The 53,482-nt window shown below is 70.8% G+C and carries 55 protein-coding genes, 1 tRNA gene, 1 pseudogene and 1 riboswitch (1 of these 58 cut by a window edge); of the genes and pseudogenes, 22 read left to right on the plus strand and 35 right to left on the minus strand.

All coding sequences use genetic code 11. The annotated features are described in order from the left end of the window. The first annotated feature begins 98 nt into the window (after positions 1-98). Positions 99-995 (plus strand): dihydropteroate synthase, encoded by an 897-nt coding sequence (folP, locus tag ACE3Q2_RS07760; RefSeq protein WP_374473631.1) that lies wholly within the window; start codon positions 99-101, stop codon positions 993-995. Here the strand turns inward: folP and ACE3Q2_RS07765 are convergent. The 3 genes from ACE3Q2_RS07765 to ACE3Q2_RS07775 form a co-directional block, all read right to left on the minus strand. Then, positions 992-1,903, minus strand: a complete 912-nt coding sequence (locus tag ACE3Q2_RS07765) for a hypothetical protein (RefSeq protein ID WP_374473632.1) — start codon at positions 1,901-1,903, stop codon at positions 992-994. The two genes, folP and ACE3Q2_RS07765, sit on opposite strands and share 4 nt — an antisense overlap. Then, a complete protein-coding gene (locus ACE3Q2_RS07770) occupies positions 1,900-2,799 on the minus strand; it encodes a hypothetical protein (protein ID WP_374473633.1) in 900 nt (299 codons plus the stop codon). Before ACE3Q2_RS07770 ends, ACE3Q2_RS07765 begins: the two co-directional genes overlap by 4 nt. Positions 2,800-3,121: 322 nt before the next feature. Then, positions 3,122-4,201: an alkane 1-monooxygenase gene (locus ACE3Q2_RS07775; protein ID WP_374473634.1), complete on the minus strand. Its 1,080-nt coding sequence runs from the start codon at positions 4,199-4,201 to the stop codon at positions 3,122-3,124. Between the two features lie 121 nt (positions 4,202-4,322). Here ACE3Q2_RS07775 and putP point away from each other — a divergent pair, with 121 nt between their 5' ends. The 8 genes from putP to ACE3Q2_RS07815 all read left to right on the plus strand — a co-directional run bounded on the left by putP (position 4,323) and on the right by ACE3Q2_RS07815 (position 12,159). Continuing rightward, positions 4,323-5,810: a sodium/proline symporter PutP gene (putP, locus tag ACE3Q2_RS07780; protein WP_231695765.1), complete on the plus strand. Its 1,488-nt coding sequence runs from the start codon at positions 4,323-4,325 to the stop codon at positions 5,808-5,810. Positions 5,811-5,847: 37 nt separating this feature from the next. Further along, positions 5,848-6,780 carry a tRNA (adenosine(37)-N6)-dimethylallyltransferase MiaA gene (gene miaA / locus ACE3Q2_RS07785; protein ID WP_374473667.1) on the plus strand — a complete coding sequence of 311 codons (933 nt, stop codon included), beginning with the start codon at positions 5,848-5,850 and terminating at the stop codon, positions 6,778-6,780. A gap of 73 nt (positions 6,781-6,853) precedes the next feature. Next, the gene (gene hfq, locus ACE3Q2_RS07790) at positions 6,854-7,132 is read left to right on the plus strand and encodes an RNA chaperone Hfq (protein WP_043805295.1); all 279 of its coding nucleotides are present in this window, start codon (positions 6,854-6,856) and stop codon (positions 7,130-7,132) included. 15 nt (positions 7,133-7,147) lie between these two features. Continuing rightward, on the plus strand, positions 7,148-8,464 hold the full coding sequence (gene hflX, locus ACE3Q2_RS07795; RefSeq protein WP_231695763.1) for a ribosome rescue GTPase HflX: 1,317 nt from the start codon (positions 7,148-7,150) through the stop codon (positions 8,462-8,464). Positions 8,465-8,530: 66 nt separating this feature from the next. Beyond that, positions 8,531-9,643 carry an FtsH protease activity modulator HflK gene (hflK, locus tag ACE3Q2_RS07800; protein ID WP_374473635.1) on the plus strand — a complete coding sequence of 371 codons (1,113 nt, stop codon included), beginning with the start codon at positions 8,531-8,533 and terminating at the stop codon, positions 9,641-9,643. Position 9,644: 1 nt separating this feature from the next. After that, positions 9,645-10,520, plus strand: a complete 876-nt coding sequence (gene hflC, locus ACE3Q2_RS07805) for a protease modulator HflC (protein WP_374473636.1) — start codon at positions 9,645-9,647, stop codon at positions 10,518-10,520. Positions 10,521-10,525: 5 nt separating this feature from the next. Then, the gene (locus ACE3Q2_RS07810) at positions 10,526-10,711 is read left to right on the plus strand and encodes a DUF2065 family protein (RefSeq protein ID WP_043805276.1); all 186 of its coding nucleotides are present in this window, start codon (positions 10,526-10,528) and stop codon (positions 10,709-10,711) included. Between the two features lie 155 nt (positions 10,712-10,866). Then, complete coding sequence (locus tag ACE3Q2_RS07815) at positions 10,867-12,159, plus strand: adenylosuccinate synthase (protein ID WP_374473637.1); 1,293 nt, start codon at positions 10,867-10,869, stop codon at positions 12,157-12,159. Between the two features lie 45 nt (positions 12,160-12,204). Here the strand turns inward: ACE3Q2_RS07815 and ACE3Q2_RS07820 are convergent, their stop codons facing one another. Continuing rightward, positions 12,205-12,699, minus strand: coding sequence for a hypothetical protein (locus tag ACE3Q2_RS07820; RefSeq protein ID WP_374473638.1), 495 nt, complete (start codon positions 12,697-12,699; stop codon positions 12,205-12,207). 84 nt (positions 12,700-12,783) lie between these two features. Continuing rightward, positions 12,784-12,868, minus strand: a tRNA-Leu gene (locus ACE3Q2_RS07825). A 180-nt stretch (positions 12,869-13,048) separates the two neighbouring features. Here ACE3Q2_RS07825 and rnr point away from each other — a divergent pair. From rnr to ACE3Q2_RS07840, 3 genes are read left to right on the plus strand one after another with little or no spacing between them, the layout of a single operon-like run. Next, positions 13,049-15,451 (plus strand): ribonuclease R, encoded by a 2,403-nt coding sequence (gene rnr, locus ACE3Q2_RS07830; RefSeq protein WP_374473668.1) that lies wholly within the window; start codon positions 13,049-13,051, stop codon positions 15,449-15,451. Between the two features lie 21 nt (positions 15,452-15,472). Then, complete coding sequence (gene rlmB, locus ACE3Q2_RS07835) at positions 15,473-16,228, plus strand: 23S rRNA (guanosine(2251)-2'-O)-methyltransferase RlmB (RefSeq protein ID WP_374473639.1); 756 nt, start codon at positions 15,473-15,475, stop codon at positions 16,226-16,228. Further along, positions 16,225-16,527: a hypothetical protein gene (locus ACE3Q2_RS07840; RefSeq protein ID WP_231695756.1), complete on the plus strand. Its 303-nt coding sequence runs from the start codon at positions 16,225-16,227 to the stop codon at positions 16,525-16,527. The genes rlmB and ACE3Q2_RS07840 overlap by 4 nt, the downstream gene beginning before the upstream one ends. Before the next feature lie 93 nt (positions 16,528-16,620). Here the strand turns inward: ACE3Q2_RS07840 and cysK are convergent, their stop codons facing one another. The 11 genes from cysK to ACE3Q2_RS07895 form a co-directional block, all read right to left on the minus strand. Continuing rightward, complete coding sequence (gene cysK, locus ACE3Q2_RS07845; protein ID WP_231695755.1) at positions 16,621-17,577, minus strand: cysteine synthase A; 957 nt, start codon at positions 17,575-17,577, stop codon at positions 16,621-16,623. 30 nt (positions 17,578-17,607) lie between these two features. Continuing rightward, positions 17,608-18,252, minus strand: a complete 645-nt coding sequence (gene rnt / locus ACE3Q2_RS07850) for a ribonuclease T (RefSeq protein ID WP_231695754.1) — start codon at positions 18,250-18,252, stop codon at positions 17,608-17,610. 23 nt (positions 18,253-18,275) lie between these two features. After that, positions 18,276-18,767, minus strand: coding sequence for a DoxX family protein (locus ACE3Q2_RS07855; protein WP_231695753.1), 492 nt, complete (start codon positions 18,765-18,767; stop codon positions 18,276-18,278). Positions 18,768-18,777: 10 nt separating this feature from the next. After that, complete coding sequence (locus ACE3Q2_RS07860) at positions 18,778-19,545, minus strand: DUF2063 domain-containing protein (protein WP_374473640.1); 768 nt, start codon at positions 19,543-19,545, stop codon at positions 18,778-18,780. Then, positions 19,532-20,389 carry a DUF692 domain-containing protein gene (locus tag ACE3Q2_RS07865; protein ID WP_374473641.1) on the minus strand — a complete coding sequence of 286 codons (858 nt, stop codon included), beginning with the start codon at positions 20,387-20,389 and terminating at the stop codon, positions 19,532-19,534. Before ACE3Q2_RS07865 ends, ACE3Q2_RS07860 begins: the two co-directional genes overlap by 14 nt. Positions 20,390-20,396: 7 nt before the next feature. Continuing rightward, the gene (locus ACE3Q2_RS07870) at positions 20,397-20,804 is read right to left on the minus strand and encodes a hypothetical protein (protein WP_374473642.1); all 408 of its coding nucleotides are present in this window, start codon (positions 20,802-20,804) and stop codon (positions 20,397-20,399) included. A 48-nt stretch (positions 20,805-20,852) separates the two neighbouring features. Next, a complete protein-coding gene (locus ACE3Q2_RS07875; RefSeq protein ID WP_374473643.1) occupies positions 20,853-21,389 on the minus strand; it encodes an RNA polymerase sigma factor in 537 nt (178 codons plus the stop codon). A 121-nt stretch (positions 21,390-21,510) separates the two neighbouring features. Beyond that, positions 21,511-22,710, minus strand: coding sequence for an organoarsenical effux MFS transporter ArsJ (gene arsJ, locus ACE3Q2_RS07880; RefSeq protein WP_231695748.1), 1,200 nt, complete (start codon positions 22,708-22,710; stop codon positions 21,511-21,513). Next, on the minus strand, positions 22,707-23,708 hold the full coding sequence (locus tag ACE3Q2_RS07885) for an ArsJ-associated glyceraldehyde-3-phosphate dehydrogenase (RefSeq protein WP_374473644.1): 1,002 nt from the start codon (positions 23,706-23,708) through the stop codon (positions 22,707-22,709). The genes arsJ and ACE3Q2_RS07885 overlap by 4 nt, the downstream gene beginning before the upstream one ends. Positions 23,709-23,736: 28 nt before the next feature. Further along, the gene (locus ACE3Q2_RS07890; RefSeq protein WP_231695746.1) at positions 23,737-24,075 is read right to left on the minus strand and encodes a helix-turn-helix transcriptional regulator; all 339 of its coding nucleotides are present in this window, start codon (positions 24,073-24,075) and stop codon (positions 23,737-23,739) included. Between the two features lie 58 nt (positions 24,076-24,133). After that, positions 24,134-24,556 carry an OsmC family protein gene (locus ACE3Q2_RS07895; RefSeq protein ID WP_231695745.1) on the minus strand — a complete coding sequence of 141 codons (423 nt, stop codon included), beginning with the start codon at positions 24,554-24,556 and terminating at the stop codon, positions 24,134-24,136. A 90-nt stretch (positions 24,557-24,646) separates the two neighbouring features. Between ACE3Q2_RS07895 and chrA the strand changes: the two genes are divergently transcribed. Further along, positions 24,647-25,834, plus strand: a complete 1,188-nt coding sequence (gene chrA / locus ACE3Q2_RS07900; RefSeq protein WP_231695744.1) for a chromate efflux transporter — start codon at positions 24,647-24,649, stop codon at positions 25,832-25,834. On the opposite strand, the gene gcvP is transcribed toward chrA, so the two are convergent. The 13 genes from gcvP to ACE3Q2_RS07965 form a co-directional block, all read right to left on the minus strand. After that, complete coding sequence (gcvP, locus tag ACE3Q2_RS07905; protein WP_231695743.1) at positions 25,810-28,704, minus strand: aminomethyl-transferring glycine dehydrogenase; 2,895 nt, start codon at positions 28,702-28,704, stop codon at positions 25,810-25,812. The genes chrA and gcvP overlap by 25 nt on opposite strands. 40 nt (positions 28,705-28,744) lie before the next feature. Further along, positions 28,745-28,837: riboswitch (glycine riboswitch) on the minus strand. A gap of 188 nt (positions 28,838-29,025) precedes the next feature. Continuing rightward, the gene (gene phoU / locus ACE3Q2_RS07910; protein WP_231695742.1) at positions 29,026-29,715 is read right to left on the minus strand and encodes a phosphate signaling complex protein PhoU; all 690 of its coding nucleotides are present in this window, start codon (positions 29,713-29,715) and stop codon (positions 29,026-29,028) included. 10 nt (positions 29,716-29,725) lie between these two features. Further along, complete coding sequence (gene pstB / locus ACE3Q2_RS07915) at positions 29,726-30,547, minus strand: phosphate ABC transporter ATP-binding protein PstB (protein ID WP_374473645.1); 822 nt, start codon at positions 30,545-30,547, stop codon at positions 29,726-29,728. Beyond that, the gene (pstA, locus tag ACE3Q2_RS07920; protein WP_231695740.1) at positions 30,540-31,403 is read right to left on the minus strand and encodes a phosphate ABC transporter permease PstA; all 864 of its coding nucleotides are present in this window, start codon (positions 31,401-31,403) and stop codon (positions 30,540-30,542) included. Before pstA ends, pstB begins: the two co-directional genes overlap by 8 nt. Then, entirely contained in the window at positions 31,403-32,371 is a 969-nt protein-coding gene (pstC, locus tag ACE3Q2_RS07925; protein ID WP_374473646.1) for a phosphate ABC transporter permease subunit PstC, read from the minus strand. Before pstC ends, pstA begins: the two co-directional genes overlap by 1 nt. Before the next feature lie 83 nt (positions 32,372-32,454). Continuing rightward, positions 32,455-33,450, minus strand: coding sequence for a phosphate ABC transporter substrate-binding protein PstS (gene pstS / locus ACE3Q2_RS07930; RefSeq protein ID WP_374473669.1), 996 nt, complete (start codon positions 33,448-33,450; stop codon positions 32,455-32,457). A gap of 170 nt (positions 33,451-33,620) precedes the next feature. After that, positions 33,621-34,760: an OprO/OprP family phosphate-selective porin gene (locus tag ACE3Q2_RS07935; RefSeq protein WP_374473647.1), complete on the minus strand. Its 1,140-nt coding sequence runs from the start codon at positions 34,758-34,760 to the stop codon at positions 33,621-33,623. Between the two features lie 98 nt (positions 34,761-34,858). Beyond that, complete coding sequence (gene nth, locus ACE3Q2_RS07940; protein WP_374473648.1) at positions 34,859-35,494, minus strand: endonuclease III; 636 nt, start codon at positions 35,492-35,494, stop codon at positions 34,859-34,861. Beyond that, complete coding sequence (rsxE, locus tag ACE3Q2_RS07945) at positions 35,491-36,135, minus strand: electron transport complex subunit RsxE (RefSeq protein ID WP_374473649.1); 645 nt, start codon at positions 36,133-36,135, stop codon at positions 35,491-35,493. The genes nth and rsxE overlap by 4 nt, the downstream gene beginning before the upstream one ends. Continuing rightward, positions 36,132-36,803 carry an electron transport complex subunit RsxG gene (gene rsxG / locus ACE3Q2_RS07950; protein WP_374473650.1) on the minus strand — a complete coding sequence of 224 codons (672 nt, stop codon included), beginning with the start codon at positions 36,801-36,803 and terminating at the stop codon, positions 36,132-36,134. Before rsxG ends, rsxE begins: the two co-directional genes overlap by 4 nt. After that, positions 36,800-37,846, minus strand: coding sequence for an RnfABCDGE type electron transport complex subunit D (locus ACE3Q2_RS07955; protein WP_374473651.1), 1,047 nt, complete (start codon positions 37,844-37,846; stop codon positions 36,800-36,802). Before ACE3Q2_RS07955 ends, rsxG begins: the two co-directional genes overlap by 4 nt. Further along, positions 37,843-39,339 carry an electron transport complex subunit RsxC gene (gene rsxC, locus ACE3Q2_RS07960; protein ID WP_374473652.1) on the minus strand — a complete coding sequence of 499 codons (1,497 nt, stop codon included), beginning with the start codon at positions 39,337-39,339 and terminating at the stop codon, positions 37,843-37,845. Before rsxC ends, ACE3Q2_RS07955 begins: the two co-directional genes overlap by 4 nt. A gap of 17 nt (positions 39,340-39,356) precedes the next feature. Continuing rightward, entirely contained in the window at positions 39,357-40,139 is a 783-nt protein-coding gene (locus ACE3Q2_RS07965; protein ID WP_374473653.1) for an enoyl-CoA hydratase/isomerase family protein, read from the minus strand. 153 nt (positions 40,140-40,292) lie between these two features. On the opposite strand from ACE3Q2_RS07965, the gene ACE3Q2_RS07970 reads away from it, so the two are divergent. The 3 genes and pseudogenes from ACE3Q2_RS07970 (at position 40,293) to ACE3Q2_RS07980 (ending at position 42,721) form a co-directional block, all read left to right on the plus strand. Beyond that, positions 40,293-41,012: an FKBP-type peptidyl-prolyl cis-trans isomerase N-terminal domain-containing protein gene (locus ACE3Q2_RS07970; RefSeq protein ID WP_374473654.1), complete on the plus strand. Its 720-nt coding sequence runs from the start codon at positions 40,293-40,295 to the stop codon at positions 41,010-41,012. 52 nt (positions 41,013-41,064) lie between these two features. Further along, positions 41,065-41,873 (plus strand): annotated as a pseudogene (locus ACE3Q2_RS07975) (CoA pyrophosphatase). Continuing rightward, complete coding sequence (locus ACE3Q2_RS07980; RefSeq protein WP_374473655.1) at positions 41,870-42,721, plus strand: sulfurtransferase; 852 nt, start codon at positions 41,870-41,872, stop codon at positions 42,719-42,721. The pseudogene ACE3Q2_RS07975 and the gene ACE3Q2_RS07980 overlap by 4 nt, the downstream one beginning before the upstream one ends. Here the strand turns inward: ACE3Q2_RS07980 and ACE3Q2_RS07985 are convergent, their stop codons facing one another. The 3 genes from ACE3Q2_RS07985 to ACE3Q2_RS07995 are packed head-to-tail and all read right to left on the minus strand — an operon-like array spanning position 42,722 to position 45,326. Continuing rightward, positions 42,722-43,105, minus strand: coding sequence for a hypothetical protein (locus ACE3Q2_RS07985; RefSeq protein ID WP_374473656.1), 384 nt, complete (start codon positions 43,103-43,105; stop codon positions 42,722-42,724). After that, positions 43,102-43,851 carry an enoyl-CoA hydratase/isomerase family protein gene (locus tag ACE3Q2_RS07990; protein ID WP_231695725.1) on the minus strand — a complete coding sequence of 250 codons (750 nt, stop codon included), beginning with the start codon at positions 43,849-43,851 and terminating at the stop codon, positions 43,102-43,104. Before ACE3Q2_RS07990 ends, ACE3Q2_RS07985 begins: the two co-directional genes overlap by 4 nt. 8 nt (positions 43,852-43,859) lie before the next feature. Then, positions 43,860-45,326, minus strand: coding sequence for a DUF4139 domain-containing protein (locus tag ACE3Q2_RS07995; RefSeq protein ID WP_374473657.1), 1,467 nt, complete (start codon positions 45,324-45,326; stop codon positions 43,860-43,862). A gap of 38 nt (positions 45,327-45,364) precedes the next feature. On the opposite strand from ACE3Q2_RS07995, the gene ACE3Q2_RS08000 reads away from it, so the two are divergent. Then, positions 45,365-45,805 (plus strand): copper chaperone PCu(A)C, encoded by a 441-nt coding sequence (locus ACE3Q2_RS08000; protein WP_374473658.1) that lies wholly within the window; start codon positions 45,365-45,367, stop codon positions 45,803-45,805. Here the strand turns inward: ACE3Q2_RS08000 and ACE3Q2_RS08005 are convergent. Continuing rightward, positions 45,802-46,197, minus strand: coding sequence for an acyl-CoA thioesterase (locus ACE3Q2_RS08005; RefSeq protein WP_374473659.1), 396 nt, complete (start codon positions 46,195-46,197; stop codon positions 45,802-45,804). The two genes, ACE3Q2_RS08000 and ACE3Q2_RS08005, sit on opposite strands and share 4 nt — an antisense overlap. Then, positions 46,194-49,061: an excinuclease ABC subunit UvrA gene (uvrA, locus tag ACE3Q2_RS08010; protein WP_231695721.1), complete on the minus strand. Its 2,868-nt coding sequence runs from the start codon at positions 49,059-49,061 to the stop codon at positions 46,194-46,196. Before uvrA ends, ACE3Q2_RS08005 begins: the two co-directional genes overlap by 4 nt. 299 nt (positions 49,062-49,360) lie before the next feature. On the opposite strand from uvrA, the gene rplU reads away from it, so the two are divergent. From rplU to cgtA, 3 genes are all read left to right on the plus strand, one after another. Continuing rightward, complete coding sequence (gene rplU / locus ACE3Q2_RS08015) at positions 49,361-49,672, plus strand: 50S ribosomal protein L21 (protein WP_043804441.1); 312 nt, start codon at positions 49,361-49,363, stop codon at positions 49,670-49,672. A gap of 18 nt (positions 49,673-49,690) precedes the next feature. Beyond that, the gene (gene rpmA, locus ACE3Q2_RS08020) at positions 49,691-49,951 is read left to right on the plus strand and encodes a 50S ribosomal protein L27 (RefSeq protein WP_231695720.1); all 261 of its coding nucleotides are present in this window, start codon (positions 49,691-49,693) and stop codon (positions 49,949-49,951) included. Between the two features lie 147 nt (positions 49,952-50,098). Further along, on the plus strand, positions 50,099-51,172 hold the full coding sequence (cgtA, locus tag ACE3Q2_RS08025) for an Obg family GTPase CgtA (RefSeq protein ID WP_374473660.1): 1,074 nt from the start codon (positions 50,099-50,101) through the stop codon (positions 51,170-51,172). A 118-nt stretch (positions 51,173-51,290) separates the two neighbouring features. Here cgtA and rpsT read toward each other — a convergent pair whose 3' ends face one another. After that, complete coding sequence (rpsT, locus tag ACE3Q2_RS08030; RefSeq protein ID WP_043804448.1) at positions 51,291-51,560, minus strand: 30S ribosomal protein S20; 270 nt, start codon at positions 51,558-51,560, stop codon at positions 51,291-51,293. Between the two features lie 140 nt (positions 51,561-51,700). Between rpsT and murJ the strand changes: the two genes are divergently transcribed. Further along, positions 51,701-53,284 carry a murein biosynthesis integral membrane protein MurJ gene (murJ, locus tag ACE3Q2_RS08035; RefSeq protein ID WP_231695718.1) on the plus strand — a complete coding sequence of 528 codons (1,584 nt, stop codon included), beginning with the start codon at positions 51,701-51,703 and terminating at the stop codon, positions 53,282-53,284. Positions 53,285-53,313: 29 nt separating this feature from the next. After that, positions 53,314-53,482 carry the 5' portion of a bifunctional riboflavin kinase/FAD synthetase gene (locus ACE3Q2_RS08040; protein ID WP_231695717.1) on the plus strand. It continues 788 nt past the right edge of the window, so the window shows 169 of its 957 coding nt (coding positions 1-169); its start codon is at positions 53,314-53,316; its stop codon lies beyond the right edge, outside the window.

Consider the following 53,482-nt stretch of genomic DNA (forward strand, 5'->3'; position numbering starts at 1 on the left):
CGCGCGTGAAATCGTGGGGGCGCGCGCCCCGCGCCGCTGCCCGGCCCGTCCCGAGGCGCGGCACCAGCCGCTCCTGCATTGTTTCCGGGGGTTCAAAAATGTTCGACCTCGTTCCCCAGCTAGATTGCGCCGGCCGCATCCTTAGGCTCGACGTGCCGCGCGTCATGGGCATCGTCAACGTCACGCCCGACTCCTTCTCGGACGGCGGCGCCCACGACACCACCGAGGCCGCGGTGGCCCACGGCCTGCGGCTGGCGGCGGAAGGCGCCGACCTGCTCGACGTCGGCGGCGAGTCCACCCGCCCGGGCGCCGGCGAGGTGCCGCTGGACGAGGAGCTGCGCCGCGTCATCCCGGTCATCGAGCGCCTGGCGCGGGAAACCTCGCTGCCCATCTCGGTCGACACCTCCAAGCCCGAGGTCATGCGCGCCGCGGTCGCCGCCGGCGCCGGTTTGATCAACGACGTGTACGCGCTGCGCCGCGAGGGCGCGCTCGAGGCCGCCGCCGCCGCGCGCGTGCCGGTGGTGCTGATGCACATGCAGGGCGAGCCGCGCTCCATGCAGGGCGCCCCGGCCTACGACGACCTGGTGGGCGAGGTGCACCGTTTCCTGGCCGAGCGCATCTTCGCCTGCGAGATGGCCGGCATCCCGAAGAAATCGCTGGTGCTCGACCCGGGCTACGGTTTCGGCAAGACCACCGCCCACAACCTGCTGCTGTTGCGCCAGCAGTCGCGCCTGCTCGACCTGGGCCTGCCGCTGCTCGCGGGCCTCTCGCGCAAGCGTTTCCTGGGCGAAATCACCGGCCGCGAGGTCGGCGAACGCCTGCATGCCTCGGTGGCCGCCGCCGTCCTGGCCGCGGAATACGGCGCCCGCATCCTGCGCGTGCACGACGTCGCGGCCACCGTGGATGCGCTGAAACTATGGGCCGCCGTGGCGGCCCAGCCGGCACCGAAGGCGACGCCGGCGAAACCGTCGATCAGCTGGCCCGACGACGACTAGTTCGCCGCGCGTGCGCCCAGGCGCTTGGTCGTTTCACCGCCCACCTGCCGAACCGGCGCCTGGAGGGCGCGGTTGCCGCCGCCATCGACGCAGTTCGACGTGCCGGTGGCGAAACCAAGCCAGAGATTGCCGGTGGCGACCTCGTAACCGGCGCTGTCGCCCGGATTGCACAGGACGGCGGCACCCTGCGTCTGGCCGGCGTTGGTCACCACGTTGTCCCGCAGGGAGATCGCGTTGGAGCCCTGGAAGTAGCTGGTGACGATGCCGAAGGACTCGCCGGAGGCGCCGCTGACGTTGCGGATCCGGTTGCCGGAAATGACCGAGCCCTGGCTTTCGAGCACGGAGATGGCCCAGGCACTGCCCTCGGGGTCGTGCACGCCGTCCACGGTGTTGTCGATGATGTCGACGTTGCCTTGGGTGGAAATCGCGCTGTACAGGTTGCGCACCAGCGTATTGCCGCGAATGATGCCGCCTTCGGCATGCACGCCGATGCGGCCGCCGTCGAGGTGGTTGTCTTCGACCACCACGCCCAGGGGCGGCTGGAACACGGTGCCGTGGGTGCCGACCGCGATGCCGGCCGGCAGCCCGCGAACGACGCAGTTCCGTACCGCCAGGTTGTTGCTGTTGCGGCCGCGGACCGCCCCGATGTTCGGGGCGTCGCCGTCGCCTTCGGCCGGCGGGCCGATGATGGCGTGGTGGCGGCAGTCCAGCGTGACGTGGTTGGCCTCGATGGTGATCGCCGAGCCGTAGGGCATCGTGGGCACCACCAGGTTGGCGTCCAGGCAGTAGCGGCCCGGCTGGTTGATCACGACCGGCGCCGTGTCGATGACGGTGCACGCCTGCGCGCCTGCCACCGAAGCGCAGAGCAGCAAGGATCCGGACACGGCGGTTTTGACGAGACGGTTCATCGCACGACTCCGGGCTTGGCCGCGGCCGGGCCGGCGGCTTTGGTTTCCGTGAAGATGTTGCCGCCGGCATCGCGGCAGCCGGAGTTGCCGGTTTCAAACGCGGCCGCCTGGTTGCCGTCGAGCACGCCCAGCGCGTCCACGCATTCGAAAGCCGTGTCGTTGGAGGCAGGGGAAGGGAAGTGCGCGGCAACGAAGTTGCGCTGCAGCGTCGCGTAGCCCGGGCCGGATACCCGGATGCCGACGCGCGACACGCGCGAGAACAGGCCGCGCACCTGGTTGTCGGCGACCACGCCGCCCTGGCTGCCGTCGACGGCGATGCCGATGACCGGCGCGAACACGCCTTCCGGCTCCCAGAGCACGTCCACCTGGTTCGACAGCACGTCCACGGTGCCGCTGGCACGGATGGCGACGACGGGGTCGGTGGAGGTGCTGGTGTAGCCGGTGTCGAGCACCTGGTTGTCGCGCACCAGGGCCGAGCGCGCAGCCACCACGATGCCGCCGGCATGGTTGCCGATGACGCGGTTGGAGCGCAGCACGATGCCGACCGGGGCGTTGCCGCCCCCGGCGTCGGTGCCTGCGACGATGCCCGTGCGGAAACCCTGCACGGTGCAGCGCCACACCTGCACGTTGTCATGCTGGCCCGCGGCAATGCCGGTGGCGGAGGTCGTCGCGGCCGCGGCGCTGCCCTCGATCTTCAGGCCGCCGCAGTCCAGGTGGATGTCGTCGCTGGCGAGCGTGATGGCCGCGCCCTGGCTGATGGCGGTGGAAAGATCGCCCGCCAGGCAGTAATTGCCCGGGGCGTCGAGCACCGCCGGCAGGCTGGCGACCGGGGTGCAGGCGAGGGCGGGCGTGGCGGCGAGGGCGACTGCGGCCGCGCCGAGGAAGTTTTTGAACATGGAGCGCTCCAGGCCAGCGTGCCGGGACACGATGCCTACACCTTAGTGGCTCCCGAAGACCCGCGCCAAGCCGCGGCGCGAGAAAATTTCGTGCGCCGGGCTGGTCACGCAATGACCAATCGGGTTGACACCCGCGCCCCGCCTGCCTGGTGGCGATCCATCCACAGGAGTTCTCCCAGGCTTGTCCACAGGCCCTGTGGATCGCGCGCGGCGGCTGGTCAAAAACTGGCCAAACCCGCTGCAGGCCTTGCCACGCAAGGCGCGCAGCGCTTCGCCCACAGGCTTGTCCCGACGGCTATCCACAGGCCCTGTGGATTCATGCTCACGCCGGCGAGCGCGCCGCGTGGAAGGCGCGCACGCGCGGGTCCACCACCCGCCGCCAAAGCGGTGGCACCAGGGCCAGCACGAACATCGCCGCGTAGCCGCCGGGCAGCTGCGGACTGTCGGCGTGGTGGCGCAGGATGGCGTAGCGCCGCCTGGGGAAGGCGTGGTGGTCGGAATGGCGCTGCAGCTGGAACAGCAGCAGGTTCGACAGCGCGTAGTCCGAATTCCAGCTGTGCAGGTGCGTGGTGCGCTCGTAGCGGCCGTCGGGCCCGCGCCGGCGTTCGAGGCCGTAGTGCTCGATGTAGTTGATGATCTCCAGCGAGCCCGCCGCGAACAGCCCCTGCAGCAGGAAGAAGGCCAGGCCCACCGGGCCCAGCCACGCCGCCATCGCGCCGGCCAGCGCCAGCCAGGCGGCGGTCCAGCCGATCATCTCGTTGCGCCAGTGCAGGGCGGGCAGGCCCAGCCCGCGCAGGCGCGCCGCCTCCAGCCGCCAGGCACTGAGCGTGTTGCGCCACAGCGCCCGCGGCAGGAAGTGCCAGAGCGACTGCCCGAAGCGCGCGCTCGAGGCGTCTTCCGGCGTGGACACGTGCACGTGGTGCCCGCGCACGTGTTCGATCTTGAAGCCGTGGTAGCCCACGCTGGCCAGCAGCAGGCCGCCCACCGCGGGCTCGAGCCGGCCGTCCTTGTGGATCAGTTCGTGCGCCGTGTTGATGGCCAGGATGCCGCCCACCACGCCCTGCGACAGCAGCCAGCCGGCCACGCCCACCGGCCCGAAGCCCGCATGCGCGAACCAGTGCGCCGACCAGGCCAGCACGGCCAGCTGCACCGGCAGGCAGGCCAGGGTGAGGGCCTTGAACCAGGGCCGCAGCGCCACCTCGCGTTCGCGTTCCGGCGCCACGTTCACCGGGTCGTGGCCCAGGGCGTAATCGGCCGCCGGCAGCAGCACGAACAGGAACAGCAGCGGGAACCAGGCCATCAGGTCGGGGCGGCCGGTGACGGTGCCCAGCCACGCCGCGGCGGGCATCAGCGCCGGCACGACGAAGACGAGCAGGAAGGCGAGGGCTTTGCCCGTGGGCATGGTCGCGGGGCTCCCGGTGGCCTGGCCGCCAGCATACGCCCGGGCCCCCGGCCCGCAAGCGCGCGGCCGGCCCGGCGATGGCGTTAAGCTAGCCCCCGCCCAAGCCACCCGACGAGTCGCCATGGACCTGACGTCCCCGCTGCACATCACCTTCGCCATCTACATCCTGGGCATGGTCGGCATCGGTTTCGCGGCCTGGTACTACACCCGCAGCTTCGACGACTACATCCTCGGCGGGCGCTCGCTGGGCAGCTTCGTCACCGCGCTCTCGGCCGGCGCCTCGGACATGAGCGGCTGGCTGCTGCTGGGCCTGCCCGGCGCGCTCTACGCCAGCGGCATCTCGGAAGCCTGGATCGCCGTGGGCCTGGTGATCGGCGCCTGGGCCAACTGGCGCTTCGTGGCCGCGCCGCTGCGCCTGTACACCGAGCGCAGCAACAACGCGCTGACCCTGCCGGACTATTTCACCCACCGCTTCGAGGACAAGGCCAAGCTGCTGCGCATCGTCTCGGCGGCGATCATCCTGGTGTTCTTCGCGGTGTACTGCGCCTCGGGCATCGTCGCCGGCGCGCGCCTGTTCGAGTCGGTGTTCGACGTGCCCTACGCGCAGGCCATGTGGTACGGCGCCGCCGCCACCATCCTCTACACCTTCATCGGCGGCTTCCTGGCCGTGAGCTGGACCGACACCGTGCAGGCCAGCCTGATGATCTTCGCGCTGGTGCTCACGCCCATCTTCGTGATCATCGGCACCGGCGGCCCGGCCGAGAGCCTGGCGCTGGTGGAGCAGGTGAACCCGGCCAACCTCGACTTCTTCAAGGGCGCCACGGTGGTGGGCGTGGTGTCGCTGCTGGCCTGGGGCCTGGGCTACGTGGGCCAGCCGCACATCCTGGCGCGCTTCATGGCGGCCGAGTCGGTGCGCACCATCCCGGCCGCGCGCCGCATCGCCATGACCTGGATGGTGTTGTGCCTGGCCGGCGCCATGGCCGTGGGCTTCTTCGGCATCGCCTGGTTCCAGGCGAACCCGGACAAGGCCGCGGCGGTCGGCGCCAACCCCGAGCGCGTGTTCATCGAGCTCTCGACGCTGCTGTTCAATCCCTGGGTCGCCGGCATCCTGCTCTCGGCCATCCTGGCGGCGGTGATGAGCACGCTGAGCTGCCAGTTGCTGGTGTGCTCGAGCGCCATCACCGAAGACTTCTACAAGGGCTTCCTGCGGCCCGGCGCGGGGCAGGGCGAACTGGTCTGGGTCGGCCGCCTGGCCGTGCTGGGCGTGGCCCTGCTGGCCATCTGGCTGGCCGCCGACCCCGACAGCCGCGTGCTGGGCCTGGTCAGCTACGCCTGGGCCGGCTTCGGCGCCGCCTTCGGGCCGGTGGTGGTGCTGTCGCTGTTCTGGAAGCGCATGACCCGCAACGGCGCGCTGGCCGGCATGCTGGTCGGCGCCGCCACCGTGATCGGCTGGAAGCAACTGGGCACCGGGCTGTACGAGATGGTGCCGGGCGTGGCCTTCGCCGCCCTGGCCATCGTGGTGGTCAGCCGCCTGGGCCGGCCGCCCTCGCCGGCGATGGAAGGGCTGTTCGATTCGGTGCAGGGCGAACTGCGCCGCAGCGGCGCCTGAGCCCGTGCGGGACACCCGCCCGCCGGCCATCGCCCTGATGGGCCCGACGGCCTCGGGCAAGACCGCGCTGGCCGTGGACTGGGCCCAGCGCCTGGGCACCGAGGTCATCAGCGTGGATTCGGCCCTGGTCTACCGGGGCCTGGACATCGGCGCCGCCAAGCCCGACGCCGCCACCCGCGCACTCGCCCCGCACCACCTGGTGGACGTGCGCGACCCGCACGAGGTGTTTTCCGCCGCCGATTTCGCCCGCGAGGCGCTGCCGCCCATGCAGGCCCTGGCCGCGCGCGGCCGGGTGCCGTTGCTGGTGGGCGGCACCGGCCTGTACTTCAGCGCGCTGCTCGACGGCCTCTCGGACCTGCCCGAGGCCGACCCGGCGCAGCGCGAGCAGATCGCGCGCGAGGCCGCGGAGCGCGGCTGGGCGGCCCTGCACGCCGAGCTGGCGGCGGTGGACCCGGACGCCGGCCAGCGCATCAAGCCTGCCGACGCCCAGCGCATCACCCGCGCGCTGGAGGTGTTCCGGCTCACCGGCCGGCCCATCAGCGACTGGCAGCGGGCCGGCGCACCGCGGCGCTTCCCCTTCCGCGTGCTGCGGCTGGTGCTGGCGCCGGCCGACCGCGCGGTGCTGCACGAACGCATCGCCCACCGCTTCGACCAGATGCTGGCCGAGGGTTTCCTGGACGAAGTGCGCCGCTTGCGCGCCGACCCGCGCCTGCACCCGGACCTGCCCTCGATGCGGGCCGTGGGCTACCGCCAGGCCTGGGCCCACCTTGAAGGCCGCACGGATGCCTCCACCTTCAGGGAGGAAGCCATCGCCGCCACGCGGCAGCTGGCCAAGCGGCAGCTCACCTGGCTACGCGCGCGGCTCGACGCCCGCTGGTTCGACCCGGCCACCGACCGGGACGGGCTGGAACGGGCGCTGGCGCTGTTCCTCGCCCGTGCGCCCGAACCCGGGGCTGCTAGACTGCCCTGACTCGCGGCCCGGACCCTTTGGCCGCAAATCGCGCCAGCTGGCGCGCCACAATAAGAAGATGGAGTCCAACCGCATGTCCAAAGGCCAATCCCTCCAGGATCCCTTCCTGAACGCCCTGCGCCGCGAGCGCATCCCCGTCTCGATCTACCTGGTCAACGGCATCAAGCTGCAGGGCACGATCGAGAGCTTTGACCAGTTCGTCGTCCTGCTGCGCAACACCGTCAGCCAGATGGTCTACAAGCACGCCATCTCCACCGTCGTGCCGGCGCGCAACGTGCGCGTGGGGCCGGGCGGTGGCCAGGTCGCGTCCGCCGGTGGCGACGACGAGGACGAGGCGGGCCAGGACGATTGAGCGTCCGGGTGACTGATGTTTGAGCGCGCCCGCAAGGGCGAACGCGCCCTGCTGGTCCAGCCGCATCCGCCCGGCCAGCAGGATCCGTCCCGCCTCGAGGAATTCACCGAGCTGGCCCGTTCGGCCGGCGCCACCGTGGTGGGCACCGTGCCCGCCCGCGTCGAACGCCCGCACCCGGCGTATTACATCGGCACCGGCAAGCTCGACGAGGTGCTTTCGGCCTGCGAAGCCACCCAGGCCGACCTGGTGCTGGTGAACGAACTGCTCACGCCCGGCCAGGAGCGCAACCTCGAGCGTGCGCTCAAGCGCCGCGTGGTGGACCGCACCGGCCTGATCCTGGACATCTTCGCCCAGCGCGCCGCCAGCCACGAAGGCAAGCTGCAGGTGGAACTGGCCCAGCTCAAGCACTGGGCCACGCGCCTGGTGCGCGGCTGGACCCACCTCGAGCGCCAGCGCGGCGGCGCCATCGGCCTGCGCGGCCCGGGCGAGACCCAGCTCGAGCTCGACAAGCGCATGCTGCAGAAGAAGCTCGAGTCGCTGCAGGCGCGCCTGGACAAGGTGCAGGTGCAGCGCACCCAGATGCGCCGCGCGCGCATGCGCAACGACATCCCGCGCGTGGCCCTGGTGGGCTACACCAACGCCGGCAAGTCCACGCTGTTCAATACGCTCACCGGTTCCGGCGTGTACGCCGACGACCGCCTGTTCGCCACGCTCGACCCCACTACGCGCCGCATCGAGGGCGTGGCGCCGCTGGTGCTGTCCGACACCGTGGGCTTCGTGCGCGACCTGCCGCACGAGCTGGTGGCGGCCTTCCGCTCCACGCTCTCCGAGGCCCGCGACGCCGACCTGCTGCTGCACGTGGTGGACGCCGCCGACGAGCTGCGCGACGAACGCATCGGCCAGGTGGACGCGGTGCTGGCCGAGATCGGCGCGGGCGACATCCAGCAGGTGCTGGTGTTCAACAAGATAGACCGCATCGAAGGCGCCGCGCCGCGCCGCGACCCGCCGGTGGAAGGGCGCGAGCGCGTCTGGCTGTCGGCGAAGACCGGCGAGGGCCTGGGCCTGCTGCGCGAACTGCTCACCGACCGTTTCCTGGACCGCCGTCTGCACGCCACGCTGCAGCTGGACCCGGGGCAGGGCCGCCTGCGCGCCCGCCTGCACGAGGCCGGGGCCGTGAAGGCGGAGTCAACGGACGAGTCCGGCTGGCGCCTTGACCTGGACTTGCCGCGCGCCGTGGCAGAAAGGCTGGCGGCCGAGCCCGGCGGGCATCCGCTGTCCGCGCTCTTGCTTGTGACCCCCGACGCCCCTACCTACAATCCCGACACTGACTGACGCGCGATTCCCCGGCCCTGGCCCCCGCCAGCCCGCCGGCCCCGGAAGCGCGCCACGGAGCACCACATGGCCTGGAACCAGCCTGGCAAAGGCAACCAAGATCCCTGGAAGGGCAAGGACCCCGGCAACGAGGTCGACGCCTTCCTGAACCGCCTCAAGGGCATGTTCGGCGGCGGCAGCGGCGGCGGTGGCCGCGGCGCCTCCTCGCAGGGCGGCTTCAACCCGCTGCCGTGGGTGGTCGGCCTGGTCGGCATCTGGCTGGTGTTCAACAGCTTCAAGCTGATGGACGAGCGCCAGCGCGGCGTGGTGCTGCGCTTCGGCGAGTTCAACCGCGTCATGGCGCCGGGCCCGAACTTCAAGTGGCCGTGGCCGATCGAAACCGTGTACGTGGTGCCCGCCACCGAAGTGGTGGAGATCACCGACCAGGTGCGCGTGCTCACCAAGGACGAGAACCTGATCGACATCAAGTTCAACGCCCAGTTCAGCCGCACCGACCCGCGCCTGTTCCTGTTCGGCTCGGTCAATCCCGAGCAGACGCTGAAGGATTCCGCCGAGAGCGCCGTGCGCGAGGTGGTGGGCCGCAGCAACATGGACACGGTGCTGTTCGACCGCGCCGAGCTGGTGATCGCCGCCAAGGACCGCCTGCAGGAGTCGCTGAACTTCTACCAGACCGGCCTCACGGTGGTGAACTTCAACCTGCAGGACGCACGCCCGCCGGAGGAAGTGAAGCAGGCCTTCGACGACGCCATCAGCGCCCGCGAGGACAAGAACCGCATCGAGAACGAGGCCCGCGCCTACGCCAGCAAGGTGGTCCCCGAGGCCCGCGGCGTCGCCGCGCGCATGCGCACCGAGGCCGAGGGTTACCGCGCCGCGGCCATCGCCCGCGCCGAAGGTGACGCCGAGCGCTTCAGCCTGCTCGCCGCCGAGTACCGCAAGGCGCCGGAGGTCACGCGCAAGCGCCTGTACCTTGAGACCATGCAGCAGGTGCTGTCCGCCAACCCGAAGGTGATGGCGGGCGACGACAACAACATCCTGTACCTGCCGCTGGGCGGCACCGCCGGCGCCGGCCAGCGCGCCACCGCGCCGGCCGAGGCGCCGGTGATCCGCATGCCGGCCACCCAGGCCGCGCCGGAAGACAACGCCACGCCGCGCCCCGAGCGCCGCCAGGGAGGCCGCTGACATGAGCCGTGGATTCACGCTCGCCGTTTTCATCGCCGTCGCCGCGCTGCTCGCGGCCATGGGCTCGGTGTTCATCGTCAACGAGGGCCAGACGGCCATCGTGCTCAACCTCGGCAAGGTCGCCCGCGCCGACCTCAGGCCCGGCCTGCACTTCAAGTGGCCGCTGGTGGAGGACGTGCGCAAGTTCGACCAGCGCATCCTGTCGCTCGACGACGCCCCGGAGCGCTACCTGACCGCGGAGAAGAAGGACGTCAGCGTCGACTTCTTCGTGAAGTGGCGCATCAAGGACGTGGCCACCTACTACCGCGCCGCCAGCGGCGGCAGCGAGGAAGCCGCCCGCCAGCGCCTGACGCCCATCGTCAAGAACGCCCTGCGCAACGAGATCAACCAGCGCACGCTGCAGGAAGTGGTGTCGGCCGGCCGCGCCGAGCTCTCGGGCAGCTTCCTGGCCGCGGTGAACGCCGGCGCCGGCTCGCTGGGCGTGGAAGTGGTGGACGTGCGCATCAAGCGCATCAACCTGCCCGAGGACAGCACCATCCTCGACACGGTCTATGGCCGCATGCGCACCGAACGCACCCAGGTGGCCAACCAGCTGCGCGCCGAGGGCGTGGAGCAGAGCGAGACCATTCGTTCCGAAGCGGACCGCCAGCGCCAGGTGACCATCGCCGAGGCCGAGCGCGACGCCCAGAAGCTGCGAGGCGAGGGCGACGCCCGCGCCGCCGAGATCGCCGCCGCGGCCTACGGCCAGGACCCGGAGTTCTACGCCTTCTACCGCAGCCTCGAGGCCTACCGTAACTCGATGGCCGACGGCCAGACCGTGCTGGTGCTGGACCCGGATTCGGAGTTCCTGCGCTACTTCGGCAGCGACAAGCGCTGAGCGCCATGACCGACCTGTCGGCGGCGCTGTGCCTGGTGCTGGTGCTCGAGGGGCTGCTGCTGTTCGCGGCCCCGGGCGCGTGGAAGCGGGCGGTGGCCCAGCTGCTCGCCCTGGGCGAGCAGCCGCTGCGGGTGGCCGGCGCCGTGATGGTGGGCCTGGGCCTGCTGGCCCTGCAGTTCGTCCGCGGCTAGCGGGCGGGCCGGGCCGCCGGGGTAGCCCCGGCCGGCCAAAACCGGGATAATTTCCCAAAGCCGGGGCGACCTCCGGCTTTTTCCATGTCTGGGCCTCCGTCCGCGGCCCGCACGCGTCGCCCCGCCGCCATCCTTATCTTCCGGAGTTCAGGGTCATGGGTCAGTCGGTCGTGGTGTTGGGCGCCCAGTGGGGCGACGAGGGCAAGGGCAAGATCGTTGACCTGCTCACCGAGGAAATCGGCGCCGTCGTGCGCTTCCAGGGCGGCCACAACGCCGGCCACACCCTGGTGATCAACGGCAAGAAGACCGTGCTGCACCTGATTCCGTCGGGCATCCTGCGCGAAGGCGCGCTGTGCCTGATCGGCAACGGCGTGGTGCTCAGCCCGGCCGCGCTGCAGAAGGAAATCGGCGAGCTCGAGGCCAACGGCGTGGAAGTGCGCTCGCGCCTGAAGATCAGCCCGGCCACGCCGCTGATCATGCCGTACCACATCGCCCTGGACCAGGCGCGCGAAAAGGCCGCCGGCGGCAAGGCCATCGGCACCACCGGCCGCGGCATCGGCCCGGCCTACGAGGACAAGGTGGCGCGCCGCGGCGTGCGCGTGGCCGACCTGGCCTACCCGAACGAGCTGGCCGAAAAGCTGCGCAACACGCTCGACTACCACAACTTCGTGCTCACCAAGTACCTGGGCGTCGAGGCCGTCGACTTCCAGAAGACGCTCGACGAGGCCCTGGCCTTCGGCGCCTATGTCGACCCGATGAAGGCCGACGTGGCCGGCATCCTGCACGAGCTGCGCAAGCAGGGTAAGCGCGTGATGTTCGAGGGCGCGCAGGGTTCGCTGCTCGACATCGACCACGGCACCTATCCCTACGTCACCTCGTCCAACACCACCGTCGGCGGCGCCATGGCCGGCACCGGCGTGGGCGCGGACGCCATCGACTACGTGCTGGGCATCGCCAAGGCCTATGCCACCCGCGTCGGCGGTGGCCCGTTCCCGACCGAGCTCAACGACGACGTCGGCCAGGGCATCCGCGACCGCGGCCAGGAATACGGCGCCACCACCGGCCGCCCGCGCCGCTGCGGCTGGATGGACATCGTGGCGCTCAAGCGCGCGGTGGCCATCAACGGCATCACCGGCCTGTGCATCACCAAGCTCGACATCCTCGACGGGATGGAAAAGCTGAAGATCTGCATCGCCTACGAATACCGCGGCAAGCGCACCGAATATGCGCCGCTGGACGCCGCCGGCTGGGACGAGTGCACCCCGGTGTACCTGGAATTCCCGGGCTGGGCCGAGTCCACCGCCGGCATCACCGAGTGGGAAAAGCTGCCGCCGGCGGCCCGCGCCTACCTGCGCGCGCTGGAAGAGCTGGCGGGCTGCCCGCTGGCCATCGTGTCCACCGGCCCGGGCCGCGAATCCACCATCGTGCTGCAGGACCCGTTCGCCTGAGCCTTCGCGCCGGCCCCCGGGCCGGCGCCTTGCCCGTGGCCGGCCTCAGTTGGCCGGCTCGGCGCCCACCGACTCCTCGCGGCCGACGCCGCGCGAGAGGTTCCGGATCTCGTCCGAACTGCGGCGCCGCTGCGCCGCCGTGGTGCAGACCCGCTTGCGCATCGAACTGCCGATCTGCTCCTGGCGCACGCAGGTGACGCGGCTGTCGGCGTAGGCGCGGTCGAGCAGCTTGTTGAGCTTTTCCTGCTCCGAGCCCACCCAGGCCTGGTTCTCGGGCGGCAGTTCGGCCAGCGCGCCCTGTTCCGGCAGGGCCGCCTCCAGCGCGTCCAGGCGTTCGGACAGGTCCGTGCGGTCGGTGCGCCTGAACTCGGCATAGGCCTCGGTGCGCAGGGCGGCTTCGATGCGGGCACGCTGTTCGGCCAGCTCGGCGCGGGTGGCGTCGGCGCCCAGCTGCAGCCGCGGCTGTTCCTCCTGCTTGGCGGCGACGGGCAGGGCGAGGGCGAGGCTGGCGAGCAGCAGGGCGGCGCGGAATCGGGACATGCGGGGCCTTCCGTGAGGGGAAAGCCCGATACTAGCCGCGGCGCCGCAAATGAAAAGCCCCGCCGGAGCGGGGCTTTTCGAAGATGGTGCCCAGGAGAGGACTCGAACCTCCACGGTTTTACCCGCTAGTACCTGAAACTAGTGCGTCTACCAATTCCGCCACCTGGGCAGGTGTCTCGCCGCAGGGCGACAAGAGCCGCGTAATTTAAAGGTCGGGCCACGCCTTGTCAATGCCGGCGGCGCCGGAACGCGCCGCGACGCGGGGCGGTACAGGCCCCGGGGTGTACCATGCCCGGATATGACAAAACCCCCGAAGAAAAAAGCCACGACCGGCAAGCTGCCGCCCTGGATGCCCGAGAGCGCGCACGCCGCGTCGAAACCGAAAGCCAGGCCCGCCAAGGGCCCCAAGGCGCCCCGTGCCGCCAAGCCGGCCAGTGGGCCGGCCAAGCCCGGCAAGGGTCCGCGCCCCGGCAAGCCCGCCGCGCCCGCCCACGCCGCCCCGGCCGCCGCCGGCAAGCCGCGCCGCGGCGCCCCGGTCCCGTTCCGCGCCGACCCGATGGCCGCCCGGGAGGCCGCCAAATACGAAAACCCCATCGCCAGCCGCGAGGCCATCGCCGACCTGCTGGCCGACGGCCCCGGCCCGCTCACCGCCGAGGAAATCGCCCGCGAGCTCGGCCTCACCGCGCCCGACCGTTTCGACGCGCTGTCCCGCCGCCTGGCGGCCATGCTGCGCGACGGCCAGCTGCTGATGAACCGCCGTGGCGGCTACGCCGTGGCGCGCAAGCTCGACCTGGTCGCCGGCACCGTCATCGCCAACCCCGACGGCTTCGGCTTCCTCAAGTGCGACGACGGCGGCGAAGACCTGTTCCTGCCGCCGGGCGAACTGCGCAAGGCGCTGCACGGCGACCGCGTGCTGGCCTCGGTCACCGGCGTCGACCGCCGCGGCCGCCGCGAGGGCGCCATCGTCGAGGTGCTCGAGCACCGCCTGACCCGCCTCACCGGCCGCTACGGCGAGCGTGCGCGCATCGGCATGGTGGTGCCCGACGACCGCCGCGTGCTGACCGAAGTGCTGATCCCGCCGGAAGACCGCAACGGCGCGCTGGAAGGCCAGCTGGTGGTGGTCGAGGTGACCGCTCCGCCGGAGAACGGCCGCCCGCCCATCGGCCGCATCCTGCTGGTGCTGGGCGACCGCCTGACGCCGTCGCTGGTGGTGCAGGCCGCCATCCACGGCCACGACCTGCCGCACGAGTTCCCGCGCGAGGCGCTGGCCGAGGCCGCGCTGGTGCCGGTGGAGGTGCCCGCCGACGAAACCCGCAACCGCGTCGACCTGCGCAAGGTGCCGCTGGTCACCATCGACGGCGAGGACGCCAAGGACTTCGACGACGCCGTCTGGTGCGAGCCGAACGCCGAGGGCTTCCGCCTCATCGTCGCCATCGCCGACGTGTCGCATTACGTGCGCCCGGGCACCGCGCTGGACGACGAAGCCATCAAGCGCGCCACCTCGGTGTACTTCCCCGGCTTCGTGGTGCCGATGCTGCCCGAGACGCTTTCGAACGGCATCTGCTCGCTGATGCCCAAGGTCGAGCGCATGTGCTTCGCCTGCGACATGCAGGTGGATTTCGACGGCAACGTCATCCGCTCGAAGTTCTACGAGGCGGTGATGCGTTCGCACGCGCGCCTGACCTACACCCAGGTCTGGAAGGCGGTGGGCGAGGGCGACACCGAGGCCGGCCAGGAGGCCATCGCCCAGGTCGGCTCGCTGATGCCGCAGGTGCAGCGCCTGCACCAGCTGTACAAGGTGCTGGCCAAGGCGCGCAACCGCCGCGGCGCCATCGAGTTCGAGTCGGGCGAGGTGCGCTTCGTGCTCGACAACAAGGGCGAGGTGGTGCAGGCGGGCATGCTCGAGCGCAACGACGCGCACAAGCTGATCGAGGAATGCATGATCGCCGCCAACGTGGAGGCGGCGAAGTTCGTCACTTCCAGGCAGGTGCCGGCGCCGTTCCGCGTGCACCCGCGCCCGCCCGAGGCCAAGTACGCCGACCTGCTCGAGTACCTCTCCGAGTTCGGCCTGAGCCTTCCGCCCTGGGGGCGGGTGCAGCCGCGCGACTTCACCCAGCTGCTGCGCAAGATCCGGGTCCGCCCCGACGCGCCGCTGCTGGAAACCGTGCTGCTGCGTTCGCAGAGCCTGGCCGTGTACCAGACCGACAACCTGGGCCACTTCGGCCTGGCGCTGGAGGCCTACGCCCACTTCACCTCGCCGATCCGCCGTTACCCCGACCTGCTGCTGCACCGCTCGATCAAGCACGCGCTGCTGCACGGCGACCCGGACGGCTACCGCTACTCGGCCAAGGAAATGTCGGCCCTGTCGCTGCACTGCTCGGAAATGGAGCGCCGCGCCGACGAGGTGGAGCGCGAGGTGGACGAGCGCTACCGCAGCGCCTGGATGGAAAAGCACGTCGGCGACGAGTTCGACGGCGTGGTCAGCGGCGTCACCAACTTCGGCCTGTTCGTCGAGCTGGCCGGCTCCAAGGTCAACGGCCTGGTGCACGTGACCCAGCTGCCGCACGACTACTACCATTTCGACCCGCTGCGGCGCAGCCTGGCCGGCGAACGCACCGGCCTGAAGTTCCGCCTCGGCGACCCGGTGCGGGTGCTGGTGCTCAAGGCGAGCGTCGAGGACAAGCGCATTGATTTCAGGCTGGTGGTGCCGGAAGGCGCGCCGAAGAAAAAGAAGAAGGCCTGGGCTGAATAAGCCCGGCGAGGAACCGAACGCATGAGCAGCAAGAAGGACAACTGGGTCGCCGGCATCAACGCGGTGGCCTCGGCGCTGGAACACGACCTCGAGCACGTGCGCGAAGTGCTGCTCGAGGCCGGTGCCAAGAACCCGCGCATCACCGAGATCGAGGAAACCGCCCGCCGGCGCGACGTGCCGGTGCGGCGCATCCCGCTGCAGTCGCTTGAAGGCATCGCCGGCGGCCTGCGCCACCAGGGCGCCATCGCGCGCTACGAGGCGGCCAAGCCCACCGACGAGAAGGAACTGCCGAGGCTGGTGGAAGAAGCCGGCGGCAACGCCCTGGTGCTGGTGCTCGACGGCGTGCAGGACCCGCACAACCTCGGCGCCTGCCTGCGCACCGCGGCCGCGGCCGGCGTCACCGCCGTGGTGATCCCCAAGGACAAGGCGGCGCCGATCAACGCCACCGTGCGCAAGACCTCGGCCGGCGCGGCCGACCGCATCCCGGTGGTCAGCGTCACCAACCTGGCGCGCGCGCTGCGTGCGCTGCAGGAAATGGGCGTGTGGATCTACGGCCTCGAGGGCGAAGCCACCACGCCCATCCACGCCATCGACCTCACCGGCAACATCGCCCTGGTGATGGGCGGCGAAGGCGAGGGCATGCGCCGGCTCACGCGCGAGCACTGCGACGGGCTGGTGAAGATCCCGATGCCGGGCGAGATGGAAAGCCTCAACGTTTCCGTGGCTACCGGCGTGGCCCTGTTCGAGGCCGTGCGCCAGCGCGGGGCGAAGCCGTGAGCCTGCAGTGGTACGACTTCGTCGGGCTGGCGGGCGTGGGCTTCGTGCTGGCCTCGTTCTTCCTGCTCCAGGCCGGGCGCCTGGCGGGGGATGCGCTCGGCTACCAGCTGGCCAACCTGTTCGGCGCTGTCTTCATCCTGGTGTCGATCTTCGGGCCGGGGCCGGATTTCCGCGACGTCATCTCGACCACCATCATGCAGCTGGCCTGGATCGCCATCAGCTGCTACGGCCTCTGGCGCGGCCTCAAGGCCCGCGCCGCTCGCTTCCGCCGGCCTCGCGATGGTGGCAGTTCGCCTTAACAACGCGGATCAGATCGGATTGAAACGGATCAGATCCGATTGATTCGCTCTTATCCGCTTCAATCCGATCTGATCCGCGTTCGAACCCGTGCCTCAACCCAGCGAGGCCAGCCACTCGTCGTCGCTGCCCTCGTTGATGCCTTCGAAGAGGAAGGTGCTGAGGTAGCGTTCGCCGGTGTCGGGGATCATGGCCAGCACCACGCTGCCGGGCTCCAGCGTCTTGGCCACTTCCAGCGCCGCGGCGAAGGTGCCGCCGCCGGAGATGCCGCAGAAGATGCCTTCCTGCATCGCCAGCGCCCGCGCCGTGTCGCGCGACTGGACGTCGCCCACCGGCACGATCAGGTCGTAGATCTCGCGGTTGAGCACCGCCGGGATGAAGTCCGGGGTCCAGCCCTGGATCTTGTGCGGCTGCCAGTCCTTGCCCGAGAGCAGCGCCGCGCCTTCCGGTTCGGTCGCGGCGATCTTCAGGCCGGGGCGCGCGAGTTTCAGAACTTCGCCCGCGCCGGTCATCGTGCCGCCCGTGCCGTAGCCGGTGACGAACCAGTCCAGCCGCTTGCCGGCGAAATCACGCAGGATTTCGGGGCCGGTGGTGGCGCGGTGCCAGGCCGGGTTGGCCGGGTTCTCGAACTGCCGGGCCAGGAAGGCGCCGTGTTTTTCCGCGAACTCGCGCGCGCGCTTGACCATGCCGCTGCCGCGCTCGGCCGCCGGCGTCAGGATGACCTTGGCGCCCAGCGCACGCATCAGCTTGCGCCGCTCCACCGAGAAGGTCTCGGTCATGAAGGCCACGAAGGGGTAACCGCGCGCCGCGCACACCATGGCCAGCGCCACGCCGGTGTTGCCCGAGGTGGCCTCGACCACCATCTGCCCGGGCTTGAGCGCGCCCGAGGCCTCGGCGTCGAGGATGATGGCCGTGGCCAGCCGGTCCTTCACCGAGGACATCGGGTTGAAGTACTCGAGCTTGGCGTACATGGTGACGCCTTCCGGCGCCAGGCGGTTGATGCGGACGATCGGCGTGTCGCCGACGGTGCCGAGGATGCTGTCGTGGATCATCGCGGTCTCCCGGGAGTGGGGAACGAACGCTCAGTCCTGGTGCGCGGCGGCGAGGTCCTGTTCGGAGAACTGGCGCCAGCGGTTGAGCACCGCGCAGAACAGCTGCGCCGTGCGCTCGGTGTCGTACACCGCCGAGTGCGCCTGGTCGCCATCCCATGGCAGTCCGGCCGCCTGCACCGCGCGGCTGAGCACGGTCTGGCCATAGGCCATGCCGGCTAGGGTAACGGTATCGAAGGTGCTGAAGGGGTGGAAAGGGTTGCGTTTGTGTCCCACCCGCGTCACCGCAGCGTTCAGGAAACCGAGGTCGAAGTGGGCGTTGTGGCCCACCAGGATGGCGCGCTGGCAGCCATTGCGCTTCACCGCGGCGCGCACCTTGGCGAACACGTGGTCCAGCGCCTCGCGCTCGGGCAGGGCGCCGCGCAGCAGGCAGTCGAGGCGGATGCCGGTGACCTCCAGCGAGCGCGGGTCGATTTCGCTGCCCGGGTAGGGTTCGACGTGGCTGCTCACGGTGTCGCCGGGCACGTAATAGCCGTCGCCGTCGAGCTCGATCGGCACCGCGGCGATTTCGAGCAGGGCATGGCGGGTGCAGTCGAAGCCGCCGGTCTCCACGTCCACCACCACGGGCAGGAAGCCGCGGAAACGTTCGGCCATGCGCGGCAGGGGGCTGTTTTCCATGCCGCGCAGGATACCACTCTGCCTCAGCGGGCCAGCAGCGCGTCCAGGCTCAGGCGGCCGGGGCCGCGCAGGGCCAGCGGCAGCAGCATGGCCAGGAACAGCACCGGCAGCTTGAAGTTGCCGAAGCCGCGGTCGGTGATGGCATAACCCTTCGCCAGCTCGGCCAGCGAGCCCCAGTCCGCCGGCCAGTGCACCGAGGCGATCGCCACCACGGTCACGCCCATCAGCACGAAGGCGAAGAAACGCGTGCCCAGGCCCAGCAGCAGCGCCACGGCGCCGATGAGTTCGGCCCAGGTGGCCAGCGTCCAGTTCAGGTCGGCGGGCAGCAGGTGCAGGGGCGCGGGGAACTTGTGCGCGATGGCGCCGAACCAGTTCTCGCCCTGCAGCTTCTCGACGCCGGCTTCCCAGAATTCCCAGGCCAGCAGCAGCCGCAGGCCCAGGGGCGCCAGCCAGACGCCGGCAACATCGAGCCGCTCGCCGAACGCCCTGCAGCGTTCGATCGCTTTCGAAACCATGGTGTTCTCCTCAGGTGGGTCGCGTGCCCAGCAGCACGCCGCTCTCGCGCAGCTGCGCGAGCATGGCCTGGCCCTGGGCGATGAAGGCGGGAAGGTCGGTGGCGCCGGCCTCGGCGGCCAGGGCCTGCAGCTGCTCGCGCCCGCTGGCCTGCGGGAATTCCGACAGCCGCTGCAGCAGGCGGAAAGTGAGCGGGCTGAGTTCGTTGAAGCGCACCTTGAAGCCGGCGTCGCGCTGCACCAGCAGCAGCGTCGGCAGCGCCGGCGGGGCCTCGGGCTGGTGTTCCGGCGAGAGCCGGTGCACCGGCCAGGCATAGGCCAGCGACCAGGCCAGGGGCGAGGGCAGGGGCACGCCGTCGAGCAGGTCGCCGGCCGGGTCGTGCGGTATGTCGTCGGCGCTCGCTTCGCTCAGGTCCAGCGCCAGCTCCACCCATTCGTAGTGCGCCAGTTCCACCAGCCAGGGCGCGTCGCCGCGGCCGGCCTCGGCGCGCTCCTGCAGGTACTGGATGAACTCGCGCGGCAGCTCGGGGAACAGCGGCGTGGCGCAGCGGTACTCGCGGTAGAAGTCGCGCACCAGCGTGTGCCAGGCATCGGCGCCGAGGATCTTGCGGATGACCGGGAAATTGCCGGCCAGCAGCGACTGCACGCTGTTGTAGAACAGGTCGCGGTAGACCTGCAGGCGGCGCTCCTCGATGCCCGGCGGCGGCGCGGCGCCGGCCGGGTCGCGCAGGTGCGCGGCCAGCGTGAACTGCTGCGCGCGCAGGCGCTCAGGCGCGGGCATGGCGGGCCTTCGCCGGCGCGTGCCGCGCCAGCACGGCGCGCACCTGGGCCACTTCCGCCACCAGCTCGGCGTAGGGCGGGAAGTTGAAGTCGCGCTCTAGCAGGGCCGGGCGCGGGCCGAACAGGGTGCAGGCTTCGTCGAGCAGGGCGAACACGTCCGGCTTCACCGGCGCGCCGTGGGTGTCCACCTTCAGGTCGTCGGCCTCGTCGTAGTGGCCGGCGATGTGGAAGTAGGCAATGCGCTGGCCCGGCAGGCGGCGCAGGAATTCATGCGGGTCGTAGCGGTGGTTGATGGCGTTGACGAAGACGTTGTTCACGTCCAGCAGCAGGTCGCAGTCGGCCTCGGCCAGCACCGCGTTGACGAAGTCGATCTCCGCCATCGCCTGGTACGGCGCGGCGTAGTAGGAAATGTTCTCCACCGCGATGCGGCGGCCCAGCGCGTCCTGCACCTGGCGGATGCGGCCGGCCACGTGGTGCACGGCTTCCTCGGTGAAGGGGATGGGCATCAGGTCGTAGAGCTGGCCGTCGTCGCTGCAGTAGCTCAGGTGTTCGCTGAAGACGGGCACGCGGTGCTCGTCGAGGAAACGGCGCAGCTTGAGCAGGTAGGTGTCGTCGAAGGGCTCCACCGCGCCCAGCGACAGCGACAGCCCGTGGCAGACCAGCGGGTGCCGCGAGGAAAGATCGCGCAGCGCGGCGCCGTAGCGCCCGCCCACGCCGATCCAGTTGTCGGGCGCGCATTCGAGGAAGTCGAAGTCGCCCGGCGCCGCGGCCTGCAGCGGGCCCAGCAGGGCCCGCCGCAGGCCGAGGCCGGCGGCCATCGGCGACAGGTGGCGCGTGGCCGTCATCGCGTGGTCAGCCGTTGCCGCCGCACTTGCCTTCGCCACACTTGCCTTCGTGGCCGGCCTTGTCCTCGCCCTCGGCCGCGCCTTCGCTGCCGCACTTGCCTTCGCCACACTTGCCCTCGCCGCACTTGCCCTCGTGGCCGGCCTTGTCGTCGCCCGCGGCGCCGCACTTGCCCTCGCCACACTTGCCTTCGCCGCACTTGCCTTCCTCGGCCTTGTCGCCGGTGGCTTCGCCGGCGGCGCCGCTGCCGCACTTGCCTTCGCCGCACTTGCCTTCTTCGGCCTTGGCGTCGCTGGCGGCCACCAGGTAACCCTGGGCGAGGCCGGTCATCGCGAAGGCGGAGTTGGCCAGGGCCATCGAGCCGAGCATGACGGCGCCGGCGGCCAGGACGACGGGTTTCAGGGTTTTCTTGGACATCTGGGTTGCTCCCTAGGTTTGCTTCAATGGTGCGGGCGGGCCCGCGGGTCAATCGTGAAGGTATTCGCGGGCCAGCGCACGCGCCCGGTGCAACCGGGCCTTGGCGGCTTCGCGGGTGATGCCCAGCCGGTCGGCGAGTTCGCCGATGGTCAGGCCCTCGAGGTCGCGCAGCAGCACGATCTCGCGGTAGTGCGCCGGCAGCGATTGCATCGCCGCGGCCAGGTCGCGGGCCAGGCCGCGGTGTTCGATGGTGCAGGGCGCCGCGATGTCCTCGGTGATCGGCTCCTGCCGCAGCGCGCGCAGGCCGCGCTTGAGGCGGTTGCACTCGCGCTTGACGATGCGGAACAGCCAGGAGGCGAAGCACTCGAGCTGGCGCAGGTCGGCCAGCCGCCGCGAGGCGGTGAACAGCGACTCCTGCACGGCATCCTCGACGTCGTTCACCACGCAGTGGTGCTCGGCGTAGCGGCGCAGGTCCTGGCGGGAACGGCCGAGCACGCGTTCGAGCGCCGGGCGGTCGCCGGCGCGGGCCGCCTCGAGGTCCTGGGTCCAGTCCAGTGCCTGCAGCATGGGGATGGTCGACTCCACGGGGTGAGCATGGCCGGGAATGGCCTTGCCGTCATGTCCCCTAAGTGTCCCCACAAGGGCCGGAGGATTCGCGGTCGTGATGCCGGGTTTAGTTTCGATTCAGGAAAATCGCCATGCCGGATCAGGCCGCCGCGTGCCGGGGCAGGGCCAGCGACACCAGCGCTGCCAGGGCCACGAAAACCGCCGAGACCGCCAGGCAGGCCGGCAGCCCCCAGGCCTGGTAGATCGCGCCCGAGAGCACCGTGCCCAGCAGCCGGCCGCCGGCGTTGGCCATGTAGTAGAAGCCCACGTCCAGCGACACCCCGTCCTCGCGGGCGTAGCTGACGATCAGGTAGCTGTGCAGGGCCGAATTGAGCGCGAACAGCACGCCGAAGGCGAGCAGCCCGGCCACCAGCACCGTCTGCGCGGGCCAGCCGGCCCAGAGCGCCGCGGCCAGGCCGGCGGTCAGCCCCGCCAGCGGCAGCGCCCAGCCGAAGGCCGCGCGGCCGTCCGGCACCGGCCCGCGGCGCAGGCCGGTGATGGCCGGCGCCAGCGCCTGCACCGCGCCGTAGCCGATGATCCACAGCGCCAGGAAGGCGCCGATGCCGGCGTGGCCCCAGCCCAGCTGGTCGGCCAGGAACACCGGCAATGCCACCACGAACCACACGTCGCGGGCGCCGAACAGGAACAGTCGCGCGGCGGAAAGCCGGTTGATGGCGGGGCTCTTGGACAGCAGGTCGCGGAACTTCGGCTTCGCCTTCGCCTTGCCCAGGTCGGCCTTCAGCCACGCCAGGCTGCCCAGCCACACCAGCACCAGCGCGCCGGCCATGGCCAGCACCGCGCCGTCAAAACCCAGCCAGGCCAGCAGCAGCGCGCCCAGGAAAAAGCCCAGGCCCTTGAGCGCGTTCTTGGAGCCCGTGAGCAGCGCCACCCAGCGGTACAGGCGCGCCTGTTCGCCGGCGGGCACCAGCAGTTTCAGGCTGCCCTTGGCGCTCATCTTGTTGAGGTCCTTGGCGATGCCGCTCAGCGCCTGCGCCGCCATCACCCAGGGCACCGTGAGCAGGGCCGCCGGCACCGCCAGCATGGCCAGCGCGCCCACCTGCAGCACCAGGCCCAGGTTCATGGTGCGGTTCAGGCCCAGGCGCGCGCCCAGCCAGCCGCCGACGAGGTTGGTGACCACGCCGAAGATCTCGTAGAACAGGAACAGCATGGCCACCTGCAGCGGCGTGTAGCCCAGCTGGTGGAAGTGCAGCACCACCAGCATGCGCAGCGCGCCGTCGGTGAGGGTGAAGGCCCAGTAGTTGCCGGTGACCAGCAGGTACTGGCGGACCGCGGCGTTCACGCCAGGCCGACCTTGCGCGCCAGTTCGACGGTGCGGTTAGCGTAGCCCCATTCGTTGTCGTACCAGGCGAACACCTTCACCTGGGTGCCGGCGACGACCATGGTGAACGGGCCATCGACGATGCTGCTGCGCGGGTCGGTGCGGTAGTCGATGGACACCAGCGGCCGCGTCTCGAAGCCCAGGATGCCCTTGAGCGGGCCCTCGGCGGCGGCCCTGAGCAGGGCGTTCACTTCCTCCACCGTGGTTTCGCGTTTCACCTCGAACACCGCGTCGGTGAGCGAGGCGTTCGCCAGCGGCACGCGCACGGCGTGGCCGTTCAGGCGGCCCTTGAGCTCCGGGAAGATCTCGGTGATGGCGGTGGCCGAACCGGTGGTGGTGGGGATCAGGCTCATGCCGCAGGCGCGGGCGCGGCGCAAATCCTTGTGTGGTTGATCAAGGATCGACTGGGTGTTGGTGAGATCGTGCACCGTCGTGATGGAACCGTGGCGGATGCCCAGGCCCTCGTGGATGACCTTCACGATCGGCGCCAGGCAGTTGGTGGTGCAACTGGCGGCGGTGACGATGCGGTGCTTCGACGGGTCGAACAGGTGGTCGTTGACGCCCATCACCACGTTGAGCACGCCCGGCTCCTTCACCGGCGCCGTCACGACCACGCGCTTCACGCCCTGGTCGAGGTAGGCCTGCAGGGCGGCGGTGGTCTTCATCTTGCCGCTGGCTTCGATGACCACGTCGCAGCCCGACCAGTCGGTGTCGGCGATGGCCTTGTAGCGGGTCACCGGGATGCGCTGGCCTTCGATGAGCATCGCCTCGCCGTCCTGCGTGGCCTCGTGCGCCCAGCGCCCGTGTACGGAATCGAAGTTGAGCAGGTGGGCGAGGGTGGCGGCGTCCCCGGCCGGGTCGTTGACGTGCACGAACTGCACGCCCTGCTGGCCGAAGGCGGCGCGCAGCGCCAGGCGGCCGATGCGGCCGAAACCGTTGATGCCGATCTTGAGGCTCATGTCTGTCGGAGGTCCGTGGATGAAAGGGTCAGCAGCAGGCGGGATTGGCCTGGCCTGCCGCCGTCGGCAGGCACCGGGCCGGGTCGCCGCCGCAGCAGGTGTCGGTGAGGTAGGCCACGAGGCCACGCACGGCCTCGACCTCGGCGCGGTAGCGGATGTGGCGGCCCCGCGGCTCGGCGCGGATCAGGCCGGCCTGCTGCAGGGCCTTGAGGTGGAAGGACTGCGTGGTGGCCGGCAGGCCGAGCTGGTCGGCGATTTCGCCGGCGAAGGCGCCATCCGGGCCGCGCTCCAGCAGCCAGCGGTAGATGGCCAGCCGGTGCGGCTGGGCCAGGGCCGAGAGGGCGGCGAGGGCGTCTTTCGTATCCATTCTTCCAGAATAGTGGAAGGATATGACGCTTCCAAGACAGCGCCGGACTGCCCGCCAATCAACCCTTGCGGCGCAGTTCGCCCGCCAGGTCGGTGCCTGGCGCCACGGTGTTGAAGACGGTGCCGTACTTGCGCACGTTTTCGTGCAGCAGCGCCAGGCGGTGGTCCGTTTCGTCGGTGTCCACCACGATCTCGTAGCGGACCGACTCGAGCTTCGGCGGCACGTCCTGGCGCACGCCTTCCACCCGCACCTCCACGCCGCGCAGCTCGAAACGCAGGATCGGCACCACCCGCTCGATGCCCTTGATCATGCAGGCCGAAAGCGCGGCCAGCAGCAGCTCGGCCGGGTTGAAGGCGTCGCGGCGGCCGGCCAGGTCGGTGTCGAGCACCAGCTGCGCGTCCTTGCAGTCGGCGGTGGAGCCATGCGCGTCCACGCGGCGCGCATGGACCAGGAAGACGAGTTTGGGTTTCGGCGTGCTCATGCGGTGCTTTCCTCCGCGAAGACGACAGGGATGGCCGCCCGGCTGGTCTAGAGTAGCGCCCTTGGCCGTCTCCGCAGGCAGCTTGGCAAGATGAAATCGTCCGGCGTCTTCACCACGTTCCTGAAGCTGGGCCTGGGCTCCTTCGGTGGCCCCATCGCCCACCTCGGCTATTTCCGCGACGAATTCGTGGCGCGCCGGCGCTGGCTCGACGAAGCCGAGTTCGCCCAGCTGCTGGCCATCTGCCAGGCGCTGCCGGGGCCGGCGAGCAGCCAGCTCGGCTTCGCGGTGGGCCTGCTGCGCGGCGGCTGGGTGGGCGGGCTGCTGGCCTTCCTGGGCTTCACCCTGCCGTCGGCGCTGCTGATGTTCGGGCTGGCGCTGCTGGCGCCCCAGCTGGACGGCCCGCTGGCGGCGTCGCTGGTGCACGGGCTGAAGCTGGTGGCGGTGGTGGTGGTGGCGCACGGCCTGTGGGGCATGGCGCGCAGCCTGCTGCCCGACGGCCCGCGCGCGCTGCTGGCGGTGCTGGCCGGCGGGGCCATGCTGGCTCTTGGCGCAGTCTGGCTGCAGTTGGCGCTGATTGGCGCCGGCGCCGTGCTGGGCCTGGTGCTGTGCCGGCATGTTCCGCCGCTGCCGGGTGCCGGATTGCGGGTGGCGTACGGACGCGGCGCCGGCTGGGTGATGCTGGCCCTGTTCCTCGCCGGGTTGGCTGCGGCGCTGGCGCTTTCCGGTGGCGGGGCCACGCTGGCCGCGCTCGCGGCGGCGTTCTACGAAGCGGGCGCGCTGGTGTTCGGCGGCGGCCACGTGGTGCTGCCGCTGCTCGAACAGTCCACGGTGGCCAGCGGGTGGCTGGCTTACGACGACTTCCTGGCCGGCTACGGCGCCGCCCAGGTGGTGCCGGGGCCGATGTTCTCGCTGTCCGCCTACCTCGGCGCGCTGGTGCCCACGGGGCAGCCGCCGGCGCTGGGGGCGACGGTGGCGCTGCTGGCGCTGTTCCTGCCGGGGTTGCTGGTGGTGGCGGCGGTGCTGCCGCTGTGGGGTAGCCTGGCGCGGCTGCGCGGGGCGCCGGCGGCGATCGCCGGCATCAATGCGGTGGTGGTGGGGCTGCTGGCCGCGGCGCTGGTGGGCACCGTGGCGCCGGCCGGGCTGCGGGGCCCGGCCGACGTGGCCATCGCGCTGGGCGCGCTGGCGGTGCTGCTGTGGAAGCGGGTGAACCTGCCCTGGGTGGTGGCCGCCATCGTGGCCACCACCCTGGTGGTTCAGGCGTCCGCGGCTTCCTTGTAGGCATCCACGGGGATGCAGGCGCACATCACGTTCTTGTCGCCGTAGACGTTGTCCACGCGCGCCACCGGCGGCCAGTACTTGGCCTGGCGCAGGCTGGCGAGCGGGAACGCGGCCAGTTCGCGCGGGTAGGCATGGGTCCACTCGCTGGCCGACACCTTGGTGGCGGTGTGGGGGGCGTTCTTGAGCGGATTGTCCTCGCGGTCGAGCTTGCCTTCCTCGACGGCGCGGATCTCGTCGCGGATCTGGATCATGGCGTCGATGAAGCGGTCGAGCTCGTGCTGCGACTCGCTTTCCGTCGGCTCCACCATCAGCGTGCCCGAGACCGGGAAGCTGAGCGTGGGGGCGTGGAAGCCGAAGTCGATCAGGCGCTTGGCCACGTCCTCGGCGCCGATGCCGGTGGCGTCCTTGAGCGGGCGCAGGTCGAGGATGCACTCGTGCGCCACCAGGCCGTTGCGGCCGGTGTAGAGCGTCTTGTAGTGCGGCGCCAGGCGCTTGGCGATGTAGTTGGCGTTGAGCAGCGCCACCTGGGTGGCGCGGCGCAGGCCCTCGGCGCCCATCATCACGATGTACATCCAGCTGATGGGCAGGATCGAGGCCGAGCCGAAGGTGGCCGCCGACACCATGCCCGTGGCGCCCTCGGCGCCGAAGGCCTTGGGCAGGAAGGGCGCCAGGTGCGCCTTCACCGCGCAGGGACCCACGCCCGGGCCGCCGCCGCCGTGCGGGATGCAGAAGGTCTTGTGCAGGTTGAGGTGCGAGACGTCCGAGCCCCACTTGCCGGGCTTGGCCACGCCCACCAGCGCGTTCATGTTGGCGCCGTCGGTGTAAACCTGGCCGCCATGCGCGTGGATGATGTCGCAGATCTCGACGATGTCCTCCTCGAACACGCCGTGCGTGGACGGGTAGGTGACCATCAGCGCGGCCAGGCGGTCGGAATACTTCTCGGCGTTGCGGCGGATGTCTTCCACGTCCACGTTGCCGTTGGCGTCGGTCTTGGTGACCACCACGGTCATGCCGCACATCTGCGCGCTGGCCGGGTTGGTGCCGTGGGCCGAGTCGGGGATGAGGCAGATGTCGCGGTGCGCCTCGCCGCGGCTGCGGTGGTAGGCGCGGATGGCCAGCAGGCCGGCGTATTCACCCTGCGCGCCGGAGTTCGGCTGCAGGCTGACGGCGTCGTAGCCGGTGCACTCGACCAGCATGGCCTCGAGCGTGTCCACCAGCTCGCGGTAGCCGGCGGCCTGCTCCGGCGGCGCCAGCGGATGGATGTTGGCGAACTCGGGCCAGGTGACCGGGATCATTTCCGCCGTGGCGTTGAGTTTCATGGTGCAGCTGCCCAGCGGGATCATGGTGCGGTCCATGGCCAGGTCCTTGTCGGCCAGGGCGCGCATGTAGCGCAGCAGCTCGTGTTCGCTGTGGTGGGTGTTGAACACCGGGTGCTGCATGTACTTCGAGGTGCGGCGCAGCGCGTCCGGGATCAGCTCCGGCGCGGTGGCGTCGAGCGCGTCCACCGAGGGCAGGGCCGCGTCGTCGGACGGCGCGAAGATGCGCCAGAGCAGCGCCAGGTCTTCGCGGGTGGTGGTCTCGTCGAGCGAGATGCAGATCGAACCGTCGCCGCGCACGCGCAGGTTGGCGCGGTGGGCCCTGGCGCGTTCGAGGATGCGCGCGCCGGCGTCGCCCGGCTGGAGGCACAGGGTGTCGAAGGCGGTGGCGTGCACCACGGGATGGCCCAGCTCGCGCAGGCCGGCGGCGAGGATGGCGGTGAGGCGCGACACGCGGCGGGCGATGCGCGCCAGGCCCTCGGGGCCGTGGTAGACGGCGTACATCGAGGCCATCACCGCCAGCAGCACCTGCGCGGTGCAGATGTTGGAGGTGGCCTTTTCGCGGCGGATGTGCTGCTCGCGGGTCTGCAGGGTGAGGCGGTAGGCCGGCTTGCCCTCGGCGTCGATGGACACGCCGATCAGGCGGCCCGGCATGGAGCGCTTGAAGGCGTCCTTGCAGGCCATGAAGGCGGCGTGCGGGCCGCCGAAGCCGAAGGGCACGCCGAAGCGCTGGGTGTTGCCGACCACGATGTCGGCGCCCATTTCGCCCGGCGGCTTGAGCAGGGTGAGGGCCAGCAGGTCGGTGGCGACCACGAACAGGGCATTGTGCGAATGGATGACCTCGGCGTCGCGGCTCCAGTCCTCGATCCAGCCGCTGGAGGCCGGGTACTGCACCAGCACGCCGAAGTAGTCGCCCTTGGCGAGCGCGGCGTGGAAGGCATCGGTGGAACGCACGATGTCGAGCGCGATGCCCAGGGGCTCGGCGCGGGTGCGCAGCACTTCCAGGGTCTGCGGGTGGGTGTCGCCGGCCACCAGGAAGGTGTTGGACTTCGACTTGGCCGAGCGCTTGGCCAGGGTCATGGCCTCGGCCGCCGCGGTGCCCTCGTCGAGCAGGGAGGCGTTGGCGATCTCCATGCCGGTGAGGTCGGCGCACAGGGTCTGGAAGTTGATCAGCGCTTCCATGCGGCCCTGGGAGATCTCGGCCTGGTAGGGCGTGTAGGCGGTATACCAGGCCGGGTTCTCGAGGATGTTGCGCAGGATGACGTTCGGCGTGTGGGTGCCGTAGTAGCCTTGGCCGATGAAGCTGCGGAAGACCTGGTTCTTCTGGGCGATGGCGCGGATCTTGGCGATGGCCTCGACCTCGGTGACCGGGGCGGGCAGGGCCAGCGGCGCGGCCGACTTGATGCTGGCCGGCACGATGGCGTCGGTCATGGCATCGAGCGAGTCGTGGCCGACCACGCGCAGCATGTGCGCGATTTCGGCGTCGTTGGGGCCGATGTGGCGTTCGAGGAAGGCGTCGTGGTGCTCGAGCTGGCGCAGGCTGTCGCGATTCATGGCGGATCCGGACATGGGGAGGGGCCGTGCAAGCCGCACGGGGCGCCCCTCTGTCCTTTTGCCTGAGAGTTTTGGGCGCGTGGCCCATGCCCCTTCGGCGCCGGCTGGTGCCGGTCTCTCCAGAGTCGCTCGCGCGGTACGGTTCCGGGTCCTGAGCGATTACGGGCGTTACGCCTTCGGCGCTGGCTTTCGCCAGCCTCTCCCGCACCACGCATCGAGCCCCCCTATTCTACCCCGGCGGCGGGGTTGTTTGTGGGAGGGCCTTCAGGCCCGACGGGCCGGGGTCGGGCCTGAAGGCCCTCCTACAGGGGGGGGCGGGGCTCAGGACGAGGTCAGGTCGGCCTTGGCCCGGTCGCCCTCGGGCAGCTCGCCGTGGACCAGGAACCAGGTGTTCTCGGCGATGTTGGTGGCGTGGTCGCCGATGCGCTCGATGTTCTTGGCGATGAACAGCAGGTGGGTGCAGGCCGTGATCTGGCGCGGGTCCTCGGCCATGTAGGTCAGCAGCTCGCGGAACAGGCCGGTGTACTCGGCGTCGAGCTCCACGTCGCGGCTGCGCACGGCCAGGGCCTTGTCGGCGTCGCGCAGGCGGTAGGCCTCCAGGGCCTCCGAGACCAGGCCGTTGGCCAGCTTGGCCAGGGCCGGCAGGCCGCGGGCGGCCGAGACCGGCGCCGACTGGTTGAGCACCATGCTGCGCTTGGCCACGTTGGCGGCGTAGTCGCCGATGCGTTCGATGTCGGACGAGATGCGCAGGGCGGCGTACACCTCGCGCAGGTCGCGCGCCATCGGCTGGCGCAGGGCCAGCAGGCGCAGCACGTCGTGGCTGACTTCGTGCTCGAGGGCGTCGATGGCGTCGTCGTTGGCCACCACGCGCATGGCGGCCTGGCTGTCGCGGCGCTGCAGCACGTCGATGGCGGCGTCGAGCTGGGCCACGGCGATCTGGCCCATGCGCTGGATCTCGCCGTCGAGGCGCTTGAGCTCGCTGTCGTAACTCTTGACGATGTGGTCGGTCATCGGTGGCTCCTCAGCCGAAGCGGCCGGTGATGTAGTCCTCGGTCTGCTGCTTCGAGGGCTTGGTGAAGATGGTGGTGGTCGGGCCGTGCTCGATCAGCTCGCCCAGGTACATGAAGGCGGTGAAGTCGGAGCAGCGCGCCGCCTGCTGCATGTTGTGGGTCACGATCAGGATCGTGAACTGCTGCTTGAGCTCGGCGAAGAGCTGCTCGATCTTGCCGGTGGCGATCGGGTCGAGCGCCGAGGTGGGCTCGTCGAACAGGATCACCTGCGGCTTCAGGGCCACCGCGCGGGCGATGCACAGGCGCTGCTGCTGGCCGCCGGACAGGCCCAGGGCGCTCTGCTTGAGCTTGTCCTTCACCTCGTCCCACAGGGCCGCCTGGCGCAGGGCTTCCTCGACGCGGTCGGCCATGTCGGCCTTCGACAGCTTCTCGTAGTGGCCAATGCCGTAGGCGATGTTGTCGTGGATCGACATCGGGAACGGCACCGGCTTCTGGAACACCATGCCGATCTTCGAGCGCAGGCGGTTGAGCGGGTACTTCGGGTCGAGCACGTTCTCGCCGTCGAGCAGCACTTCGCCGGTGGCGCGCTGGCCCGGGTAGATCGAGTAGATGCGGTTGAAGATGCGCAGCAGGGTGGACTTGCCGCAGCCCGAGGGGCCGATCAGCGCCGTGACCTTGTTCTCGGGCACGTCGAAGCTGATGTCCTTGAGCGCGGTGAAGTCGCCGTAGTGGAAGGCCAGGTTGCGCGCGGCGAGCTTGACCCGCGACGGCTCGGCGGCGCCGGCGGCGGCCTGCGGGACGGCGGTGGCGAAGGTGATCGGGGCGTCAGTCATGGTGGGTCTTCTTGCGCAGCAGGAGGGTGCGTGCGACCAGGCTGACGGCCAGCACGAACAGGGTGATCAGGAAGGCGCCGGCCCAGGCCAGCTGGTTCCAGTAGGCGAAGGGACTCATGGCGAACTGGAAGATGGTGACCGGCAGGTTCGGCATGGCGCCGGACATGTCGGTGTTCCAGTACTGGTTGTTGAAGGCGGTGAACAGCAGCGGCGCGGTTTCGCCGCTGATGCGCGCCAGCGCCAGCAGCACGCCGGTGACGATGCCGGGCAGGGCCGCGCGGTAGAGGATCTGCGTGGTCACCTTCCACTGCGGGATGCCCAGCGACAGCGCCGCCTCGCGCATCTGCGACGGCACCAGGCGCAGCATCTCGTCGGTGGTGCGCACCACCACGGGCAGCACGATGAAGGCCATGGCGATCGAACCCGCCCAGCCCGAGAAGGCGCCGGTCGGGCGCACCACCAGGGTGTAGACGAACAGGCCCAGCACGATGGACGGCGCCGAGAGCAGGATGTCGTTGACGAAGCGGATCACCTCGCCGATCTTCCGCGCCCGGGCGTATTCGGCCAGGAAGGTGCCGGCGGCGATGCCCACCGGGGCGCCCATCACGATGGCCGCGCCGCTGAGCATCAGCGAACCGACGATGGCGTTCTTCAGGCCGCCGGTGTCCTGGCCCGGGGGCGGGGTCATCTCGGTGAACAGCGACAGGCTCATCGCGTCCACGCCCTTGCTGATGGTGACCCACAGGATCCACACCAGCCAGAACAGGCCGAACAGGGTGGCCGCGGCGGACAGGACCAGGGAAGCCGCGTTGACCAGGCGGCGGCGGAAATACAGGCGGTCGGCGACGGAGGCCATCAGTTGCCCTCCCGCTTGGCGAGGCGCATCAGCATGAGCTTGGCGATGGCGAGCACCACGAAGGTGACGATGAAGAGCACGAAGCCCAGCGCCAGCAGCGCCGACTGGTACATGGGCGTGGTGGCCTCGGCGAACTCGTTGGCGATGGAGGCGGCGATGGAGTTGCCCGGCATCAGCAGCGAAGCGCTGATGTGGTGGGCGTTGCCCAGCACGAAGGTGACGGCCATGGTCTCGCCGAGCGCGCGGCCCATGCCCAGGAAGATGCCGCCGATGACCGCCGAGCGCGTGTAGGGGAGCACGATGTTCCAGACCACCTCGAAGGTGGTCGAGCCGAGCGCGTAGGCCGACTCCTTGAGCCGGTTGGGCACGGTCTGGAACACGTCGCGCATCACCGAGGAGATGAACGGGATGACCATGATCGCCAGCACGATGCCGGCGGTGAGCATGCCGATGCCCAGCGGCGGGCCGGCGAACAGGCCGCCCACGAGGGGCAGCGTGCCCAGGTGTTCGTCCACCTTCGGGTAGACGTGTTCGGACAGGAAGGGCGCCAGCACGAACAGGCCCCACATGCCGTAGATGATCGAGGGAATGCCCGCCAGCAGTTCAATGGCCATTCCCAGGGGCTGGCGGATCCAGGAAGGGGCGACCTCGGTCAGGAACAGGGCGATGCCGAAGCTCACCGGCACGGCGATGATCATGGCGATGATGGTGCTCACCACGGTGCCGTAGATGGCCACCAGGGCGCCGTATTCCTCGGTGACCGGGTTCCAGTCGGTGGACACCAGGAAGCCCGGGCCGAATTCCGCGAAGGCTTCGCGGCCGCCCCAGAACATGGACAGCGCGGCCAGGCCCAGGGCCACCAGCACGAACCAGCCGGCCAGGGTCACCAGGTTGCGGAAGGCCCAGTCGCCGAAGGCGTCCAGGCGGTGTGATCGTTCGGTGTTGCTCGGGGCGGAAGCGGTGTGCATGTCTCGCGGCACTCTCTGTCGGGGCCTGCGGGGTACGCGAAACCCGCGCGCCCGAGGGCGCGCGGGTCGGTGTCGCGAAGCGCTTACTTGATGTTTTCGGTGGTCCAGTAGGCCTCGATCTGCGCCACCAGCGCGTCCGGCAGCGGCACGTAGCCGAGCTTGGTGGCCGACTCGTCGCCGTTGGCATAGACCCAGCTGAAGAACTCGCGGGCCTGGGTGTTGCGGCCGGCGTCCTTCGGGGCGGACTGCATCAGGATGAAGTTGGTGGCGGCGATCGGCCAGGAATCCTTGCCCGGGGCGTTGGTAAGCACCAGGTAGAAGTCCTTGGCGTTGGCCCAGTCGGCGCTGGCGGCGGCGGCCTGGATCGAGGCGTTGCTGGCCTGGACGATGGCGCCGTCGGCGTTCTTCATGGCCGCGTAGGCGATGTTGTTGGTCAGGGCGTAGGAGAGCTCGATGTAGCCGATGCCGCCCTTGATCTGCTTCACGTAGGCGGTCACGCCCTCGTTGCCCTTGCCGCCCACGCCGGTCGGCCAGCGCACCGAGGTGCCTTCGCCGACCTTGGACTTCCACTCCGGCGACACCTTCGACAGGTAGTTGACGAAGTTGAAGGTGGTGCCCGAGCCGTCCGAGCGGTGCACGACGGTGATGCGCAGGTCCGGCAGGGCCAGGCCCGGGTTGAGCGCGGCGATCGCCGGGTCGTTCCACTTGGCGATCTTGCCCAGGTAGATGTTGGCCAGGGTGGCGCCGTCGAGCTTGAGCTGGTTGGCGGCGATGCCCGGCACGTTGAAGGCCGGCACGATGCCGCCCATCACCGACGGGAACTGCACCAGCTTGGAGGCGTCGAGCTCCTCGGGCTTGAGCGGGGCGTCGGACGAGCCGAAGTCCACCGTGGCCGCCTTGATCTGGGCGATGCCGCCGCCCGAGCCGATCGACTGGTAGTTCACGCGGTGGCCGGTGGCGGCGTTGTAGTCGGCCGACCACTTGGACATGGTCGGGAACACGAAGGAAGCGCCGGCGCCGGTGATCTCGGCGGCCTGGGCGTGGGCGCCGAACGCCAGCGAAAGGGCGAGGGCGGTGATTCGGAACGAGGACTTGGACGTGAAGGACACGGTCGACTCCTGGATGTGGGGTGCCGCCGGGGCCGCGTCGGGCGCGTCCCGTGGCATGGACAATGATTTATGACGGATGTGACAGCGGTGTTACACCGCGTCGGGAAAGGCGCCCGGGCGTGGCCGGGCGCCCCTGGGGCTTACCAGAACAGCTGGACGCGGGCCTCGAGGATGCTCGGGTCGTCGCTGATGCCGCGGCGCTCCGAGTCCACCATCACGTAGTTGAGCGAGAACTTGTAGTTCGAGCGCCAGTACCAGTTCACGCCGGCGGTCCAGCTGTCCATCTGGCCGCCCAGCACCGAGCCGTCGTCGAGGTCGATGGTGTCGTAGCGCAGGCCCAGCTGCCACATGCCGGAGGCCGGCTCGCTGGGGCCGCCGGTGGAGACGACGCCGTTCTTGTAGCCCCAGGTCTCGCCAGTGACGTTCCACAGGCCCGAGACGTACCAGCTGTCGCCGCTGAAGTCGCCGGCGGCGTTGTAGCGGTCGATGTTCGAACGCATGTACTCGGCCTGCAGCTTCACCGGGCCTTCGACCCACATGCCCTCGACGCCCAGGGTCTGCTGGCGGTCGCTGGCCACCAGGTTGCCGGTGTCCACGAGGCGCTGGCCGGCCAGGTCGGCCTGCGGACGGGTGCGGATGCGCACGGTGTCGGCGTCGGTGTCGTAGTCCACCGCCGACAGTCCCAGGTGCACCATGCGGCCGTCTTCCTTGATCGGCATCCAGGTGAAGCGGGCGCCGTAGCCGCTACCGTGGGCCAGGTTGCGGGTGAGCTCGCGGCCGAACACCGAGCCCGTCAGGGTCCAGTTGTCGCCGCCGGTGCTCAGCGCGGCGCCGAGGCGGCGCGACAGGCCGAAGGTGTTGGTCACCATGGCCTTGGAGATGAAGTCGTTGTTCTTGGTGCTCGAGAGCTCTTCGAGGCTGTTGGGCTGCTTGTACTGGCCCACGGTCAGCGTGGTGGCGCCGCTGAAGCGGTACTGCACGTTGGTGTCGAGGAACTTGTCGGCCTTGGCGTCGTAGCCGACGACCCAGTTGAACATGCCCGGGCCCTTGCCCTTGAGCACGATCTCGGCGCGGCGCAGTTCGCTGTCGGCCTCGGAGCCGTCGCGGGCGTCGCCGTTGAGGGAGAGGACGTCGCTGTCGAACTGGTTGTAGTCGAACTGGACGAGGCCTTCGAGCGAGACCTCGGAGCCACCGACGACGTCGATGGTGATCTCGGCCATGGCCGGGGTGGACAGGCCGGCGACGATGGCGGCGGCCAGGAGTTTCGGGGCGAGCTTCATGGGGTTCCCTGCGGGCTGGGTTGGAAGGACGGACGCAGGTTAGGTCGTGAAGATTTAGTTATTGTGACAGCCATGGAAACCCCGCTGTCATATGGCGCTCAGCCGGCCGTCTTCTGCTTGTAGCGGCACAGGTCGCGGATGATGCAGTTGGGACAGTCGGGCTTGCGGGCCTTGCAGACGTAGCGGCCGTGCAGGATCAGCCAGTGGTGGGCGTCTAGCCGGTATTCCGTCGGCACGGCCTTCATCAATTTGTCTTCGACCGCGCGCACGGTCTTGCCGGGGGCCAGGCCGGTGCGGTTGGCCACGCGGAAGATGTGCGTGTCCACGGCGATGGTGGGCTCGCCGAAGGCGGTGTTGAGCACCACGTTGGCGGTCTTGCGGCCGACGCCGGGCAGGGCCTCGAGCGACTCGCGGTCGCGCGGCACCTCGCCGCCGTGGCGCTCCACCAGGATCCGGCAGGCGGCGACGACGTTCGCCGCCTTGGCGTTGAACAGGCCGATGGTGGCGATGAACTTCTTCAGCCCGTCCTCGCCCAGTGCCAGGATGGCCTCGGGCGTGTTCGCCACCGGGAACAGTTTGCGCGTGGCCTTGTTCACGCCCACGTCGGTGGCCTGGGCCGAGAGCGTCACCGCCACCAGCAGCTCGAAGGGCGTGCTGTATTCGAGCTCGGTGGTGGGCTTGGGGTTGAGTTCGGCCAGGCGGGCGAACAGCTCGCGGCGTTCGGCGGGCTTCATGCACCGGCCCCCGCGCGGCGGAGGCGCCAGCCCTGGCGCAGGGCAACCAGCGCCGCCAGCGCCAGGAAGGCGCCGATGGGCAGCACCGCCGGCACGAAGCCGGGGTAGTTGGCCGCCGCCAGCTCCAGGCCCGGCAGCCCCAGCAGGTGGCCGGCGCCGGCGAACAGGCTGCCTTCGCCGACCAGCTCGCGCACCGCGCCCAGCGCCAGCAGCACCCACAGGAAGCCGAGGCCCGTGGCGAAGCCGTCCAGCGCGGCGCGGGCCGGGTCGTGGCGCGAGGCGAACGCCTCCGCGCGGCCCATCAGCGCGCAGTTGGTGACGATGAGCGGGATGAACAGGCCCAGCACCGCGTGCAGCGCCGGCAGGAAGGCGCGCATGGCCAGTTCGATGGAAGTGACCACCGCGGCGATGACGAGGATGAAGGCGGGGATGCGCACGTCGCGCCGGGTCAGGCGGCGGATCGCGGCCACCGCGGTGTTGGTGGCGGTGAGCGCCAGCACCGTGGCCAGGCCCAGGCCCAGCGCGTTCACCGCGTTGTTGCTCACCGCCAGCAGCGGGCACAGGCCCAGCAGCTGCACCAGGCCGGCGTTGCCGCTGGACAGGCCGTATTCGAGGATGGCGCGGGGCGTGGGGGTGGTCATGGCCTGTCGTCGGCGACGGGTGCGTCGTCGAAGGAAAGTGTAGCGCCGGGTTCGGCGGCGCGGACGGCGTCGCCGTGGCGCGCGACGAACTGCAGCGTGCGCCGCACCGCCGCCACCACCGCGCGTGGCGTCAGCGTGGCGCCGGCAAACTGCGGGAACTCGCCGCCGTCGCGCTGCACGCGCCAGCCGGGCAGGGGCGGGTCGCCCAGCGCGCGGCCGGTGAAGCGGGTGATCCAGTCGCTGCGGCCGGCTTCAATGTCGTCGCCCAGGCCCGGGGTTTCCTGGTGCGCGGTGACGCGCACGCCCAGCACGCGGCCGTCGGCGGCTACGGCGACGAGCAGTTTGATCGGGCCGGCGTAACCGTCGGGCGCCACCACTTCCAGCACCAGCGCACTGGGGGCTCCGGCCAGGCGGGCGCGCGAAACGGTGGCCGATTCGCTGCCCAGCCAGGCGGGTGCACGCACCTGCACGGCGTCGGCCAGCGGGTCGTTGTCGTAGCGGTCGGCGGGCAGGACGATTTCCAGTGCCTGCAGCTTCGCCTGCCGCTCCGCGGCGGCGATGCGTTCATGCGTCAGCGCCCAGGTGCCGGCCAGCAGCACGGCCGCCACCAGCCCGGCCAGGGCCAGCTGGGCGCCGGCGCGCAGCGATTCGCGAAGGCCTTCCTTCACTGCCCGCGCCCCTCGCCCAGGATGCGCGGCCGGGTGTGCGCATCGATCCAGGGCGCCGCGCAGTTCATCAGCAGCACGGCGAAGGCGACGCCGTCGGGAAAACCGCCCCAGCGCCGGATCGCCAGCGTGAGCACGGCCACGCCGGCGCCGAACAGCAGCCGGCCGCGCGGCGTGGTGCAGCCGCTGACCGGGTCGGTGGCGATGAAGAAGGCCGCCAGCACCAGCGCGCCCGAGAACACGTGCTGCAGCGGGAACGGATGCAGGTCGGGGTCGTACAGCCAGAAAGGCAGCGTGAGCAGCACCGTCGTGCCCAGCGTCGCCACCGGCACCTGCCAGGGGATGACGCGCTTCCACAGCAGGAACAGGCCGCCCAGCGCGAAGAAGTTGGCGATCCATTCCCAGCCGCGGCCGCCGAAGTCGCCGAACAGCGGCGCGCCGCGGATCTCGGCCAGGGTGGCGCCCTGGGCGCCCAGCGTGCGCACGGCGTCGAGCGGCGTGGCCTGGGCGAGCGTGTCCCATTCCCAGGGCAGCGGCAGTTCGCCGGTGGCCACGGCGCGCAGGCTTTCCAGCAGGCCGGGTGGCGCGATGGCACCGTCCAGTCCCGCCGGCGGCAGCCACTGGGTGAATTCGCGCGGGAAGGCCAGCAGCACCACCGCCAGGCCCACCATGGCCGGGTTGAACAGGTTGTGGCCCAGCCCGCCGAACAGCTGCTTGGCGATGACGATGGCGGCGAACATGCCGACGGCGGCCACCCACCACGGCGCCAGCGGCGGCAGGCACAGCGCGAACAGCACGGCGGTGAGCGGTGCGCTCAGGTCGGTGAGGAAGGGGCGCAGCGGCTTCCCGCGCAGCTTCAGCATCGCTGCCTCGAAGGCCAGTGCGAACAACGTGGCCAGCGCCACCTGGACCACGATGCCCGGCCCGAAGAACCAGGCATGCGCCACCAGACCCGGCACCAGCGCCAGCAGCACCAGGCCCATCACCGAACGCACGCTGCGGCGCGCCGGGAGGTGCGGGGCGGGGGCGGTGTCGAAGGTTTTCATGGGGCGTCGTTGCGGTCGGGCGCGGCGGCGGCGCGGCGGGCGCGGGCGCGTTCGAGCGCGGCGGCCACGGCCTCGGGGCTGGCGGCGGCCTTGCGTGCGGCCAGCTTGGCCTCGCGCTCGGCGGCCTCGCGCTCGAGCCGCTGCTGGCGCGATTCGAAGCGCCGGCGCGCGGCTTCGGCGCTGGCGGTCGCGGCGTCACGGGCGCGCAGCGTGGATTTCGCCACGCGGAACTGCTGGGTGAGCGGGATGTGGCTGGGGCAGGCGAGGTCGCAGCAGCCGCATTCGATGCAGTCGAACAGGCCCTGGGCGCGGGCATCGTCGAGGCGGTCGGCGCGGGCCTGCCAGAGCAGCTGCTGCGGCAGCAGGCGGGAAGGGCAGGCGCTGGCGCAGTCGCCGCAGCGGATGCAGGGCATTTCGCCGCCGGTGGCGCGAAGTTCGGCGTCGCCCAGCACCAGCACGCAGTTGTGGGTCTTGCCCAGGGGCACGTCGTCGTGGGGCAGGGCCAGGCCCATCATCGGCCCGCCCAGCAGCAGGCGCTTCGCGGCGGGCGTGTAGCCGCCGGCCTGCGCGACCAGGTGCGCGACGGTCGTGCCCGCGGGCACCACGTAATTGCCGGGGCGCGCCACGCCGGGGCCGGTGACCGTGACCACGCGCTCCACCAGGGCCTCGCCCAGGGCCACGGCGCGCCAGGCCGCGCGCGCGGTGGCGACGTTGAGCACCACCACGCCGATGTCGCGCGGCAGGCCGCCGCGCGGGACCTCGAGGCCGGTGAGTACCTGGACCAGCTGGCGCTCTCCGCCCTCCGGATAGAGCGTGGGCACGGCCACCAGTTGCACCTCGCCGCCGCCGTGCGCGTCCACCGCGGCGCGGCAGGCCGCCAGGGCTTCGCCCATGCTGTCCTCGACCGCCAGCTGCACGCTGCCCGCGCCGACGATGCGGGCCAGCACGCGGGCGCCTTGCACCACCTCGTCGGCGTGCTCGCGCAGCAGGGCGTCGTCGCAGGCGATCCAGGGCTCGCATTCGGCGCCGTTGAGCACCAGCCGCTGGCGCGCCACCGCGGTCTTTTCCGCCGTGGGGAAACCGGCGCCGCCGAGGCCGGCCAGGCCCGCCTCGCGCAGGCGGGCGCGCAGCACTTCCGGGGCCGCGTCGATGGCGAGCGGCGTCATCGACGCCGCGGGGGCGTCTTCCTCCACGGCGATCAGCACGTGCGGCACCGGGATGCCCGGCAGCTGGGGCACTTCGGCCTCTTCCACCGCCATCACGCGGCCGCCGCGGGGCGCGTGCACGTCGGCGCCGGCGCGGGCGATGCCGATGCGCTGGCCGCGCGCCACCACGTCGCCGGCCGCCACGCAGGGTTCCGCGGCTTCGCCGGCGTGCTGCAGCAGCGGCACGCGCAGCACCGGCGGCGCCGGGCAGGCGCGCAGCCCGCCGGCGGTGGATTCGGCCTTGTGGCCCGGCAGCGCCAGGCCGCCGTGGAAACGATGCAGGCGCACGGCCGGCGCGTGCGCGCTCAGCGGCCGGTGAACTGCGGCTTGCGGCGGGCCAGGAAGGCGCTGGTGCCTTCCTTCATGTCCTCGGTGGAGAACGTGACCGCGAAGACCTGGGTTTCGTAGTCCAGGCCGCTGTCGAGCGGCGCCTCGCCGCCGAGCAGGATGGCGTCGAGGATGCCGCGCAGGGCCAGCGGCGCCGCATTGGCCAGCTGGTTGGCGACGGCCTCCACCTCGGCCTCGAGCGCGTCGGCGGGCACCACCTTGTTCAGGATGCCGAGCTGGGCCGCGCGGGCGGCGTCGATGGGCGCGCCCAGCAGGCACAGCTCCAGCGCCGCCGGGCGCCCGGCCAGCCGCAGCAGCCGCTGGGTGCCGCCGAAGCCGGGCACCAGGCCCAGGTTGATCTCGGGCTGGCCGACCTTGGCGGTGTCGGCGGCGAAACGCAGGTGGCAGGCCATGGCCAGTTCCAGGCCGCCGCCCAGGGCGAAGCCGTTCACCATGGCCACCACCGGTTTGCCCAGGCGCTCGATGCGGGTCATCAGGGCCTGGCCATGGGCCGAGAAATCCCGCGCCTGGGCCGGGCTCAGGTCGTTCATCTCGGCGATGTCGGCACCCGCCACGAAGGCCTTCGGGCCGGCGCCGGTGAGCACCACCACGCGCACGGCCGGGTCGCGGCCGGCGGCCTCGAAGGCGGCGTGCAGCTCGGTCAGGGTGGCGTGGTTGAGCGCGTTGAGCTTGTCCGGCCGGTTCAGCGTGATGCGACGGACGGCGCCGCGGTCCTCGACCAGCAAGTTGGCGAAAGTCATGGGAAAACTCCGGGGAAGGGGGAACTTGTGGCCGCGCCCGCGGTCATCGGTTTGGAGCCGTCCGATGTCAGTGGCGGTTCAGGCCTGCGGGGGCTATCCTAACGCGGCGTCTGGGGGCCCACAGCGTCCCCGTCCACAACTGGAGATTTCCTGATGAAGTTGCGTCTGTTGGCTGCCTGCCTGGCGGCCTTTGGTCTGAGCGCCGGCGTTGCCCTGGCCCAGTCCGCCCCGGCTGCCAACCAGCCTGCGCCGCCCCCGGCCAACAAGCCGGTGCTGAGCTATGCCATCGGCTACGACCTCGGCAAGGACCTTGCCGACCAGAAGGTCGACGTCGACATCAATGCCGTCATCAAGGCCCTGCAGGACGGCTTCGCCAAGCGCGCGCCCGCCCACTCGCAGGAGCAGATGGACGCCCAGCTGGCTGGCCTGCAGCAGCGCATGGTGGCCCAGGCCCGCGCCGACTTCGAGCGCGTCGCCAACGAGAACAAGGCCAAGTCGGATGCCTTCCTGGCCGCCAACCGCAGCAAGCCGGGCATCACCACCCTGCCCAGCGGCATCCAGTACCGCGTGATCGAGCCGGGCACCGGCGCCAAGCCGACCGCCGCCAGCACGGTGCAGATGCACTACCGCGGCTCGGTGTCTACCGGCCAGGAGTTCGCCAACACCTACGCCCAGCAGAACCCGACCCCGGCCAGCTTCAAGGTCGGCGAGTTCCCGATCCGCGGCGTGCAGGAAGTGCTCGCCCTGATGCCGGCCGGCTCGCGCTGGGAAGTGTTCCTGCCGTCCGACAAGGCCTTCGGCAACGACCCGCGTTCGCCGGTCGGCCCGGGCCAGGCGCTGGTGTTCGACATCAAGCTCGTTTCGGTCCAGTAAGACCCCGCGAGGCCGCGCCGGCTCCCGGCGCGGCCTCGTCGTTTCCGACGACATGTCTTTTTCCCCCAGCTTCCGCGCCGTGCTCAGTCCCTGCGTCGGCGTCTGCTCGCTCGACCCGTCCGGTTTCTGCGAAGGCTGCCACCGCAGCGTCGCCGAGATCGCCCGCTGGTCCCAGATGAGCGACGACGAGCGCCTGCACGTGATGGAAGTGGAGCTGCCGCGCCGCGAGGCGCTCCGCGTGTGAGCCCGTCGTTCGACCCGCTCGAACGGCTTCCCCGCGCACTGCATCCGCTGGCCCGCCCCCCGCAGGGGCCTGGCTGGAACCACGCCGAACTGCACGACCTGCTGCCGCCCGGGCAGCCGCTGCGCCCTGCCGCCGTGCTGGTGGCGCTGGTGGAGCGCGCCGGTGGCCCGCAGGTGTTGCTGACCCGCCGCACCGAAGCCCTGCGCCACCATGCCGGCCAGATCGCCTTCCCCGGCGGCCGCATCGAGGCCGACGACGCCGACCCGGTCGCCGCCGCGCTGCGCGAGGCGCAGGAGGAAGTCGGCCTTGGCGCCGCGCTGTCGTCGCCGTTGGGCTACCTCGATCCCTTCGTCACCATCACCGGCTTCCACGTGTTCCCCGTGGTGGCCTCGGTGGCGGGCGGCTTCGTGCCCGTGCCCGATCCGGGCGAGGTGGCCGAGGCCTTCGAGGTGCCGCTCGGCTTCCTGCTCGACCCCGGCAACGTGCACACGCTGGACGTCGACTTCCAGGGCCGCCGCCGGCAAGTGCTGGAATTCCGCTACGGCGGCCACCGCATCTGGGGCGCCACCGCCGCCATGCTGGTGAACTTCCGCCACCGCCTGGAGCAGGTGCGATGAACTGGACTACCCTGGTTTCCGCCGAAACCCTGGCCGCCGCGCTGGGCCAGCCCGGCCTGGTGCTGGTGGACTGCCGCCATGCCCTGGCCGACGCCGAGGCCGGCGAGCGGGCCTGGCAGGCTGCCCACCTGCCGGGCGCCGGCTTCGCCCATCTCGACCGCGACCTGTCGGACCACGCCGCTGATGCGTCGCTGGGCAGACACCCCTTGCCGGACCCGGCGGCCTTCCAGGCCGTGCTTGGCCGGCTGGGCATCACGCCGGACGTGCAGGTCGTGGCCTACGACGCCGCCGACGGCGCGCTCGCCGCCGCGCGCCTGTGGTGGCTGCTGAAACTTTCCGGCCACGAACGCGTCGCCGTGCTCGACGGCGGCGTGGCGCGCTGGCAGGCGCTGGGCCTGCCGATGGATGCCTCGCCCGCGCCGGCGCCGGCGGCGCCTTATCCGCGGCGTTTCGACGCGGCGCAGGTCGTGCGTACCGACGAAGTGCTGGGAAGGCTCGCCGAGCCCGCCGGCTGGCTGCTAGACGCCCGCGCACCCGAGCGCTTCCGCGGCGAGGTCGAGCCGCTCGATCCGGTGGCGGGCCACATCCCCGGGGCGCTCAACCGTCCATACGCCGCCAATCTCGAAGGGGGGCGTATGCGCGCCCCCGAGGTGCTCCGGAGCCAGTTCGAAGCGCTGCTCGGCGGCCGGCGTCCGGAAGACGTGGTGCTCAGCTGTGGCTCGGGCGTAACCGCCTGCCACAACCTGCTGGCCATGGCGCATGCCGGTTTGCCGGGCGCGCGCGTCTATGCGCCGTCGTGGAGTGGGTGGGTCAGCGACCGCTCGCGACCGGTCGCCACCGGCGACTGATCACAGCCGCAGCGTATCGCGGTCGGCTTCGACCGGCAGGATCTCGACGCGCGTCAGTTCGACGCCGTCCACTGTCATGCGCCAGCGGCCGTCGGCCAGGTGCGGCGGCACCTGCACTTCGAAGCGGGCGCTCAGCGGCCCCAGGCCAATGCGGAAACCCTCGCGGCTGAAGCCGTGCGCCGGCCCCTCGATGGACGTGCGCGTGCCTTCGCGCACGCGTTCGTAGTCGGCATGGCCGTCGGGGCCGATCACCAGCAGCACGCCCTCGCCGCGCCAGTGGCCGGCGTAGTCGGCATAGGCCGCGGGCAGCGGCTGGCTGCAGGCGGTCAGAAGGAGGAGGGCCAGCGCCAACAGCACCGGCGCCGGCGACGCGCGCAGCCTCATTTCCCGAGCCGGGCGACCAGGGCCTTCAGGGCCGCCTGCGTGCCGGGGGAGTTCCATTCCCGGAGGAATCCGTCGAGGTCGTCGTCGCGGAAGGATTCGAGCGCGCCCACCAGGTCGGCGCGGGCGATGCGGCGGGTGGCCAGCATCGAGGCCGACGGGAGCTTGAGCAGTTCCTCGAGCCACACCGTGGCGCGCTTCACCACGTGCTCGCCGTCGGTGAGTTCGTCCACCAGGCCGATGGCGTGCGCCTGCTCGGCTTCCACCAGCGCGCCTTCGACCAGCAGACGCTCGGCGCGGTAGGGGCCGACCACGCGGCGCATCAGGTGCTGGATGGCGTCCGGCGCCACCAGTCCCACCTGCACCTCGTTCAGGCCGATGCGGAACGGGCCGCGCGCCATGATGCGGTAGTCGCAGCACAGCGCCAGCACGCAGCCGCCGGCCGGGCTGTGGCCGCCGATGGCCGCCACCACCGGCACCGGCGAGGACGCGATGGCGCGCCCCGCGGCGAACAGCGAAGCCCAGCCGGCCTTCAGGCCAGCCGGGTCCAGGCCCATCAGGTGCGGCACGTCCATGCCGGCCGAGAACACCTTGGCACCGCCCGACAGCACGATGGCGCGCGCGCCGGCGCCCGGCGCTTCCTGCACCGCGGTGCGCAGGGCCGACAGCAGTTCCGGCGTGAGCGCGTTGACCGGCGGGCGGGCCAGCCGGATCTCGTGGATGTCGCCGTGGCGGTGGAATTCAAGCATGGCGGGCCTCAATCGATCCGGACGTCGGGGGCCCAACGATAGCGCACCGTGTAGCGCACGTCCGCTTCGCCGTTGGCGGGCACGGGCAGGTCGAAGGCCACCGACTGCGAATCGAGCTTGCGCGCCGGCACGCTGCTGGCGGTGACCTCCCAGTCGGTCCAGCGCGGCAGCACTTCCTGCACGCGCACCGTGGCGGCGCCGGGCTTGGCGCTGCGCACGGTGATGACCACGGTTTCGGTCATCTCGCGGCCGGCGCGGTCGAGCTGGAAATCCTCGCGCCGGCGTTCGGCCATCAGGTCGAACACGGTGCCGGTCTCGAGCGTGACCTCGGTGTTGGCGGCGGTGTGGCCCAGCGCGGCTTCGCCGAGGAAATCGGCGCCTTCGAACAGGCGCATGCGCCCGGCCGGCAGCGGGACGCCCAGGCCGTCGGCCTTGCGGTTGGCGAAGCGCAGGGTGGCCACCACCGGCTGCTGGCCGGCGTGGGTATTGAAGTTGGCGTCGACGATGGGCTGCGGCGGCTGCCACTGGCCCATCGGCGAGCGGGTTTCGTAGCGGCGCTCGCAGGCGATGCCGCTGGCGGTGTCCACCAGCGGCAGGCGCTGCACGCTGCCCTGGGGCAGGTCGCCGGTGCCGGGCAGGCGGTAGGCGTGGTACTCGCCGGAGGTCTGCGGCGCCGGGGCGGCGTCGGCCACCATCATCTGCGCGCGCTCCGCCTTCGCCATCGGCACGCCGTAGCCGCCGCCGGAGACGCGGTTGGGTTCGCCCGCCACCAGCGTCAGCGCGACGCCGCTGAAGTCGGTGCCCGAACGGTTGGCCACCATGGCGGCGCCGTCCAGGGTCATGCGGCAGGCCTGGCCCTGGCCGGACAGCGTGGCCTGGTATTCGGCGCGCCAGGCCAGGCCGGCGGTGGCGAAGGACAGGTCGAAAGCCTGGCGCCCGGCGCGCGGCGCGGCCAGGGTCCAGGACAGCGTGGGCTCGCTGGCCACGCCCTCGGGCAGGCGCGGCAGCTCGAAGCTGGCGTAGTTCGAGAGCACCTTCACCCGGCCGTCGGCCAGGCGCAGGGTCAGGCCGTTGCCGGCCGAGAGCAGGGTGCCGGTGTAGGTTTCGCGGCCCGGGCCGAGCGACTGCTCGACCGAGACCTGCTGGCCGATCGCGCGGCGCAGCAGTTCGTCCTGGTCGGCCAGGGCGAAGTCGAAGCGCTGGCCGCGCACGCTGGCGTCGCCGGCTGGCTGCAGGCGCACCGAGCTGGCGTCGAGGGCCGCCGGCAGGCCGCCGCGCTGCACGCGGTTGTCGCCGGCCTTGAGGTCGAATTCGACGCGGGTGTCGTAAAGCGCGAAGCCGGGGCCGCCGGGCTGGCTGGCGCTGCGCGCGACGGCATCGAAATCGCCGCTGTAGACGGTGAGTTTCGGCGCGGCGGCGAAGGCGGGGGAGGCGACGGCGCCGGCGATGGCCAGGGCAAGCAGGGAACGGTTCATTCATGGCTCCTGTACGGTCGTGGGACTACTATAGGCCCATGAACGCATCGCGCCTTTTGCTGGGGTCTCTCCTGTTCGCGTTGGCTTCAGCCGCGTCGGCGGCGACGGCCTGCGCGCCCGCCATCGAGAAGCCCTGGGTGCGTTCGGCGCCGCCCGGCGCGAAGTCGCTGGCCGGCTACCTGGTGCTGCGCAACGGCTGCGACGCGCCGGTCACGGTGGTGGACGTGGAGAGCCTGGATTTCGGCATGCCGATGATCCACCGCACGGTCGAAGAAGGCGGCGTGAGCCGCATGCGCCCCGCGGGCAAGCTGGAGATCCCGCCGGGCGGCGAACTGCGCTTCGAGCCGGGCGGCCTGCACCTGATGCTGATGCGCCCGCTGCGGCCACTGGCCGAGGGCGACGTGGCGCGCGTGCGGCTGGTGCTGGCCGACGGCCGTCGCGTGTTCGCCGAATTCCCGGTGCGCCGCGCCGCGCCCTAGGCGCAGGCGGCCCGCACGGCGTCGGGCAGCGGCACGCTCTGGCCGCCGCGGTCCACCCACACCAGCACGGTGTGGCCGTCGCAATAAAGCGTGCTTTCGTCGTGGGCCGCCAGGATGCGGTGGCCCAGCGTGAGGCTCTTGCCGCCGATGCGTTCGGCGAACAATTCCGCCCGAACGGTTTCCGGCCAGTTGATTGGCCGCCGGTAGTTCACCATCACCGCCGCCATGATGGGCGCCGCGGTTTCCCCGGCCCAGTCCTGGCTCAGCGACTTGAACCAGCGCACGCGCGCCTCCTCGATGTAGCCGAGGTAGCTGGCGTTGTTGACGTGGTTGAAGGCGTCGAGGTCGCGCCAGCGGACTTCGAGCAAGGTTTCGAACACGACGCGGCTCATGCGCTCTTCTTCCGGGTGGCCTTGCGCGGCGCCGGCGGGGCGGCTTCGAGGAGCTTCGCGAGGAACCGCCCGGTGTGCGAACCCGGCGTGGCCGCCAGCTCTTCCGGCGTGCCCTGGGCGATGATCATGCCGCCGCGGTGGCCGCCCTCGGGGCCGAGGTCGATAACCCAGTCGGCGGTCTTGATCACGTCCAGGTTGTGCTCGATCACCACGATGGTGTTGCCGTCGTCGCGCAGCTTGTGCAGCACGGCCAGCAGGTGCTCGATGTCGTGGAAGTGCAGGCCGGTGGTGGGCTCGTCGAGGATGTAGAGCGTGCGGCCGGTGTCGCGGCGGCTGAGCTCCTTCGACAGCTTCACTCGCTGGGCCTCGCCGCCCGAGAGCGTGGTGGCCGACTGGCCGAGCTTGATGTAGCTCAGGCCCACATCCATCAGGGTCTCGAGCTTTCGCGCCAGGGTGGGCACGGGCTCGAACAGGCGCAGCGCGTCCTCGACCGTCATCTCCAGCACGTCGTGGATGGAGTAGCCCTTGTAGAGGATCTCCAGCGTCTCGCGGTTGTAGCGCTTGCCGTGGCACACGTCGCAGGGCACGTACACGTCGGGCAGGAAGTGCATCTCCACCTTGATCAGGCCGTCGCCCTGGCAGGCCTCGCAGCGGCCGCCGCGCACGTTGAAGCTGAAGCGGCCCGGCGAATAGCCGCGGGCGCGCGCTTCCGGCACCTGCGCGAACAGCTCGCGCAGCGGCGTGAACAGGCCGGTGTAGGTGGCCGGGTTCGAACGCGGCGTGCGGCCGATCGGGCTCTGGTCGATGTCCACCACCTTGTCGAACAGCTCCATGCCCTGCACCTCGCGGTGCGGCGCCGGCGTGTGCGAGGCGCCGTTGAGCTCGTTCGCGGCCAGGTGGTAGAGCGTGTCGTTGATGAGCGTGGACTTGCCCGAACCCGAGACGCCGGTGATGCAGGTGAACAGGCCGGCCGGGATCGAAAGGTCGACGTCCTTGAGGTTGTTGCCGCTGGCGCCGCGCAGCTCCAGCATCATCTTCGGGTTGGGCTTGTGGCGCTGCTTCGGGATCTCGATGCGGCGCTTGCCCGACAGGTAGGCGCCGGTGAGCGAACGCGGCGCCTTGAGGATGTCGGCGTAGCTGCCCTGGGCGATCACCTCGCCGCCGTGCACGCCGGCGCCCGGGCCGATGTCGACGATGTGGTCGGCAAGGCGGATGGCGTCCTCGTCGTGTTCGACCACGATGACGGTGTTGCCCAGGTCGCGCAGGCGGGTGAGGGTGCCCAGCAGGCGCTCGTTGTCGCGCTGGTGCAGGCCGATGGAGGGCTCGTCGAGCACGTACATCACGCCCACCAGGCCGGCGCCGATCTGGCTGGCCAGGCGGATGCGCTGGGCTTCGCCGCCGGAGAGGCTGTCGGCCTTGCGCTCGAGCGTGAGGTAATCGAGGCCCACGTCCACCAGGAAGCGGAGGCGGTCGTGGATTTCCTTGACGATCTTGGCGGCGATCTCGCCGCGCCAGCCGGCCAGGCTCAGGTGCGAGAAGAATTCCAGCGACTCGTCCACCGGCAGCTTGGTCAGCTGCGACAGGTTGCGGTCGGCCACGAACACGTTGCGGGCCGAGCGGTTCAGGCGCGCGCCGCCGCAGTCGGGGCAGGGGCGGTCGGAGATGAACTTGGCCAGTTCCTCCTTCACCACCTGCGACTCGGTTTCGCGGTAGCGGCGCTCGAGGTTGGGCACGATGCCCTCGAACTTGTGCTTGCGCTGGGTGCGGCCGCCGGACTCGGTGAGGTAGGTGAAGGTGATCACTTCCTCGCCGCTGCCGTACAGCACCGCCTGCCGCACCGGCTCGGAAAGCTCCTCCCAGGCGGTGTCGGGGTCGAAGCCGTAGTGCTTGGCCAGCGAGGCGATCAGCTGGAAGTAGTAGGCGTTGCGGCGGTCCCAGCCGCGCACCGCGCCCGCCGCGAGGCTGAGCTCGGGGTGCACGACCACGCGCGAGGGGTCGAAGAACTGGGTGATGCCCAGGCCGTCGCAGGACGGGCAGGCACCCACCGGCGAGTTGAACGAGAACAGGCGCGGCTCGAGCTCGGGCAGGGCGTAGTCGCAGACCGGGCAGCTGAACTTCGAGGAGAACAGCAGGGGCGGCGCGGCGGGGTCGTCGAGGTCCTGCACCTGGGCCAGGCCGTCACCGAGCTTGAGCGCGGTTTCGAAGCTTTCGGCCAGGCGCTGCTTGAGGTCGGCGCGCGGCTTGAAGCGGTCGATCACCGCCTCGATGGTGTGCTTCTGGCGCAGGGCCAGGGCCGGAACGGCGTCGAGCTCGTGCAGCACGCCGTTCACCCGCACGCGCACGAAGCCCTGGGCCCGCAACTGGTCGAACACCTGGGCGTGTTCGCCCTTGCGCTCGCGCACCACCGGGGCAAGCAGCATGTAGCGGCGGTCCTCGGGCAGGGCCAGCACCTGGTCCACCATCTGGCCGACCGTCTGGGCTTCCAGCGGGTAGTGGTGGTCGGGGCAGCGCGGGGTGCCGACGCGGGCGAACAGCAGGCGCAGGTAGTCGTAGATCTCGGTGATCGTGCCGACCGTGGAGCGCGGGTTGTGCGAGGTGGACTTCTGCTCGATCGAGATGGCCGGCGACAGGCCCTCGATGTGGTCCACGTCCGGCTTCTCCATCACGCTCAGGAACTGCCGGGCGTAGGCCGACAGGGACTCGACGTAGCGGCGCTGGCCTTCGGCGTAGATGGTGTCGAAGGCCAGGGAGGACTTGCCGGAGCCCGAGAGGCCGGTGATGACGATCAGCCGGTCCCGGGGCAGGTCCAGGTCGATGTTCTTGAGGTTGTGGGTGCGGGCACCGCGGATGCGGATCGTATCCATGCGCCGGGAACGGGTCCTTTTGGGGCGGGCGGGAACGGGAACCCGGCAGTCTAGCAGGGCGCGCGCTCACGGCCGTGACCCCGGGGTGGAGGAAACCAAACGCCTTCCGGATCAGTGGCTTGGCCAACGAACCAGGTTCATTTTCCGGCCGCTGCCCTCCGGGGCTCGGGGACATCCGGCCTGGAAATGAACCTGGTTCGAAGGGTTTGACGCAAAAGGGGTTTTTGGCTTAATATTCCGCTTCTGTCCCGTTGACCGCGGGCAGGTTTGGCCAAAATAACTACAGAGGAATCCCGGTCATGTATGCAGTCATTGTCACCGGCGGTAAGCAGTACCGCGTGATGCAGGGCGAGACCCTGAAGGTCGAGAAGATCGACCTCGAGGAAGGCAAGAGCTTCGAGATCGACAAGGTCCTGATGCTCGGCGACGGCGACAAGGTCAAGGTCGGCGCGCCGACCGTTGACGGCGCCAAGGTCACCGCGACCGTCAAGTCGCACGGCCGCCTCGACAAGGTCCGCATCGTCAAGTTCCGTCGCCGCAAGCACCATCGCAAGCAGATGGGCCACCGGCAGTACTTCACCGAAATCGAAATCACCGGCATCGCCGGCTAAGCCAGAGGAGACAACGTCATGGCACAGAAAAAAGGCGTAGGCTCGTCCCGCAACGGCCGCGACTCGAACCCGAAGTACCTGGGCGTCAAGATGTACGGCGGCCAGGCCATCGAGGCCGGCAACATCATCGTGCGCCAGCGCGGCACCGAGTTCCATCCGGGCGCCGGCGTCGGCCTCGGTCGTGACCACACCCTGTTCGCCCTCGTGGACGGCGTGGTGGACTTCTCGATCAAGGGTCCGAAGAAGCGTCGCACCGTGAGCGTGGTCCCGGCGGCCTGATCCCCGCCCGGTTCCGCCTGAAGGGCCCCGCTTCGGCGGGGCTTTTCGTTTCTGACACCGGCCCGGCGCGGCCCGCCCTTCACGGCGCGGCGCGGACGGCCCACAATCGCGGCGGACGGCCTGCGTGCCCCGCCTGGGAAGTACCCTGTGAAATTCGTTGATGAAGCCCAGATCCTGGTCAGCGCCGGCAACGGCGGCAACGGCTGCATCAGCTTCCGGCGCGAGAAGTTCATCCCGCTCGGCGGGCCAGACGGCGGCGACGGCGGCAACGGCGGCAGCGTCTGGCTGCAGGCCGACGAGAACCTCAACACGCTGATCGACTTCCGCCACCAGCGCCAGTACCGCGCCCAGCGCGGCCAGAACGGCATGGGCCGGCAGATGTTCGGCAAGGCCGGCGAAGACGTGCTGATCCGCGTGCCGGTCGGCACCGAGGTGATCAACGTCGAGACCGACGAGATCATCGGCGACCTGACCCGCCACGGCGAACGCCTGCTGGTGGCCCAGGGCGGCATCGGCGGCAAGGGCAACGTGCACTTCAAGAGCTCGGTGAACCGCGCGCCGCGCAAGGCCGGGCAGGGCACGCCGGGCGAGGAGCGCGAGATCCGCCTGGAACTGAAGCTGCTGGCCGACGTGGGCCTGCTGGGCTTCCCGAACGCCGGCAAGTCCACCTTCATCCGGGCCGTCTCGGCGGCCACGCCGAAGGTGGCCGACTACCCGTTCACCACCCTGTACCCGAACCTGGGCGTGGTCAGCGTCGAGACCGACCGCAGCTTCGTGATCGCCGACATCCCCGGCCTGATTGAAGGCGCGGCCGACGGCGCCGGCCTGGGCGCGCAGTTCCTGCGCCACGTGCAGCGCACCCGCCTGCTGCTGCACCTGGTGGACCTGGCCCCGTTCGACGAGCAGGTGGACCCGGTGCAGCAGGTGCGCGCCATCGAGGCCGAACTGCGCAAGCACGACCCGGCCATGCTGGAGAAGCCGCGCTGGCTGGTGATGAACAAGGCCGACCTGCTGCCCGAGGACGAGCGCCAGGCGCGCGCCCGGGCCGTGGTGGATGCGCTGGACTGGAAGGAGCCTTGGTTCCTGGTGTCGGCCATCGGCCGCGAGGGCACCTGGCCGGTGGTGCTGAAGGTGCAGCAGTTCTTCGACGACCAGAAGGCCGCGGCCCTCGAGGCGGCGCAGGACGCGGCCGCGCGCGCGGAGATGAGCCGCAATGCCTGAGCCGGCCGTCGCGTTCGCGCGCCTGCCGGCCGCCGCCGGCAAATCCCGGGCAGCAAAAAGGCCGGCTTGCGCCGGCCTTTCTTCGCCGATCGGCGGGGCGCCCGAAGGCGCCGCCGGATCAGGCCTGCTTCAGGGCCTTGATGTGGGCCGTGATGCGGCTCTTGTGGCGGGCAGCCTTGTTCTTGTGGATCAGGCCGCGGGCCGAGTAGCGGTCCAGGATCGGCTGGGCGGTCGCGAAGGCGGCCTCGGCGCCAGCGGCGTCCTTGGCTTCCAGGGCCTTGAGGACCTTCTTCACGGCGGTGCGCAGCATGGAACGCTGGCTGGCATTGCGGGCGTTGCGGACGACGGTCTGCTTGGCGCGCTTCTTGGCGGACTTGATGTTGGCCACGGAGGGCTCCTGAAATCGTTGGACGAGGGCCGGGGTGCGAATTCCCGGCCGGGATTCGGGGGTGGTGCTGGAAAGACCCGAAATTATGGGGGATTCAGTGGCTTGAGTCAAATCCCCCCTGGCAGCCCGGGGGTGGGGCCATGAGCGGGGCCGGCGGGGGCAAGTCCCGGGGCGGCCTGCTGCGGTCCACGGCCGTGTTCAGCGCCATGACCCTGCTGTCGCGCATCGCCGGCCTGGCCCGGGACCTGCTGCAGGCGACCCTGTTCGGCACTGGGGCGGCGGTCAGCGCCTTCGTGGTGGCCTACCGCATTCCCAACTACCTGCGGCGGATATTCGCCGAGGGCTCGTTCTCCTCGGCCTTCGTGCCGGTGCTGTCGGAGCTGCACGAGCGCGGCGACCGGGCTGCCCTGCAGGATTTCCTGGACCATATCGCCGGCGCCCTGCTGGCCACGGTGGCGGTGATCACCGGCCTGGGAATGCTGTTCGCGCCCTGGATCGCCCGCCTTTTCCTGCTGTTTGCCGGCAAGGAATCCGAGCAGGTGGCCCTGACGGCCGACATGCTGCGCATCACCTTCCCCTACCTGGCCTTCATCTCGATGACGGCCCTGGCCGGCGCCATCCTCAACAGCGTGCGCCGGTTCGGCCTGCCGGCCTTCACCCCGGTTCTGCACAACCTGGCGGTGATCGCCGCGATGCTGGGCCTGGCCCGGTACTTCGAGGTGCCCGAGTACGCCCTGGCCTGGGGCGTGTTCCTGGCCGGCCTGGCCCAGTGGGCCCTGCTGTGGCCGGCCCTGGGGCGCCTGGGGCTGCGTCCGCGGTTGAAAGTGGACTTCCGCCACGCGGGCGTGCGGCGGGTGTTTGCGCTGATGCTGCCGACGATCTTTTCGTCGTCGGTGTCGCAGTTGAACCTGCTGGTGGGCACGATGTTCGCCTCGATGCTGGTGAGCAACGCCCAGGCCTGGCTCTATTATTCCGACCGGCTGGTCGAATTCCCGCTCGGCCTGTTCGGCGTGGCGATCGGCACGGTGATCCTGCCGCACCTGTCGCGACGGCACGCCGCCACCGATGCCGCCGGATACTCGCAGGCGCTCGACTGGGGCCTGCGGCTGGTGGCCCTGGTCAGCATCCCGGCGGCGCTGGGCCTGGCGCTGATGGCCGCGCCGCTGTGCGCAACCCTGTTCCAGTACGGCGAGTTCACCGCCGACGACACCCGGATGGTGGCCATCGCCGTGATCGCGATGAGCGTCGGCGTGCCGGCCTTCATGCTAAGCAAGGTGCTGCTGCCGGCCTTCTATGCCCGCCAGGACACCCGCACACCGATGCGCGCCGCGGTGATCACGGTGTTCGCGAACATCCTGCTGACCGCGGTCTTGGTACTGGCCCTGCGCGAGGCCGGCGTGGTCGCGCCACACGGCGGCATCGCCCTGGCCACCGCGCTGGCGGGCGTGCTCAATGCCGCCCTGCTGTGGCGTTACCTGACGCGCCAGGGTGCCTACCGCGCGGGGCGGGGCTGGCTGCGGCTGTTCGGCCAGATCCTGGTCGGCGCGGTGCTGATGGTCGTGGTGGTGGCCTGGGCCCGGATGCAGCTCGGCGACTGGGCCGGCCTGGGCGCCTGGTACCTGCGGCTGGGCTGGCTGCTGCTGGTCGTCGGCGCCGGCGCCCTGGCCTATGGCCTCGGCTTGCTGATCGCCGGGGTGCGGCCGCGCCACCTGCGGGAAGCCTGAATCGGGGACCCGCGGCTATACTTTGCGACATGAGCAAGCTGTTCCGGGACGTCGAGGGCAAGAAGGATTGCCCGCAGGGCAGCGTGGTTTGCATCGGTGCCTTCGACGGCCTCCACCGGGGGCACCAGGCCCTGGTCGGCCACGTGCGGGCGCGTGCGCGCGCCGCCGGCCTTGCGGCGGTGGCGCTGAGCTTCGAGC

It is taken from the genome of Arenimonas sp., assembly GCF_041913985.1.
In the GTDB taxonomy this organism is placed as follows: Bacteria; Pseudomonadota; Gammaproteobacteria; order Xanthomonadales; family Xanthomonadaceae; genus Arenimonas.

What these genes read in the sequence shown, in the direction of transcription:
- ACE3Q2_RS07980 (WP_374473655.1), top strand. Translation starts at nt 41,870, where the DNA reads ATGAACTGGACTACCCTGGTTTCCGCCGAAACCCTGGCCGCCGCGCTG.
- rnr (WP_374473668.1), top strand. Translation starts at nt 13,049, where the DNA reads ATGCCCGAGAGCGCGCACGCCGCGTCGAAACCGAAAGCCAGGCCCGCC.
- ACE3Q2_RS07995 (WP_374473657.1), bottom strand. Translation starts at nt 45,326, where the DNA reads ATGAACCGTTCCCTGCTTGCCCTGGCCATCGCCGGCGCCGTCGCCTCC.
- ACE3Q2_RS07770 (WP_374473633.1), bottom strand. Translation starts at nt 2,799, where the DNA reads ATGTTCAAAAACTTCCTCGGCGCGGCCGCAGTCGCCCTCGCCGCCACG.
- hfq (WP_043805295.1), top strand. Translation starts at nt 6,854, where the DNA reads ATGTCCAAAGGCCAATCCCTCCAGGATCCCTTCCTGAACGCCCTGCGC.
- pstB (WP_374473645.1), bottom strand. Translation starts at nt 30,547, where the DNA reads ATGACTGACGCCCCGATCACCTTCGCCACCGCCGTCCCGCAGGCCGCC.
- rnt (WP_231695754.1), bottom strand. Translation starts at nt 18,252, where the DNA reads ATGGAAAACAGCCCCCTGCCGCGCATGGCCGAACGTTTCCGCGGCTTC.
- hflK (WP_374473635.1), top strand. Translation starts at nt 8,531, where the DNA reads ATGGCCTGGAACCAGCCTGGCAAAGGCAACCAAGATCCCTGGAAGGGC.
- putP (WP_231695765.1), top strand. Translation starts at nt 4,323, where the DNA reads ATGGACCTGACGTCCCCGCTGCACATCACCTTCGCCATCTACATCCTG.
- uvrA (WP_231695721.1), bottom strand. Translation starts at nt 49,061, where the DNA reads ATGGATACGATCCGCATCCGCGGTGCCCGCACCCACAACCTCAAGAAC.
- ACE3Q2_RS08000 (WP_374473658.1), top strand. Translation starts at nt 45,365, where the DNA reads ATGAACGCATCGCGCCTTTTGCTGGGGTCTCTCCTGTTCGCGTTGGCT.
- ACE3Q2_RS07810 (WP_043805276.1), top strand. Translation starts at nt 10,526, where the DNA reads ATGACCGACCTGTCGGCGGCGCTGTGCCTGGTGCTGGTGCTCGAGGGG.
- ACE3Q2_RS07775 (WP_374473634.1), bottom strand. Translation starts at nt 4,201, where the DNA reads ATGCCCACGGGCAAAGCCCTCGCCTTCCTGCTCGTCTTCGTCGTGCCG.
- ACE3Q2_RS07765 (WP_374473632.1), bottom strand. Translation starts at nt 1,903, where the DNA reads ATGAACCGTCTCGTCAAAACCGCCGTGTCCGGATCCTTGCTGCTCTGC.
- ACE3Q2_RS07855 (WP_231695753.1), bottom strand. Translation starts at nt 18,767, where the DNA reads ATGGTTTCGAAAGCGATCGAACGCTGCAGGGCGTTCGGCGAGCGGCTC.
- ACE3Q2_RS07985 (WP_374473656.1), bottom strand. Translation starts at nt 43,105, where the DNA reads ATGAGGCTGCGCGCGTCGCCGGCGCCGGTGCTGTTGGCGCTGGCCCTC.
- chrA (WP_231695744.1), top strand. Translation starts at nt 24,647, where the DNA reads ATGAAATCGTCCGGCGTCTTCACCACGTTCCTGAAGCTGGGCCTGGGC.
- miaA (WP_374473667.1), top strand. Translation starts at nt 5,848, where the DNA reads ATGGGCCCGACGGCCTCGGGCAAGACCGCGCTGGCCGTGGACTGGGCC.
- cysK (WP_231695755.1), bottom strand. Translation starts at nt 17,577, where the DNA reads ATGATCCACGACAGCATCCTCGGCACCGTCGGCGACACGCCGATCGTC.
- ACE3Q2_RS07895 (WP_231695745.1), bottom strand. Translation starts at nt 24,556, where the DNA reads ATGAGCACGCCGAAACCCAAACTCGTCTTCCTGGTCCATGCGCGCCGC.
- nth (WP_374473648.1), bottom strand. Translation starts at nt 35,494, where the DNA reads ATGAAGCCCGCCGAACGCCGCGAGCTGTTCGCCCGCCTGGCCGAACTC.
- hflC (WP_374473636.1), top strand. Translation starts at nt 9,645, where the DNA reads ATGAGCCGTGGATTCACGCTCGCCGTTTTCATCGCCGTCGCCGCGCTG.
- ACE3Q2_RS08005 (WP_374473659.1), bottom strand. Translation starts at nt 46,197, where the DNA reads ATGAGCCGCGTCGTGTTCGAAACCTTGCTCGAAGTCCGCTGGCGCGAC.
- hflX (WP_231695763.1), top strand. Translation starts at nt 7,148, where the DNA reads ATGTTTGAGCGCGCCCGCAAGGGCGAACGCGCCCTGCTGGTCCAGCCG.
- phoU (WP_231695742.1), bottom strand. Translation starts at nt 29,715, where the DNA reads ATGACCGACCACATCGTCAAGAGTTACGACAGCGAGCTCAAGCGCCTC.
- pstC (WP_374473646.1), bottom strand. Translation starts at nt 32,371, where the DNA reads ATGCACACCGCTTCCGCCCCGAGCAACACCGAACGATCACACCGCCTG.
- ACE3Q2_RS07860 (WP_374473640.1), bottom strand. Translation starts at nt 19,545, where the DNA reads ATGCCCGCGCCTGAGCGCCTGCGCGCGCAGCAGTTCACGCTGGCCGCG.
- pstA (WP_231695740.1), bottom strand. Translation starts at nt 31,403, where the DNA reads ATGGCCTCCGTCGCCGACCGCCTGTATTTCCGCCGCCGCCTGGTCAAC.
- ACE3Q2_RS07990 (WP_231695725.1), bottom strand. Translation starts at nt 43,851, where the DNA reads ATGCTTGAATTCCACCGCCACGGCGACATCCACGAGATCCGGCTGGCC.
- ACE3Q2_RS07935 (WP_374473647.1), bottom strand. Translation starts at nt 34,760, where the DNA reads ATGAAGCTCGCCCCGAAACTCCTGGCCGCCGCCATCGTCGCCGGCCTG.
- murJ (WP_231695718.1), top strand. Translation starts at nt 51,701, where the DNA reads ATGAGCGGGGCCGGCGGGGGCAAGTCCCGGGGCGGCCTGCTGCGGTCC.
- rpmA (WP_231695720.1), top strand. Translation starts at nt 49,691, where the DNA reads ATGGCACAGAAAAAAGGCGTAGGCTCGTCCCGCAACGGCCGCGACTCG.
- ACE3Q2_RS07865 (WP_374473641.1), bottom strand. Translation starts at nt 20,389, where the DNA reads ATGACGGCCACGCGCCACCTGTCGCCGATGGCCGCCGGCCTCGGCCTG.
- rsxE (WP_374473649.1), bottom strand. Translation starts at nt 36,135, where the DNA reads ATGACCACCCCCACGCCCCGCGCCATCCTCGAATACGGCCTGTCCAGC.
- ACE3Q2_RS07970 (WP_374473654.1), top strand. Translation starts at nt 40,293, where the DNA reads ATGAAGTTGCGTCTGTTGGCTGCCTGCCTGGCGGCCTTTGGTCTGAGC.
- gcvP (WP_231695743.1), bottom strand. Translation starts at nt 28,704, where the DNA reads ATGAATCGCGACAGCCTGCGCCAGCTCGAGCACCACGACGCCTTCCTC.
- ACE3Q2_RS07885 (WP_374473644.1), bottom strand. Translation starts at nt 23,708, where the DNA reads ATGAGCCTCAAGATCGGCATCAACGGTTTCGGCCGCATCGGCCGCCTG.
- ACE3Q2_RS07815 (WP_374473637.1), top strand. Translation starts at nt 10,867, where the DNA reads ATGGGTCAGTCGGTCGTGGTGTTGGGCGCCCAGTGGGGCGACGAGGGC.
- folP (WP_374473631.1), top strand. Translation starts at nt 99, where the DNA reads ATGTTCGACCTCGTTCCCCAGCTAGATTGCGCCGGCCGCATCCTTAGG.
- ACE3Q2_RS07820 (WP_374473638.1), bottom strand. Translation starts at nt 12,699, where the DNA reads ATGTCCCGATTCCGCGCCGCCCTGCTGCTCGCCAGCCTCGCCCTCGCC.
- ACE3Q2_RS07890 (WP_231695746.1), bottom strand. Translation starts at nt 24,075, where the DNA reads ATGGATACGAAAGACGCCCTCGCCGCCCTCTCGGCCCTGGCCCAGCCG.
- ACE3Q2_RS07870 (WP_374473642.1), bottom strand. Translation starts at nt 20,804, where the DNA reads ATGTCCAAGAAAACCCTGAAACCCGTCGTCCTGGCCGCCGGCGCCGTC.
- ACE3Q2_RS07955 (WP_374473651.1), bottom strand. Translation starts at nt 37,846, where the DNA reads ATGAAAACCTTCGACACCGCCCCCGCCCCGCACCTCCCGGCGCGCCGC.
- rlmB (WP_374473639.1), top strand. Translation starts at nt 15,473, where the DNA reads ATGAGCAGCAAGAAGGACAACTGGGTCGCCGGCATCAACGCGGTGGCC.
- ACE3Q2_RS07965 (WP_374473653.1), bottom strand. Translation starts at nt 40,139, where the DNA reads ATGACTTTCGCCAACTTGCTGGTCGAGGACCGCGGCGCCGTCCGTCGC.
- rplU (WP_043804441.1), top strand. Translation starts at nt 49,361, where the DNA reads ATGTATGCAGTCATTGTCACCGGCGGTAAGCAGTACCGCGTGATGCAG.